We start from the raw sequence: 57,370 nt of genomic DNA on the forward strand, positions 1-57,370 counted from the left end.
AGAGGCCGGCGAACTCGACCGAATTCTGCCCTTTCTCGATCCCGGTGCAGCGGCGCGCTACGCCGAGGCAAAGCGCGGCAGCCCCGGCACGGAAATCAATAGGGTCTTCGCGGAGCTGGGCTTGGCGGCTCCGTCACAATTGAGCGAGTTTCGCAGCTTCACCGCCAACGCTGGGACCACCGTCGATCTCGCTGGCTTCGATCGCGCGGTGCTGGAACGCGCTGTAGCGGTCATCGAAGGCGTCGGCGGAGCAAGCCGCGGGGCATCGACGCGCCCAGGCGACGTCGCGCTCGCGATCTCGGGCTCGGATCTCACGATCCGGATCGGTACCGTCGAGGATCACGTCGATCTGGCGGCTGCGATCGCCGCTCTCCCCGAATCCGTCTTTGCCACCGATCCCGATCGGTTGGCGCCACCGGTGCTCGACCTGACCAGCGAAGCCGGGCGTCGGATCCGGCTGGCGCTGCGCCAATTGTCGCTGTCCGGCGCCACCAACGCGATCCTTTCGGGGACCCTGGCGCTCTACTACCGGGCCGCCGACTGGCCGGCGGAAGCGGTCGAAGCGCCTGCTGGCGCCGCGGCGCAAACGTCACTCGGCGGCGGTGGCGACCGAATCGAGCCCGAGCCACGCGGTGTAGTCGGCGAGGGCGCGCGCTGACATCGCCTTCTTCTTGGCGATCGCCTTTTCCTTGCCGCGAAATCGCTTCTGGCCTTCCGGTTTCTGGATCGTGCCGGGGTCGAGCGGCGGGAACAAGCCGAAATTGACGTTCATCGGCTGGAACGAGCGCTTGCCGCCGTCTTCTTCGTGAGCCAGATGCCCGCCGGTGATGTGAGCGACGAGCGCGCCCATCGCCGTCGTCTGCGGCGGTGGGCTCAATGTCTCGCCGAGCCGCTCAGCGGCCGCGAAACGCCCGGTCATCAGGCCGACCGCAGCCGATTCGACGTAACCCTCGCAGCCGGTGATCTGGCCGGCGAAGCGCACATGCGGCAAGGCCTTGAGCCGCAGCGTCGCATCGAGCAGCACCGGCGAGTTGAGATAGGTATTGCGATGCAGGCCGCCCAGTCGGGCGAACTCGGCGTTTTCGAGGCCCGGAATCATTCGGAAGATATCGCCCTGGGCGCCGTATTTCAGCTTCGTCTGGAAACCGACGATATTATAGAGCGTGCCGAGGGCATTGTCCTGGCGCAGCTGCACGACCGCATAGGGCTTGATGTCGGGCTCGTGGGCGTTGGTCAGACCCATCGGCTTCATCGGGCCATGGCGAAGTGTCTCGGGGCCTCGCTCCGCCATCACCTCGATCGGCAGACAACCGTCGAAATAGGGCGTGCCTTCCCATTCCTTGAACTCGGTGCGGTCACCCTCGATGAGCGCCGCCACGAAGCGCTCGTAGGTTTCCTTGTCGAGCGGGCAGTTGATGTAGTCCTTGCCGGTGCCGCCGGGGCCGACCTTGTCGTAGCGCGACTGGAACCAGGCCTTGTCCAGATCGATCGAATCGAAATGGACGATCGGCGCGATCGCGTCGAAGAAGGCCAGCGCATCCGATCCCGTCGCGGCGCGAATGGACTCGGCCAGGGCGGGCGCTGTCAGCGGACCGGTGGCGACGATGCTGGGGTCCCACTCCTCGGGCGGCAAACCTTCGACCTCGCCGCGTTCGATTCGGATCAGCGGATGGTCCTCGATCGCCGCGGTGACGGCCTCCGCGAATCCTTCGCGGTCGACGGCGAGCGCGCTGCCAGCCGGCACCTGATGGGCGTCGGCCGCCCGCATGATCAGCGAGTTCGCCAGACGCATTTCTGCGTGCAGAACGCCGACGGCGTTGGTTTCGCTGTCGTCCGAGCGAAACGAGTTCGAGCATACCAGTTCTGCCAAGGAATCCGTCTGGTGCGCGTCGGTCCCGCGCACGGGCCGCATTTCGTGGAGCACCACCGGGATGCCGCGCTCGGCGATTTGCCATGCGGCCTCTGAGCCGGCGAGCCCGCCGCCGACGACATGAATAGGTTTGTTCGACATGGAGAAGATTTAGCAGCCGGTGCGCCGTCCCGAAAGGGCTGGATGGACCGCCATGTGCAGAAACGACGAAACCCGCCGGGGGGAGGACCCGACGGGTTTCAAACGTACCTGCGCTGGGAGGAGGATGCGCAGGCTACAATCCGCATCCGGCCCGGGAGGAGGTGGACCTTCAGCGAAACTTTTGCCTCTCTCATCGGCCGCCGGGGGGAGGACCCGACGGCCGACCAAGAGATGCCCGCGCTGGGAGGAGGATGCGCAGGCACTTGTCCGCCTCGGGTTCTGGGAGGAGGTGAACCCTTGGCGAAACTCTGATCTTCATGGCGCCCGCCGGGGGGAGGACCCGGCGGGCGTCTTTGAAAGATCCGCCCCATTCTGGGAGGAAGATGGGCGGACCTTTATCCGCTAGGCCCTGGGAGGAGGATGGGCCGTCGCGAAACCGAATGGGTCAGGTGGCCGTTCAGCCGACCGTGCGGCGAGCGATCGCGCTGATGTCGCCGCGGGCGATGCCGAGGTCGGTGAGTTCGCGCTGCGACAGACGGCTCAATTCGTTGACCGTCTCGCGGTAGCGGCGCCAGTTGTTGTAAGAGCGGACGATGTTCATGGTCTTCACCTGGTTGTCTGACTTTAATCGATTGAAGCGGCCCGGTTGATCCCTCAGCGTCGCCTCGTTGACCAGGAAGTTAGGCGGCCGGATCGAAGGATGCCAGCCGTCCAAACGCATGGCAGCTTTGCAATTTGTGCAACGCAACAAAAATATGGCGCAACACGAGCGAAATCAATATGTTGATGAGAGGATCGGGACATTCGGTCTCTGCGAGGCGTGCTGCGTGAGCGTTTCGTTAAGCTGCGGTTAAGTATCATGTGAGGCATCAGGCCGCGTCGGTCCTCAATCGGCGTCGGTCGGCGCTGGTCTTCTCCAAACAGGGTACACGGCCGATTCAAGCCAAATTTGCCCTTTCGTGGCCGGAATGCCGGTGATATAGAGGCGCGCGCCTCGCGTCGCCCATTGTTCGGCGCACCATGCGGGTGTGGCGGAATTGGCAGACGCACTTGGTTTAGGTCCAAGCGCCGAGAGGCATGGGGGTTCAAGTCCCTCCACCCGCACCATTCGGGCGCTTTCAAGGAATTCATAACGGGCTCGGTCGGCACAGGTCGGCCCTGGCAAGATCAAGAAGGTATCGAGAATGCAGGTAACGGAGACCAAGGCCGAGGGGCTGAAGCGCGAGATCGAGATCGTCGTGCCCGCCTCGGATCTTGAAGCGCGCCTCCAGACACGGCTCTACGAGGCCAAGGACCAGGTGCGGCTGAAGGGTTTCCGGCCGGGCAAGGTCCCCGTCGCACATCTTCGCAAGATGTACGGCAAGTCGATGATGGCCGAGATCGTCAACCAGATCCTCACGGAAACGCCTCGCACGGTCATCGCCGAGCGCAACGAGCGTTCCGCCATGCAGCCCGAGATCGGGATGACCGAGGACGAGGGCGAGGCGGAGAAGGTTCTGAGCGGCCAGTCGGACTTCAAGTTCACGCTCGCCTACGAGACGCTCCCGGCAATCGAGCTCAAGGACACCACGGGCATCAAGATCGAGCGCCCGATCGTCGAGGTTTCCGACGAGGAGATCGACGAACAGGTCAAGCGGATCGCGGAGAACGCCAGGACCTACGAGCCCAAGAAGGGCAAGGCCAAGGACGGCGATCGTGTCACCATGGACTTCGTCGGCAAGATCGACGGCGAAGCCTTCGACGGCGGTGCGGCCACCGATTCCAATCTGGTGCTGGGCTCCAACCAGTTCATTCCCGGCTTCGAGCAGCAGCTCGTCGGCGTCAAGGCAGGCGACGAGAAGACCGTCGAACTGACATTCCCCGAGGATTACGGCGCGGCCCATCTGGCGGGCAAGGCAGCCACCTTCGACGTCACCGTCAAGGAAGTGTCGGCGCCGGTCGAGACGGCGATCGACGACGAGATGGCCAAGAAGCTGGGCGTCGAATCGCTCGAGCGCCTGCGGACGGTCGTGCGCGAGCAGATCGAAAGCCAGTACGGCCTCGCTACGCGCCAGAAGGTCAAGCGGCAGCTGCTCGATGCTCTCGACGAGACCTATGATTTTGTCCTGCCGGAAAAGCTCGTCGAAGCCGAGTTTACCAATATCTGGACCCAGGTCGAAAACGAGCTGAAACAGAACGGCAAGAGCTTCGAGGACGAGGACACGACCGAGGAGGATGCCAAGGCCGAATACCGCCGTCTCGCCGAACGCCGCGTCCGTCTTGGCCTGGTCCTGTCGGAAATCGGCGAAAAGGCAGGCGTGCAGATCACCGACGAGGAACTGCAGCGCGCGATGTTCGAGCAGGTTCGCCGCTACCCGGGGCAGGAGAAGGAGGTCTACGAGTACTTCCAGAAGAGCCCGGACGCGGTGGCAAGCCTCAGGGCGCCGCTCTATGAGGAGAAGGTGGTCGATCACCTTCTTGCGGAGGTCGACGTCACCGACAAGACCGTCAGCAAGGAAGAGCTGATGGCCGAGGACGAGGATGACAAGGAAGCGGCTCTCGCCTCCTGATGCCTGCTATTTTGCGAAGCGAAATGTAGCGTGGGGTCGGCGAAAGCCGGCCCCTTTTGCGTGGCGCTGTCGGTCTTGGGCCTCAGTCTCGTCAAAGCCCAGCGCAATAGATCGGGACCGAGAGGGGAAGGCGTCAGCTCGCGCCGAACGACACAGGCTATCTCCAGTATGCAACGATTCACAACCGCCGGCATCATCGCATTGTTCATCGGCATTCTCGTTTGGGCGGGAACGAGCGCGGCCCAGATTTCCGGCCTTCCGAACATCGCGTCAGCCGCCAACGAGACCGGCGGGCAGGGCGGCGATACAGCCAATCTCGATGATCTGATCAAAATCCTGGAGAACGACGAGACTCGCGCCAAACTCGTCGAATCACTGAAAGCCGCGGCCTACAAGGCGCCAGAAGACGAGGGCACGAATGGCGCCGCCCAGCCTGGCGGAGCGCCGGTCATCGGAACGTTGCCCGGGGAGATCGCCGCATCCACCCGGGCCCTCATCGGCGGTGTCGCCGAGACCTGGGGAAATCTGCGGCAAAGCGCAAGCTCGGGGCTCGCCATACTGGCCGGTGCGGGTGCTATCGACCTCCCGAACGTCCTTGTGGCGACCTTGCCGGTCGGTCTCGTTGCCATCGTCGTGTTTCTTGTCCTGGCTGCGAGCCGTCTGCTGAAGACGCCCATTTTTCGCCGGCTCGCGGCCGAAGCCTCGCAGTCGAGCCCCGTGCGCAAATTGCTGCTTCTGCTTCTTTCCGCCCTTGTCGACGCGGTGTCGATCGTCGGTAGCTGGGCGGCCGGCTACGTGGCGGCAACCATCTTCTTCGGCGGTCGGCCGGGCCTCAATCAGGCCCTGTTCCTCAATGGTTTCCTTTTGATCGAGATGATCAAGGTGGCGCTCGGGACATTCGTTGCCCCGACCTATCCCAAGCTTCGCCTGACACCGTTTTCAGACCGCCAGGCGAGCTATTGGTACTTCTGGATTTCCCGTCTGATCTCGATTCTCGGCTACACGTTTCTCTTCGTCGCCCCGATCGTGCAGCAGTCTTCGAGCGTGGCGGCAGCCGATGCCACCCGGCTCATCGGCGTGGTGTTGTCGCTGTTCCTCGCGGTCGGCCTGATCCTGAAGAACCGCGGCATCGTCCGCGAACGCCTGAAGCGCGCCAAGCACCAAGGCGACAAAAGCTTCGGCGCGCGCTTCAACGCGTTCATCGGACAGGTCTGGTGGATACTGGCCATCGGCTTCGTGCTGGCGCTGTTCGTGGTGTGGCTGCAAAGTCCTGACACCGGTCTAACCTTCGTCATCACCGCGACCCTCAAGTCGATCGGCGCGATGGCGTTAGGCGGACTGATCGTCTCCATCCTGTCACGGATAATCGCCAAAGGCATTCCGATCCCGCAGGGCTGGCGCGAGCGGATACCGCTGCTGGAAAGGCGCGTGAATGCGTTCATCCCGAAAATGCTCACCGTGGTTCGGGTCGTCGTCGTCCTCATCGTTCTCGGGGTCATACTGGAATCGTGGCATCTGTTCAGCTTCCGCTTCGGTTTGGGCGGCCTGCTGAGCCAGCGCGTCATGGGCAGCCTCATCGGGGCCGGCGTCATCCTGGCTATCGGCGTGGCCTTCTATATCGGCGTCTCGTCCTGGATCGAATATCGGATGAATCCGAATTTCGGCTCGGTTCCGACCGCGCGGGAACGCACGTTGCTCTCGCTGTTTCGCAACGCCTTCACCATCACCATGGTGGTGATCGTGTCGATGCTGGTCCTGTCGCAAATCGGCATCGATATCGCGCCGCTGCTCGCCGGTGCCGGTGTCGTTGGTCTGGCGATCGGTTTCGGTGCCCAGAAGTTCGTGCAGGACATTATCACGGGCGCCTTCATCCAGATCCAGAATGCCATGAACGAGGGTGACATCGTCGAGTTGAATGGCGTCTCCGGCGTTGTCGAACAGCTCACCGTTCGCTCGGTCGGGCTCAGAACCGTCGACGGAACCTGGTATCTGATCCCGTTCTCGTCCGTCGATCAGGTCGCCAACTACTCCAAGGATTTCGCCTATTACGTCGCCGATATCGGGGTCGCGTATCGTGAGAATGTCGAGGATGTGAAGCAGATGATGCACGACGCCTTCGAAGAACTGAAGGAAAGTTCGGTCGGTCCCAATCTGATCAGCGATCTCGATATGTGGGGCGTGCAGGAACTGGGCGATTCGGCTGTCGTCGTGCGCGCCCGTGTGATGACCAAGCCGAGCACCCAATGGGGTGTCGGCCGCGCCTATCGCGAGATCGTGAAGCGCCTTGCCGACGAACGCGGCATTGAAATTCCGTTCCCGCATATGACGGTCTGGTTCGGAGAGGACAGGGCCGGCAAGGCGCCGCCCGTGCGCATAGCGGCCGAGGAGATGGTCGCGCCGGGAAGGCGCCAGATCGACGCGGCGCCCGGGTCGAGCGATGCGGGGCGAGCGACGCAGGAGACCAGCGGCTCGGACTACGGCTCCACCGACGCAACCGGGCGTCCGATTCCGCCCAGCGGCGGCGACATCGACAGCGCCGGCGGAGATCGCGGCTGACGCCGGCAAGGGCGGCAGCGAGGCTGAATTGGGCCATATCCGCGAAGTCAGCGAACCGAACTGCGATATTGCCATTGGCCGATGGCTTGCATAGGCCCTTTGCCAAGCCCTATCTACGGCGTCAGACACGATCATCGATTCTCAAAGGCGGGGCCGTCCGGTGCCGCTCCACCCGAACCAGCAGCGAGACGACGACTGATGAAGCACCCCTTGGAAACCGCGATGAATCTCGTCCCGATGGTGGTCGAGCAGACCAATCGCGGCGAGCGCGCCTATGACATCTTTTCGCGTCTTCTCAAGGAGCGGGTGATTTTCATCACGGGGCCGATCGAGGATTCGATGGCGACGCTGATATGCGCCCAGCTGCTGTTTCTCGAGGCCGAGAACCCGAAAAAGGAGATCGCGCTCTACATCAACTCGCCGGGCGGCGTGGTGACGAGCGGCATGGCAATCTACGATACCATGCAGTTCATTCGGCCGGCGGTCTCGACATTGTGCATTGGTCAGGCTGCGTCGATGGGCTCGCTGCTGTTGTGCGCCGGTCAGAAAGATATGCGGTTCGCGACGCCGAACGCGCGCATCATGGTGCATCAGCCATCGGGCGGATTCTCCGGGCAGGCCTCCGACATCGAACGTCACGCGCAGGACATCATCAAGCTGAAACGCCGTCTGAACGAGGTCTATGTCGAGCATACCGGCCAGGACTACGAGACCATTGACCGGACGCTCGACCGTGACCATTTCATGACGGCGGAGGAGGCCAAGGAGTTCGGCCTGATCGACACGGTGTATTCGTCGCGGGCCTCACTTGAGGCCGATGTAACCAAGTAGCGCATACCATTTGCCACGTCGCGGCCACACTCAGTGGTCGATATGGCCGGGCGACGCGTTAAGGACCACTCAAGCAATCGACGTTATGTCGGATGATGTGCAAAAGTGCGCAGGACGCCTGTTCCGCGACCCTTCGGGGCAAGGTCGCTTTGCCGGCCTGCCGTGTTGGGGGTACGCTCGGCGGAGACAATGAGAAACGGATCCCTGGAGGGGACCGGATCGGAAGGAAAGACGAATGAGCAAAACGAGCGGCGGCGATTCCAAGAACACGCTCTATTGCTCTTTCTGCGGAAAGAGCCAGCACGAAGTCCGTAAGCTGATCGCCGGGCCGACGGTATTCATCTGCGACGAATGCGTCGAATTGTGCATGGACATCATCCGGGAGGAAAACAAATCCTCCATGGTGAAGTCCCGCGAGGGCGTGCCGACTCCCCAGGAGATCATCGCGGTTTTGGACGACTACGTCATCGGCCAGTCCTTCGCCAAGAAGGTGCTCTCGGTCGCGGTGCATAACCATTACAAGCGCCTGGCCCACGCGGCGAAGAACAACGACGTCGAGCTGGCCAAGTCGAACATCTTGCTGATCGGTCCGACCGGCTGCGGCAAGACGCTGCTGGCCCAGACTTTGGCGCGCATCCTTGACGTGCCGTTCACGATGGCGGACGCGACGACGCTGACCGAAGCCGGTTATGTCGGCGAGGATGTCGAGAACATCATCCTCAAGCTGTTGCAGTCCGCCGACTACAATGTCGAGCGGGCGCAGCGCGGTATCGTCTACATCGACGAAATCGATAAGATCAGCCGCAAGTCGGACAATCCCTCGATCACCCGGGACGTATCGGGAGAGGGCGTACAGCAGGCGCTGTTGAAGATCATGGAAGGCACGGTCGCCTCGGTGCCGCCACAGGGTGGGCGCAAGCATCCGCAGCAGGAGTTCCTGCAGGTCGATACAGCCAACATCCTCTTCATTTGCGGTGGCGCCTTTGCCGGCCTCGACAAGATCATCTCCGATCGTGGCCGCAAGACCTCCATCGGCTTTGCCGCGAATGTCGCCGCTCCGGACGAACGGCGCACCGGCGACGTGTTCCGCCAGGTGGAGCCCGAGGATCTGCTGAAGTTCGGTCTGATTCCGGAATTCGTCGGCCGTCTGCCGGTTCTGGCGACGCTGGAGGACCTCGACGAGGTAGCCCTTGTCCAGATTCTGGAGCAGCCGAAGAATGCTCTGGTCAAGCAGTATCAACGCCTGTTCGAGATGGAGAATGTCGAACTGTCCTTCCATGAGGATGCGCTGAAGGCGATCGCCCGCAAGGCGATCGAGCGCAAGACAGGCGCCCGCGGTCTGCGCTCAATCATGGAAGCGATGCTGCTCGATACGATGTTTGATCTGCCAACGCTCGAAGGTGTGCAGGAGGTCGTGATCTCCGAGGACGTGATCGAGGGCAACGCCCGTCCGCTCTACATCTATGCCGAGCGGAACGGTGAGAAGGAAAACGTCAGCGCCTGACGGTCTCGATTTTCGGGAATTGACGGACGGCATGATAGCCCGTCCCGGCTTCCCGCCGGGGCGGGCTTTTTGGTATCGGGCAACCGGAGTGCGACTCGGTTACAGTCCGAATCGCTTGAATTACCGGCCATCGACGCCCACATTGATGATCGATGAAGGCGTCGGCAACGAGTGCTTAGCGAAGGCTCGAGGCGGACGGCCGTAGACGGCATATGCCGTGGAAAGGAATCTCATGACCCAGACGCCAGAACGCCAAGGAGCCGGAGAGGCTTTGCTGTATCCGGTCCTGCCGTTGCGCGATATCGTCGTGTTCCCGCACATGATCGTTCCTCTGTTCGTCGGTCGGGAAAAATCGATCAAGGCGCTTGAAGAGGTGATGGGCGCCGACAAGCAGATCCTGCTTGCGACGCAGAAGAATGCGAGCGACGAAGATCCCGCGCCCGACGCGATCTACGACGTCGGCACCGTCGCCAACGTCCTGCAGTTGCTGAAGCTGCCGGACGGGACGGTCAAGGTTCTCGTCGAAGGCATCGGCCGCGCCCACATCGACACCTTCACTTCCCGCGCCGAGTGGCACGAGGCTTCGGCGTGGATCATCGAGGAGGCCCACGAGGATCCCGTCGAGATCGAGGCGCTCGCCCGATCGGTCGTGTCGGAGTTCGAGAACTACGTCAAACTGAACAAGAAAATCTCGCCCGAGGTCGTTGGAGCGGCCGGACAGATCGACGACTATTCCAAGCTCGCCGATACGGTCGCTTCGCATCTGGCAATCAAGATTTCCGAAAAGCAGGACATGTTGACCCTGGTCAGCGTGCGGGAGCGGCTTGAGAAAGCGCTCGGCTTCATGGAATCGGAAATTTCGGTGCTGCAGGTCGAAAAACGCATCCGCTCGCGCGTCAAGCGTCAAATGGAGAAGACCCAGCGCGAATATTACCTCAACGAGCAGATGAAGGCGATCCAGAAGGAGCTCGGCGACGGCGAGGAAGGCCGCGACGAGATGGCCGAACTGGAGGAGCGGATCAAGAAGACCAAGCTCTCCAAGGAGGCGCGGGAAAAAGCCAACGCCGAGATGAAGAAGCTCAAGCAGATGTCGCCGATGTCTGCCGAGTCGACGGTCGTGCGCAATTATCTCGACTGGCTGCTCGGTCTGCCGTGGGGCATCAAGTCGCGGACCAAGATCGACCTGAAGAAGGCCGAGGAAATCCTCGACGGTGATCACTACGGGCTCGAAAAGGTCAAGGAGCGGATCGTCGAGTACCTTGCGGTGCAAAGCCGGCAATCGAAATTGAAGGGTCCGATCCTCTGCCTGGTCGGTCCTCCGGGCGTCGGCAAGACGTCACTCGCAAAATCGATCGCCAAGGCGACCGGCCGCGAATACGTGCGCATGGCTCTCGGCGGCGTGCGTGACGAAGCCGAGATCCGCGGTCACCGGCGCACCTATATCGGCTCGATGCCTGGAAAGGTCATCCAGTCGATGAAGAAGGCCAAGAAAACCAATCCGCTGTTCCTGTTCGACGAGATCGACAAGATGGGTGCCGATTTCCGGGGCGATCCGTCATCGGCGCTTTTGGAAGTACTTGATCCTGAGCAGAACTCGACCTTCATGGATCACTATCTCGAGGTGGAATACGATCTGTCCTCGACGATGTTCGTGACCACGGCGAACACGATGAATATTCCAGGTCCGCTGCTGGACCGCATGGAGGTCATCCGAATCGCTGGCTATACCGAGGACGAGAAGGTCGAGATCGCCCGGCGGCACCTGTTACCGAAGGCGATCCGCGATCACGCGTTGAAGGAGGAGGAATTCTCCGTCGGCACCGACGCCCTGCAGGAGATCGCCAGGCGTTACACTCGCGAGGCCGGCGTTCGTAATTTCGAGCGCGAACTGATGACGTTGGCCCGCAAGGCGGTAACGCAGATCCTCAAGGGTGAAGCGACCGAGGTTGAAGTCACCGCGGCCAACATTGGCGATTTCCTCGGCGTGCCGCGGTATCGTTACGGCGAAGCCGAACTCGACGATCAGGTCGGCGTCGTGACTGGTCTCGCCTGGACCGAGGTCGGCGGCGAGCTGCTGACGATCGAAGGCGTGATGATGCCAGGCAAGGGCAAGATGACCGTGACCGGCAATCTCAAGGACGTGATGAAGGAGTCGATTTCCGCCGCCGCTTCCTATGTCCGCTCGCGGGCGCTGGATTATGGCATCAAACCGCCCTTGTTCGAAAAGCGCGACATCCACGTCCACGTGCCGGAAGGCGCCACACCGAAGGACGGTCCGTCGGCCGGCACCGCGATGGCGACCGCCATCGTCTCGGTGATGACGGGCATACCGGTGCGCAGGGATATCGCCATGACCGGTGAGATCACCTTGCGCGGCAGGGTATTGCCGATCGGCGGTCTAAAGGAGAAGCTGTTGGCGGCGCTGCGCGGCGGCATCAAGAAGGTCTTGATCCCGGAGGAGAACGCGAAAGACCTCGCGGAGATACCGGACAACGTCAAGAACCAACTCGAAATCGTGCCCGTGTCGCGTATGGGCGAGGTCCTGAAGCATGCGCTCGTTGCGGAGCTAACGCCGGTCGAATGGTCCGAGGCGGATGAACCGCTTACAGGCCGGGCGGAAGTGGAGGATGGTGCGATGGCTGTTGCCCACTAGGCGCACCGTTAAGATTTATTAAAAATGCCGCCATTTTTGGCGGCATTTTTTTTGCAAACCCCGAGAAATCGGGCATCTTGCCGTTGCCGAAGGCGTTGCGATCCGCGAAAGTCGCGCACCGTGCTCACGGAGTCGTTACGACTAGAGAATCAGGAGGGTATCCAATGAACAAAAACGAGCTCGTTTCTGCTGTCGCGGAGAAAGCTGAATTGTCCAAACAGCAGGCAAGCTCCGCGGTGGACGCTGTCTTCGAAGCTATTCAGGGGGCGATGGCCAAAGGCGACGATATTCGTCTGGTCGGCTTCGGGACGTTTTCCGTATCCCACCGCGCCGCATCGAAGGGGCGCAACCCGTCGACCGGCGCCGAGGTCGACATCCCGGCGCGCAACGTGCCGAAATTTGCTGCCGGCAAGGGCCTCAAGGACGCCGTCAACAACCGATAACGATACATTGACACTTCTCGAATTCGGCCGGGCGTTTGCGCCCGGCCGAATTGCGTTCGGGTTCTCGTTCGCGGCTGACAAACCGGACCCAAATGCAGGAACGCGAGATTTTGACTCAGGCGCGATGTGGGATGTGTGTGGCGATCCCGGTCGCATGCCGGCCGGGCGACGCCTCGATTGCCCATCTTGCAAGCGTGGCCGGGCAGGGGGCTCGCAACAGCGGAGCAGGTTCGACGCCCGAATCGCGCTTCGCCATGGGTCGGCGGGAACCACGGTGGGCGATGAGAGACTCGAACTCCCGACATCCTCGGTGTAAACGAGGCGCTCTACCAACTGAGCTAATCGCCCGCCGACGTTTCGTCTAAGCGTTCGAGGTCTCGCTGGCAAGCCGTTCGGCGTTGTGCGAACAGGCATATGAGCCTCGCAAGAGGCGTCGAGTCATCCCCTGGTGGTCGTCGGCCGCAACAGCGGAATGGCCGCGATTGCCAGCATGCCGAACTTCCCACGAACCGCCCGAGAAACTTTGCCCGGTTCTGCTTGACAGCATAGGGGGATGCCCGTAAACGACCGCCTCACAAGCCGCAGCGAGCGGTCGAGCGCGGGTGTAGCTCAGTCGGTTAGAGTGCCGGCCTGTCACGCCGGAGGTCGCGGGTTCGAGCCCCGTCACTCGCGCCATTTTATCCACGACAATCGACACCGATGCCGCTTCCCCGATGGGGGAGAGCGGCCTCATGCTCGCCGGACCGGCCGGGTCCGCGTCACCTCGGCGCTCAAATCCCCGATCCGGCCTCCTCCGGGAAATCGCTTTCGAGGGCTGGCTCCGGCCAGTCTACTACGGGATCGCTCGCGGTCTTGCCCGATGGCGGCGCCGGCATCGGCATCCAGGCCAGAAGTTCGTCGTCCTGATAGGTGACGGGGCATTGCGGATCGCAATCCGTGGCGACCCAGCATTTTTCCGGCGCGTTGCGTGGCGTCGTCCAGCGCACTGTGTCGACTTCCGCCGGGCCTTGTTCGCTAGCCCGGAGCGTCACGAGAATGCGGTTGCCATCGCGTTGCGCATTTCTCATGGACTGCCATTGCGGCATCTCACCGGGTGTCATCGCTCTCTCCGTGGTTGCTGCGCCGGAGCCTTGCCGACGCACCTCACATTCGGCCGGCCGCGCACTGCGACGGCCGGCCCGATCGTCAATCTAACTCGCGCCCGAGCGGGAATACCAGAGACGCGCCGGCCTGCGCTTTTCCTGCCTGAAACCGGCGGTCGCACGTCACATCGAGATTGGTCATCGACCATCGGGTCCCGAAGCCTTGCCTCGGCAGAAGGAAGGCGATAATCCTCGCCGCAATGCGAAGAGCGCCGGGTCTCTTGGCCGCATTGAACAACGCCCGGGACACATGATGCCATGCACTGCGGTGGCATCGCGTGGCGGCGGTCGTGGTCAAGCCCGTCGCGATTGTCAGGCTGTCCGTCAGGGATTGGAATATCGAGATGCCGGAGTTGCTTGCATCCTACCTGCCGATCGTCATTTTCGTCGGCGTTGCCCTCGTCATCGGTCTGGCGCTTCTGGTGTCGCCGTTTTTGCTCGCCTTCAAGGCGCCGGACGACGAAAAGCTCTCAGCCTATGAGTGCGGCTTCGACGCCTTCGATGATTCGCGAATGAAATTCGACGTGCGCTTCTATCTCGTGTCGATCCTTTTCATCATTTTCGACCTGGAAGTCGCATTCCTGTTTCCGTGGGCCGCGAGCTTCGGAACCCTCGGGTGGTTCGGCTTCTGGTCAATGATGGTCTTCCTCGGCGTTCTGACGGTCGGCTTCATTTACGAGTGGAAGAAGGGGGCCTTGGAATGGGATTGAGTGAGGGTTTCCGGCCGCTCGTGGCGCATGCGCCGTCGACCGGGGTCGCGAGTGCGGGCGCCGTCGCCCCCACGCAAGACCCGTTCGTCACCGACATCAACAATGAGTTGGCCGATAAGGGCTTCCTGGTCACCTCGACTGACGATCTGATCCAGTGGGCCCGGACGGGCTCGCTGATGTGGATGACCTTCGGTCTCGCCTGCTGCGCCGTCGAGATGATGCAGATGTCGATGCCGCGCTACGATGCCGAACGATTCGGATTCGCGCCGCGCGCCTCGCCGCGCCAGTCCGATGTCATGATCGTCGCCGGCACGCTGACCAACAAGATGGCCCCGGCGCTGCGCAAGGTCTACGACCAGATGCCGGAGCCGCGCTACGTCATCTCCATGGGCTCCTGCGCCAATGGCGGAGGCTACTACCACTACTCCTATTCCGTGGTCCGCGGCTGCGACCGGATCGTGCCGGTCGATATTTACGTGCCGGGCTGTCCGCCGACCGCAGAGGCGCTGCTTTACGGGGTGCTTCTGCTGCAAAAGAAAATCCGCCGCACCGGCACCATCGAGCGCTGAGGTTGACGATTGTAATGCGCGAATTCGCAACCAAGGATTTGGCCGACTACGTGGCCGAAACGCTGGGCGGCAGCCTCATCGAGCATCAGATGGCGTATGGCGAATTGACGCTGGTCGTCGCGCCCAAGGACATCGTCAGCGTGCTGACCTTTCTGCGCGATGATCCGCAGACCCAGTTCGTCAATCTGACGGACATCTGCGGAGTGGACTATCCGGAGCGGGAGAAGCGTTTCGACGTGGTCTACCACCTGCTGTCTCCGCGCCAGAATCAGCGCATCCGGGTAAAGGTGCGGGTGGGGGATAACGATCCCGTCCCGTCGATCTGCGACGTTTTCGCCGGGTCCGACTGGTTCGAGCGCGAAGCCTATGATTTCTACGGCATTCTGTTCACCGGTCATCCCGACCTTCGCCGCATCCTCACCGATTATGGCTTCGAGGGGCATCCCCTGCGCAAGGACTTCCCGCTGACGGGCTTCGTCGAGGTGCGTTACGACGAGGAGAAGAAGCAGGTGGTCTACGAGCCGGTCGAACTCAGGCAGGAATTTCGCAATTTCGATTTTCTCTCGCCTTGGGAAGGAACGGACTACGTGCTGCCGGGCGACGAGAAGGCAAAACCGAACTGAGGTCCGGACATGAGTGAGGCACTACCCGGCGGATGTCTGTGCGGTGCTGCGCGGTTCACCGCAAAACCGCAGAAAATGGAAATGGATGTCTGTCATTGCCGCATGTGCCAGAAGTGGAGCGGCGGGGTCTTCATGGCCGTCCCATGTACGGACGTGAATCTTGAGGACGAGACGCAATTCGGTCGATATGTTTCGTCGGATTGGGCCGAGCGGCTGTTCTGCAAGAGTTGCGGATCGAGCCTTCTCTGGCGACTGCGCGACGGCGGTCATGCGGCCGTCTCCATGCAGGGATTCGATGACCCATCGCGCTTCGCGTTCACCGAGGAAATCTTTATCGACGAAAAGCCCGAGACTTACCGGTTCGCCGATGCGACGCGTAAGATGACCGGGGCGGAAGTCGTGGCAGCCTTCGCTGCCGGGCAGGATAGCTAGACATGGCCGAGATCGACGTCCGCAACTTCAATATCAATTTTGGACCCCAGCATCCGGCCGCCCACGGCGTTCTCCGGCTCGTGCTGGAGCTCGACGGCGAAGTCGTTGAACGCGTGGATCCGCATATCGGGCTTTTGCATCGCGGCACCGAGAAGCTGATCGAACACAAGACCTATCTCCAGGCGATCCCCTATTTCGACCGGCTCGACTACGTCGCGCCGATGAACCAGGAGCACGCATTCTGTCTCGCCATCGAGCGGTTGGCGGAAGTCAGCGTGCCCCGGCGCGGGCAGCTGATTCGCGTGCTCTATTGCGAAATCGGCCGCATCCTCTCCCATCTTCTCAACGTGACGACCCAGGCCATGGACGTCGGCGCGCTGACGCCGCCGCTCTGGGGTTTCGAGGAGCGCGAGAAGCTGATGGTATTCTATGAGCGCGCCTCCGGTTCGCGCATGCACGCCGCCTATTTTCGGCCAGGCGGCGTGCATGAGGATTTGCCGCTGCAACTCGTCGACGACATCGGCGCCTGGTGCGATCCGTTCCTGAAGGTCTGCGACGACATCGAAGGCCTTTTGACCGACAACCGCATCTTCAAGCAGCGCAATGTCGATATTGGCGTGATCGGCCTCGACGATGCCTGGGCACTCGGGTTTTCCGGCGTGATGGTGCGCGGCTCGGGCGCGGCCTGGGATTTACGCAAGTCGCAGCCTTACGAGTGCTACGACGAAATGGATTTCGATATCCCCGTCGGCAAGAACGGCGACTGCTACGATCGCTATCTCATCCGCATGGTCGAGATGCGCGAATCGGTGAAGATCATGAAGCAGTGCGTCGAATTGCTGGCGGGCGCCGAGCGCATCGGGCCGGTGTCGTCGGCCGAAGGCAAGGTCGTGCCGCCGTCGCGCGGCCAGATGAAGCGCTCGATGGAAGCGCTCATTCATCATTTCAAGCTCTATACAGAAGGCTTCCATGTGCCGGCGGGCGAGGTCTATGCCGCGGTCGAGGCGCCGAAGGGCGAGTTCGGCGTCTATCTGGTCGCGGACGGCACCAACAAGCCCTATCGTTGCAAACTGAAGGCGCCGGGCTTCGCCCATCTCCAGGCGATGGACGTGATGTGCAAGGGGCACATGCTCGCCGATGTCTCTGCGATTTTGGGCTCGCTCGACATCGTCTTCGGCGAGGTCGACCGCTGACCAACGTAAGCCGGCCTGTCGATTCGAACTGCGTGTGCTAGTCTGACGCCATGAAAGCCGACGCCGCCCAGTATCCGACGATGACCGCCGACGAGTTCCTCGTCCGGGCGGAGAGTTGCGGCGAAGGCGGGCGCTACGAGTTGCTGGAGATCATCCGGTGCGGCTACAGGCCGAGCGTGTCAGTCATTCAGAGACGAAATTATCGGTCGTGATTGCGCTTTGCGTGATGGCCTTCGGGGAGCGGGTCTCGACTGCACGGCCTTCATCGATGGGGTCAGCGTCAGGATCGACGATCATTCCGTTTGCGGGGACCAGACGCCACCGTTCACTGCGGACTCTATGACCGTGACCGGTTGTATGTCGACAATCTCGTGATTGTGGCTGAAGTGGTCTCGCTGTCGAGCGTGCGGAGTGATGTCGACCGCCGTCTGATCGACTATTTTTCCGTTCCGACAATCCTGCATTATCTGATCGTCTACGGAGACGAAAAGCGCGTGGTCCGCCCATCGGGGGGACGGGCGAAATCACTACGGTGATCCTTGGCACCGATCCCACGATCGATTTTTCTCCGCCGGGATTTTCGGTTTCAGTCGAGGCACTTTTGGACATCTGAATCGTCGCCGCTCGGACAATCGAGCGAGGGCGGAATCTTGCAGCTTAAAGCCACTGGCCTTTTGCCGTTCGTGTGATAGAACGCACCGCAATATCGCATGTTGAACCGGTTCCAAAGTCGAGGTCCGATGTCTGTCAGACGTCTCGCGGAAGATGCCGTCCAGCCCGATGGCTTCGCCTTCACCGACGAAAACGCGGCTTGGGCACAGGCGACGATTCGTAAATATCCCGAGGGTCGTCAGCAGTCGGCGGTGATTCCACTTCTGATGCGGGCGCAGGACCAGGAGGGTTGGGTCACCAAGTCGGCGATCGTTCACGTCGCTGACATGCTGGCGATGCCGCTCATTCGGGTGCTCGAGGTCGCGACATTCTATACCCAGTTCCAGCTGAAGCCGGTCGGCACCCGGGCGCATGTGCAGGTTTGCGGCACGACGCCGTGCATGCTGCGCGGCGCGGAGGATCTGAAGGCGGTCTGCCGGTCGAAGATCCATCCCGAGCCCTTCCACCGCAACGAGGCGGGGACGCTGTCCTGGGAAGAGGTCGAGTGCCTCGGGGCCTGTGTCAATGCGCCGATGGTCATGGTGTTCGAGGACACCTATGAGGATCTGACGCCGGAGCGGCTCGAGGAGATCATCGATCTATTCGAGGCGGGGCGCGGCGGGGAAGTCGAGCCGGGACCACAGAACGGGCGCCACCTGTCGGCTCCGATCGGCGGTTTGACCAGCCTCACCGGCGACTACGACGATCTGATCAAGAATTTGCCGTCTGAAAAATCCCAGGCGCCGGAAGGGCGCGCGCCTTTCAAGGGCACGGGCGCAGAGCCGGCCACCACGACCCCGCCGTCGAAAGCCGGGAGGCCGGATACCGAGGCTCCGGAAACTGACCCGACCATCGCAGCGCCGGGCAAGGCGAACGATGACAACGTGCCGCAGTCGGCCGAGCAGAATATCAGCGATGAACTGACAGCCAATGGCCATCGACCGGGCGCGGGCCGCACCGGCGGAACCGTCGAGGGCGCGGCCGGAGAAGCCGGACGGGATGCCGCCGAAGCCGGTCAGGTTTCGGCTGAGACGCCGGCCGCTACGGCGCCGACCGGCGGAACGCTCCGCCGGAAGGAAGCCGCTGCCCGCGCGGCGACGGTCCCGGATGTCGCGCTGGCTCCGAGTGATGCGTCCAGAGGGTCTGGTGCCGCAGGCGCGATGGTCGATCTCTCCGGGAAAGACGATGGCGCGAAGCTGGAGGGCCAGCGCCGTGCGACCTCCGATACCAGCGCTGGGCCCATGGATGCTGCCGCTGGAGGAGACCTCGCGCCGGCGGGTGAGGTCGGCGAAAAACCCGCGGGCCTTCTGAGTACGCCGAAGGGTGCGGCGGATGACCTGAAACAGATCAAGGGCATCGGTCCGGTCATCGAGGCCAAGCTCAACGAACTCGGCGTCTTTCACTTCCGGCAGATTGCCAAGTGGAGCGATGCCGAGCTTCTCTGGGTCGACAATTATCTGAATTTCCGTGGCCGTGCCGTTCGTGACGGCTGGACGGCCCAGGCAAGGGTCTTGCAGGATGGGGCGGCCGGGTCCCAAGGCGCGGAATGATGCGGGCGAGGAGACACTAGATGCTTCACGACAAGGACCGCATTTTCACCAACATCTATGGCCTCAGGGACAAAAGCCTAAAGGCCGCGATGAAGCGCGGGCATTTCGACGGTACGGCCGGCATCATCGGCAAGGGCCGCGACTGGATCATCAACGAGATGAAGGAATCGGGCCTTCGCGGACGTGGTGGTGCCGGCTTCCCGACCGGACTCAAATGGTCGTTCATGCCGAAGGAGCCCGGTGCGCGCCCGCATTACCTCGTCATCAACGCCGACGAATCAGAACCCGGTACCTGCAAGGACCGGGAGATCATGCGGAACGACCCGTTCACGCTGATCGAGGGCTGCGTCATCGCCGGTTTCGCGATGGGCGCGCACACCTGCTACATCTACATTCGCGGCGAATATATCCGCGAGCGGCAGGCGCTGCAGCGGGCCATCGACGAGTGCTATGAGGCCGGGCTGCTCGGCAAGGACAACAAGTGCGGCTGGGATTACGACATCATCGTCCATCACGGCGCCGGTGCCTATATCTGTGGTGAAGAGACCGCGCTGCTGGAAAGCCTGGAGGGCAAGAAGGGCCAGCCGCGCCTGAAGCCGCCGTTCCCGGCCAATGTTGGGCTCTATGGCTGCCCGACCACGGTGAACAACGTCGAATCGATCGCGGTCGCGCCGACGATCTTGCGTCGTGGCGGCGGCTGGTTCGCCGGTATTGGCCGCCAGAACAATACCGGCACCAAGCTGTTCTGCGTCTCCGGCCACGTCGAGCGTCCGTGCACGGTGGAGGAGGCGATGGGCATCTCCTTCCGAGAACTGATCGAAAAGCATTGCGGCGGCATCCAGGGCGGCTGGGACAATCTTCTCGCGGTCATCCCCGGCGGCTCCTCCGTACCGCTGGTTCCGGCCGAGGATATCATCGACGCGCCGATGGACTTCGACGGGTTGCGCGACATCAAGACCTCGCTCGGCACCGCCGCCGTCATCGTCATGGATCGCTCCACCGACATCGTGAAGGCGATCGCCCGAATCTCATATTTCTACAAACACGAGAGCTGCGGCCAATGCACACCCTGCCGCGAGGGCACCGGCTGGATGTGGCGGGTGATGGAGCGCATGGCCATCGGCAATGCCCAGAAGCGCGAGATCGACATGCTTCTCGACGTGACCAAGCAGGTCGAGGGCCATACGATCTGCGCGCTTGGCGATGCGGCCGCCTGGCCAATCCAGGGGCTGGTGCGCCATTTCCGCGCCGAAATCGAGCGGCGGATCGACGAGTTCTCGCGCAATGCCGACGCAGATCGCCGGCCTGTGCTCGAAGCGGCGGAATAAGCAGGATAGGTCCATGACCAAACTCAAAGTCGACGGCAAAGAGATCGAGGTCCCGGACCACTACACGCTGCTGCAGGCGGCGGAGGAGGCCGGCGCCGAGATTCCGCGCTTTTGCTTCCACGAGCGGCTGTCGATCGCCGGCAATTGCCGCATGTGCCTGGTCGAGGTGAAGGGCGGACCGCCGAAGCCCGCCGCCTCCTGCGCCATGGGCGTACGCGATATGCGGCCGGGGCCGAACGGCGAATTGCCGGAAGTCTTCACCAACACGCCGATGGTCAAGAAGGCCCGCGAAGGCGTGATGGAGTTCCTGCTGATCAATCATCCGCTGGACTGCCCGATCTGCGATCAGGGCGGCGAATGCGACCTGCAGGACCAGGCGATGGCGTTCGGCGTCGATTCGTCGCGCTACCAGGAGAACAAGCGCGCGGTCGAGGACAAATATATCGGCCCGCTGGTCAAGACGATCATGACGCGCTGCATCCACTGCACGCGCTGCGTCCGCTTCACCACCGAGGTCGCCGGTATTTCCGAGCTTGGCCTCGTCGGCCGTGGCGAGGACGCCGAGATCACCACCTTCCTCGAACAGGCGATGACGTCGGAGCTGCAGGGCAATGTTATTGATTTGTGCCCGGTCGGCGCGCTGACCTCGCGACCTTACGCCTTCCAGGCCCGGCCGTGGGAGCTAACCAAGACCGAGACGATCGACGTGATGGACGCCGTCGGCTCGGCGATCCGCGTCGATACGCGCGGCCGCGAGGTTATGCGAATTCTGCCGCGCATCAATGAGGAGATCAACGAGGAGTGGATCTCCGACAAGACCCGCTTCGTCTGGGACGGCCTGCGGACCCAGCGCCTCGACAAGCCCTATGTGCGCGAGAACGGTCGCCTGCGTCCGGCGAGTTGGCAGGAAGCCTTCGCCACAATCAAGGCCAAGGTCGATGGCGTCGAGGGCGCGCGACTGGGCACGATCGCCGGCGATCTTGCCGCGGTCGAGGAGATGTGGGCGCTGAAGCGTCTGATGGGCGAACTCGGCTCGGCGAATCTCGACTGCCGCCAGGACGGGGCGAAGCTTAATCCGGCCGAAGGCCGCGCCTCCTACCTGTTCAACACGACGATCGCCGGCATCGAGAATGCCGATGCACTGTTGATCGTCGGCGCCAATCCGCGCTTCGAGGCGTCGGTGCTCAACGCGCGCATCCGCAAGCGTTGGCGCATGGGCGGCTTCCCGATCGGGGTGATCGGCGAGAATGTCGATCTGCGCTACGAAACCACCTATCTCGGCGCCGGAACCGAAACGCTGTCCGATCTGGGCGCTGCCAATCGCGGCTTCCTCGATACGCTGAAAAACGCCGAACGGCCGATGATCATCGTCGGTCAGGGCGCGCTCGCCAGGGAGAACGGCGCCGACGTGCTCGCGTCGGTCGCCGCGTTGGCACGTGAAATCGGTGCCATCACCGAGGGCTGGAACGGCTTCAACGTACTGCATTCGGCGGCATCGCGGGTCGGCGGTCTCGATATCGGCTTTGTGCCAGGCGAGGGCGGCAAGACGACGACCGAGATGGCCGGCGGCGAGGTCGACGTGCTGTTCAATCTCGGCGCCGACGAGATCGACATCGCTGCAGGACCCTTCGTCGTCTACATCGGCACCCATGGCGATCGGGGAGCGCATCGCGCCGACGTAATTCTGCCGGGCGCGGCCTACACCGAAAAGTCGGGTACCTGGGTCAATGTCGAGGGCAGGGCGCAAACCGGCAGTCGGGCATCCTTCCCGCCCGGCGACGCGCGCGAGGACTGGGCGATCATCCGGGCGCTGTCAGCCGTCCTCGACAAGACGCTGCCCTTCGATTCGCTTGCGGCACTGCGGCGTGAACTGTATCAGTCGCACGCCTTCATGCGGTCGGATCGGATCGAATCGGCTGACGCGGCGGTCATCACCGGACTGGCCGATCGGGCGAAACCGCTGGCGGCGGGGACGTTCGGGTCTAATATCGGGGATTTCTATCTGACCAACCCGATCGCCCGCGCATCGAAGGTGATGGCCGAGTGCTCGCAGCTCGCAAGGGCCGAACACCTCGAAGCGGCAGAGTAAAGGACGGCTGACAGTGGCTGAATTCGTCTCCCTCTATGTCTGGCCGGGCCTGATCATTCTGGCGCAGAGTCTTCTGTTTCTTGTCGTCCTGCTCGTGCTCGTCGCTTATATCCTGTTGGCAGACCGCAAGATCTGGGCGGCGGTGCAGATGCGTCGTGGTCCCAATGTCGTCGGGCCCTGGGGGCTGTTCCAGTCCTTCGCCGATTTGCTGAAATTCGTCTTGAAGGAGCCGGTGATCCCGGCCAGCGCGGACAAGGTCGTGTTCCTGCTGGCGCCCCTGGTCGCCGTAACGCTGGCGCTCGCTACCTTCGCCGTCGTGCCGGTCGCCGAGGGCTGGGTGATCGCCGACATCAACATCGGTATTTTGTACGTCTTCGCGATCTCGTCGCTCGAAGTCTATGGCGTCATCATGGGCGGTTGGGCGTCGAACTCGAAATACGCCTTTCTCGGCGCGCTTCGCTCCGCCGCGCAGATGGTTTCCTACGAGGTCTCGATCGGCTTCGTCATCGTCACCGTGCTTCTGGCCGTTGGCTCGCTCAATCTCACCGACATCGTGCTGGCCCAGCAGGCCGGTCTCGGAACCATGGTCGGCCTGCCGAGTACCTTCCTCGACTGGCACTGGCTCGGCCTGTTCCCGATGTTCGTCATCTTCTTCATATCGGCCCTCGCAGAGACCAATCGGCCGCCCTTCGATCTCCCAGAAGCTGAGTCCGAGTTGGTCGCGGGTTTCATGGTCGAATACGGCTCGACGCCATACATGATGTTCATGCTCGGCGAGTACGCGGCGATCACGCTGATGTGCAGCCTGACGACCATCCTGTTCTTGGGGGGCTGGCTTCCGCCTTTCAACTTCGTGCCGTTCACCTGGATTCCGGGGGTCGTCTGGTTCCTAGCCAAGGTTGCGCTGGTGTTCTTCATGTTCGCGATGGTCAAGGCTTTCGTGCCGCGCTATCGCTACGACCAGTTGATGCGGCTCGGCTGGAAGGTGTTCCTGCCGATCTCGCTTGCCATGGTGGCGATCGTCGCCTTCGTCATGCAGTTCATGGGCTGGGGCGCGGCGGCCGCATGAGCGATCCGGCGATCATTGGAGCCCTGGTCGGTCTTGCCGTCGGCCTCGCGGACTTCTTTGTCCTTGGCTATCTGGCCGAGGCCGTGGCCCGCCGGCGGCCTTCGGAACGTCTCGGCGCCGGGGCGGCTCTGAACATCGCCCGCATTTCGCAGCTCGTTCTCTTTCCGGTCCTCGGCTGGTTCGTCGGGCCGGTCGTCGCCTCGAACTTGGGAGGCTAGGTCTCTTGAACGCCATCGCCCAGACCGTCAAATCCCTGTTCCTCATAGAGTTCATCAAGGCGTTCGGCCTGTCGATGCGCTATTTCTTCGCGCCGAAATCGACGGTGAACTACCCATTCGAGAAGGGGCCACAGAGTCCGCGTTTTCGTGGCGAACACGCCCTGCGGCGCTATCCCAACGGACAGGAGCGCTGCATCGCCTGCAAGTTGTGCGAGGCGATCTGCCCTGCCCAGGCGATCACTATCGAGGCCGGCCCGCGGCGCAATGACGGCACCCGTCGGACGGTGCGTTACGACATCGACATGGTGAAGTGCATCTATTGCGGCTTCTGCCAGGAAGCCTGCCCGGTCGACGCGATCGTCGAGGGGCCGAATTTCGAATTTGCCACCGAGACTCGCGAGGAACTCTACTACGACAAGGAACGATTGCTCGCGAACGGCGATCGCTGGGAGCGGGAGATCGCCCGCAACATTGCGCTCGATGCACCTTACCGCTAAGCGGGCAGGGATTTTTTCGGCCGGAGGATCGCCAGACCGGGCGCGAATCTCCGCCTGATCTGACAAGATCGACGGGGCAGGGGCGAGGACCGTCAGGCCCGTCCGATACGATCACAAGGAGCCCGAGGATGCTGGGCCTTCAGGCACTGTTTTTCTACATCTTTGCGCTGATCGCGATCGGCGCGGCGCTAATGGTCGTGTTCTCCAAGAACCCGGTCCATTCAGTCCTGTTTCTGATTACGACCTTTGTGAGCGCCGCCGGGTTGTTCTTGCTCACCGGTGCCGAATTCCTGGCGTTGATTCTCATCGTCGTCTATGTCGGTGCCGTCGCCGTGCTCTTCCTGTTCGTCGTGATGATGCTGGACGTCGACTTCGCCAAGTTGAAGCGTGGCGCGCTGCAATACGCGCCCTTCGGCGCGATCGTCGGCATCGTGCTGCTCGCCGAACTGATCATCGCGGTGACCGGCAACTATTATGACCCGCAGCTGTCCGTCGCGACGGCCATGCCGACGCCGCCGCTGGCCGAAATGTCGAACATCGAGGCGCTCGGGGCGGTGCTCTACACCCGCTACATTCTGTTTTTCCAGCTTGCAGGGCTGATCCTGTTCGTCGCGATGATCGGTGCGATCGTTTTGACCCTTCGCCACAAGGAAGGCATCCGGCGCCAGTCGATCCCGGCGCAGGTCGCTCGGAACCCGGCGACGGCGATCGAAATCCGCAAGGTCGAAAGCGGCAAGGGCATCTGAGAACGAGGAAATGAGCGCAATGGAAGTCGGTCTCGGACACTACCTTACGGTCGCGGCGATCCTGTTCGTCACGGGCGTTTTCGGCATTTTCATGAACCGCAAGAACATCATCACGATCCTGATGTCGGTCGAGTTGATCCTTCTGGCCGTCAACCTGAATTTCGTGGCGTTCTCGGCGTTTCTGAACGATCTGGTCGGGCAGGTCTTCGCGCTTTTCGTGCTGACCGTCGCCGCTGCTGAAGCGGCGATCGGCCTCGCCATCCTCGTCGTCTTCTTCCGCAATCGCGGCTCCATCGCCGTCGATGACGTCAACACGATGAAAGGCTGATCGGGCGTGTATCAGACCATCGTTCTCCTGCCGCTCGCCGGCTTCCTGATCGCCGGCCTTTTCGGCAACGCGATCGGCGCCAAGGCGTCCGAGTATATCACCTCCGGCTTCCTGATCATCGCGGCGATCCTGTCTTGGATCGGCTTCATCTCCTTCGGCTTCGGCGAAGGCGAGACGTTGCGGTTGACGCTGTTCCAATGGATGCAGTCCGGCGGCCTAGAGGTCGCCTGGTCGTTGCGGATCGACCGCCTGACCCTGGTCATGCTGGTCGTCGTCAACACGGTCTCCTCGCTCGTGCATGTCTATTCGATCGGCTACATGCACCACGATCCGAATCGGCCGCGCTTCTTCGCCTATCTGTCGCTGTTCACCTTCGCCATGCTGATGCTGGTGACGTCGAACAATCTCGTGCAGATGTTCTTCGGCTGGGAGGGCGTCGGCCTGGCCTCGTATCTCCTGATCGGCTTCTGGTACAAAAAGCCGTCGGCCAACGCGGCCGCGATGAAGGCCTTCATCGTCAACCGGGTCGGCGATTTCGGCTTCGTGCTCGGCATCTTTGGCATCTTCGTGCTATTCGGTTCGCTCAATCTCGACACGATTTTCGCCGGCGCCGCGGACATCGCCGGCCAGATGGGCGCCGAGGCGGGCGAGGCTGCGCCGGCGCTCGGCGACACCGTCCTCAACTTCGCCGGCTACTCACTGTCGATGGGCGCCGCGCTCACCGTGATCTGCCTGCTCTTGTTCATGGGCGCCATGGGCAAATCGGCCCAGATCGGGCTCCACACCTGGTTGCCCGACGCGATGGAAGGCCCGACGCCGGTCTCCGCGCTGATCCATGCCGCCACGATGGTCACGGCCGGCGTGTTTCTGGTCGCCCGCATGTCGCCGCTGTTCGAACTGAGCCACACGGCGCTGACCTTCGTGACCTTCATCGGCGCGACGACGGCGATCTTCGCCGCCACGGTCGGGCTGGTCCAGAACGACATCAAGCGGGTCATCGCCTATTCGACCTGTTCCCAGCTCGGTTACATGTTCGTTGCCCTCGGCGTCGGCGCCTACAGCGTGGCGATCTTCCACCTGTTCACCCACGCCTTTTTCAAGGCGCTGTTGTTCCTCGGCGCCGGCTCCGTAATCCACGCTGTCTCCGACGAGCAGGATATGCGGCGCATGGGTGGGCTCAAGAAGCATATTCCCGTCACGTATTGGTTGATGGTGATCGGCACGCTGGCGCTGACCGGCTTTCCGTTCACGGCGGGCTATTTCTCCAAGGATGCCGTCATTGAGGCAGCTTTCGTCGGTGAGAATGCCTTCGCCACGTATGGCTGGGGTCTGACGGTCCTGGCGGCACTGTTGACCAGCTTCTATTCGTGGCGCCTGATTTTCATGACGTTCCACGGCAAGCCGCGCGCGTCCGCCGATGTCATGCATCACATCCACGAATCGCCGATGGTGATGCTGGTGCCGCTGTTCGTGCTGGCGGCCGGCGCGCTGTTCGCCGGTATCCTGTTTGAGGGGGCCTTCATCGGCGAGGGTTACGGGGAGTTCTGGCTCGCATCACTGTTCAGCGGCGCCGGGAACGAAGTTCTGCACGACATCCACGACGTGCCCTTCGCCATCGCTTTCCTGCCGGCCGTCATGATGGCGATTGGCTTCGCGATCGCTTGGCTGTTCTACATCCGCTCACCCGAGCTGCCGCATCGGTTGGCCGAACGGCATCGCGGCCTCTACACGTTCCTCTTGAACAAGTGGTATTTCGACGAGCTCTACGGCTTTCTTTTCGTACGCCCGGCGAAGGCGCTCGGACGCTTCCTGTGGAAGACCGGCGACGGCAAGGTGATTGACGGGCTCGGACCTGACGGTGTCTCGGCGCGTGTCCTGGATGTCACCAATCGCGTGGTCCGCCTGCAGACCGGCTACCTTTATCACTATGCCTTCGCGATGCTGATCGGCATCGCGGCGCTGGTCACTTGGACGATGCTCGGGGGGGCGAACTGATGAGCGACTGGCCGATCCTTTCGACCGTCACCTTCCTGCCGCTGGTTGGCGCGCTGCTGATCCTGTTTATCAAGGACGAGAGCGAACTGGCGCGACGCAATATCCGCACCGTCGCATTGCTGACCACGGTCTTCACTTTCGTGGTCTCGTTATGGATCTGGATCGAATTCGACACGTCGAATCCGGATTTCCAGATGGTCGAGCGGATGGACTGGCTCGGCAGCGGGATCACCTATCACATGGGTGTCGACGGCATCTCGATGCTGTTCGTGATCCTGACGACCTTCCTCATGCCGATCTGCATCCTCGCGAGCTACGAGTCCGTGCAGACCCGCGTGAAGGAATACATGATCGCCTTCCTGGTGCTGGAGACGCTGGTGGTCGGCGTTTTCTGCGCGCTCGATCTTGTGCTTTTCTACGTCTTCTTCGAGGGCGGCCTCATCCCGATGTTCCTGATCATCGGCGTGTGGGGCGGCAAGCGACGGATCTACGCGAGCTACAAGTTCTTCCTCTACACGTTCCTCGGCTCGGTGCTGATGCTGATCGCCATCATGGCGATGTATTGGGACGCCGGCACCAGCTCGATACCGGAGCTCTTGCAGCACAACTTCCCGGCTTCGATGCAGCCCTGGCTTTGGTTCGCCTTCTTCGCCAGCTTCGCGGTGAAGATGCCGATGTGGCCGGTCCACACCTGGTTGCCCGACGCCCATGTCGAGGCGCCGACAGCGGGATCGGTGATCCTGGCCGGCATCCTCTTGAAGCTTGGCGGCTACGGCTTCCTGCGCTTTTCGCTACCGATGTTCCCGCTGGCCTCGGCCGATTTCGCGCCGTTCATCTTCACTCTTTCGGTTGTCGCGATCATCTACACCTCGCTGGTGGCGCTCATGCAGGAGGACATCAAGAAGCTGATCGCCTATTCCTCCGTCGCGCATATGGGCTTCGTGACGATGGGTATTTTCGCGGCCAACCAGCAGGGCGTCGAGGGAGCGATTTTCCAGATGCTCTCGCACGGGCTGGTTTCCGGCGCGCTGTTCCTTTGCGTCGGGGTCGTTTATGACCGCATGCACACCCGTGAGATCAGCGCTTATGGCGGCCTGGTCAACCGGATGCCGCATTATGCAACCGCGATGCTGATCTTCACCATGGCCAATGTCGGGCTGCCGGGGACGAGCGGCTTCGTCGGCGAGTTCCTGACCCTGGTCGGGGTGTTCCAGGTAAACAGCTGGGTGGCGATCTTCGCGACGACCGGTGTCATCCTGTCGGCGGCCTATGCCCTGTGGCTCTATCGGCGGGTCATCTTCGGCGCGCTGGAGAAGGAGAGCCTGCGTGCGATCCTCGACCTGTCGCGGCGTGAGAAGATCCTGCTCTATCCGCTTGTTGCCCTGGTGATTTTCTTCGGCGTCTATCCGATGCCGGTCTTCAACGTGACGGCGGCATCGGTCGAGTCGATGCTCAATACCTACACCGCAGCCCTGGAGGCGGCCCAATCGGTCGCCCTGGCGCAGTAACAGCGGGGATCGGACGCATATGTATTCGCAAATGGTCGCCTCGAGTCTGCCGATCGTCGGTCCTGAACTGATCATGGCGGGAGGCGCGATGCTCCTTCTGATGATCGGTGTCTTCGCCGGTGAGCGCAGCGCCCAGACGGTGACCGGCCTGTCGGTCGCGCTGATCATCATCGCCGGGCTCTGGCTCGTCTTCGTTACGCCTTATGGCGAGGCCTTTGGCGGCTCTTTCGTGCTCGATCCCTTTGCCGGATTCATGAAGGTTCTGGTGCTTGTCGGCTCGGCGGCCGCGGTGATCATGTCGGTCGGCTTCGCCGAGAGCGAGCGGTTCAACCGGTTCGAGTTTCCGGTGCTGATCGTGCTGTCGACGACCGGCATGATGGTCATGGTGTCGGCCGGCGACCTGATCACGCTCTATCTCGGGCTCGAACTGCAGTCGCTGGCGATCTACGTTCTCGCCGCGATCAACCGAGATTCGGCCCGTTCGACCGAAGCCGGCCTGAAATATTTCGTCCTTGGCGCGTTGTCCTCGGGCATGCTGCTTTACGGCGCTTCGATGGTCTACGGCTTTACCGGTCAGATCGAATTCGGCGCGATCGCATCGGCGATCACCGGCGAGGGACGCTCCCTCGGCCTCGTCGTTGGCCTGGTGTTTGTACTCGCTGGCCTTGCCTTCAAGATTTCGGCGGTGCCGTTCCACATGTGGACGCCCGACGTCTACGAGGGCGCGCCGACCCCGATTACCGCCTTCCTTGCCGGTGCGCCTAAGGTCGCGGCCATGGCGCTTATTACCCGCTTCACAGTGCAGGGCTTCGAGCCGCTGCAGGTGGATTGGCAGCAGATCATCGTCTTCATCTCGATCGCCTCGATGGCGTTCGGTGCCTTCGCGGCGATCGGTCAGCGCAATTTCAAGCGTCTGATGGCCTATTCCTCGATCGGCCATATGGGATTTGCGCTGGTGGGCCTCGCCGCGGCCAATGTCGAAGGCGTCCGCGGCGTCCTGATCTACATGACCGTCTATCTGGCGATGACGCTGGGCACTTTCGCCGTGATCCTCGCCATGCGGCGCAAGGATGGCGTGGTCGAGGAAATCGAGGATCTGGCCGGTTTGTCGAAGACCAATCCGGTGATGGCGCTGTTCCTGACGATCTTGATGCTGTCGCTTGCCGGATTGCCGCCGCTCGCCGGTTTCTTCGCCAAATATTTCGTATTCATGGCGGCGGTCGAGGCGGAACTTTACGCCTTGGCGGTCATCGGCGTACTGGCAAGCGTCGTCGGGCTTTACTATTATCTAAGGATCGTGAAGTTGATGTGGTTCGATGAACCATCGGCGGAGTTCGTGCCGATGGCGATGGAGTTGCGGCTGGTTCTGTGGGCTGCGGCGCTGTTCATCTTCCCCGTCTACCTTTTCATCGGGGGGCCGCTCTTCACCGCTGCCGAGGCCGCTGCGCGGACGTTTTTCTGACGGTGCCGACGGGCGCGAAAGCACCACGACGACGCCTCGCTCTCGGCGAAGTCGCCTCGACGAATTCAGTGGCGTTGGAGGCCGCGCGCGCCGGCGATCCGGGGCCCTTGTGGGTCACGGCTGAACGTCAGTTGGCGGGACGCGGCCGCAGAGGCCGGGCGTGGGTCTCGGAGCCGGGAAACCTCTATGCAAGTTGGCTGGTCATCGACCCGGCGCCACTGGTGCATCTGTCGAATCTGCCGCTGGTCGCCTCGCTTGGGGTGCGGAACGCTCTCACCAGGCTCACGGGCGCTGACAAAGGGCTGGTCGCGGTCAAATGGCCGAATGACGTTCTCGTCAGGGGCCGTAAGGCAGTCGGCATTCTCCTGGAAAGCGAGCGTTTGTCGGATGGAAGGATGGCCGTCGTCATCGGCTGCGGGGTCAACGTCGCCCATGTGCCCGATGGCACGCCGTACGAGGTGACCAGCCTGACGCGGGAGGGCGTGTACTGCGACCTCGATGCCATCTTCGCTTCCGTGGCTGAAGAGGTGGAACGCGCCCTGGCGATCTTCCGGCGCGGCGAGGGATTTGCCGCGATCAGGCGCGAATGGCTTGCCCATGCCTTGGGGCTCGGCCAGGCCTGCCGGGTCAATCTTGCCGACGGGACGCTGACGGGACGCTTCGAGGCGCTCGACGAGCGTGGTCGGCTGATATTGCGCGGTGATGACGGCAAGACCACCGCGGTTTCGGCCGGCGATCTGTTTTTTCTGGAGAGCGACGAGCGCATGGCGCCACCGGTCTTCGCCGTTTAGGGCGGCAATCGAACGACGACGAATGTAACTGAAGCAAACCCGAATGAGCTGCGTGGGTCGATCATGACCGGGCGGGGCAAAGACGCGAAAGAAGAGTGAAGTTTGAACAAGCTAATGTTTGTGCCGCTCGGCGGCATCGGTGAGATCGGCATGAATCTCGCCATGTACGGCTATGGGCCGGATGATGATCGACAGTGGATCGTGGTCGACTGCGGCGTCTCCTTTGCCGGTCCCGACTTTCCGGGGGTCGATCTCGTTCTTCCCGATATCCGGTTTCTGGAAAAGCAGAAGAATGCGCTGAAGGGGATCGTCATCACCCATGCGCATGAGGACCACTATGGTGCTCTGCTCGATCTTTGGCCGAAGCTGAAGGTTCCGGTCTACGCAACCGCTTTCACCGCTGCGTTGCTGGCAGCCAAGCGGGAAGGGGAGCCGGGTGCGCCGAAGATTCCGGTGGAATTGTTCGCGGCAGGTGATCGCTTCAACGTCGGTCCTTTCGAGATCGAGGGGATCAACGTCACGCACTCGATCCCCGAACCGGTGGCGTTGGCGATCCGTTCGCCGGCCGGCACGGTCGTGCACACCGGCGACTGGAAAATCGATCCGACACCGGCGCTCGGCGCGCCGACCGACGAGAAGCGGTTGCGGGAAATCGGCGATGAAGGCGTCCTTGCCATGGTCGCCGATTCCACCAACGCGCTTCGCGAGGGCGACAGCCCCAGCGAAACGGCGGTCTCGGCTTCGCTTGCCGAAATCATCCGCGGCGCCAAGGGTCGCGTTGCCGTCACCACCTTCTCCTCCAATGTCGGGCGCATCCGCTCGATCGCGGCGGCGGCTCGCGATGCCGGGCGGCAAGTGCTGCTGATGGGGCGCTCGATGCGGCGAATGATCGATGTCGCGACCGAGCTGGGCTATATGGACGGCATTCCGCCGTTCCTTGGCGAGCAGGATTTCGGCTACATCCCGCCTGAGAAGGCGGTGATCATTCTGACCGGTAGCCAGGGCGAGGCCCGCGCCGCGCTGGCGCGCATCGCGCGGGACGAGCATCCGAGCGTCGCGCTGTCGCGAGGCGACCTTGTGATTTTCTCCTCGCGCGCTATTCCCGGCAACGAGAAGCTCATCATCGACATCAAGAACGCGCTGATCGAACGGGGCGTCAAGGTGCTCGAGGATGGTGAGCAACTCGTCCACGTCTCCGGCCATCCGCGTCGCAGCGAGATGCGCCAGATGTATGAGTGGGTGCGACCGACGATCGCCATTCCGGCCCATGGCGAGGCTGCGCATCTGACCGCCCACGCGGCTCTCGCGCGGGAACTGGGGATCAAGCAGGTGGTCGAGGCGCGCAACGGACGCGCCGTCCAACTGGCGCCCGGCGCCGCCCAGGTCATCCATGAGGTTCCGGTCGGACGCCTTTACAAGGACGGGCGCCTGATCGGGACGGCTGAGGCGATGGGTATCAACGAGCGCCGTCGGCTGTCCTTCGTCGGACATGTGGCGGTGCTGGTGGAATTGGACGCCAAGCTGGAATTGCGCGAGGATCCCGACCTCGTGGCGCTCGGCCTGCCGCAGGATGACGCAGCCGGTGAGGAGATCGAGGACGTCCTGATCGATGCCGCCGCCGGCGCTGTCGAGAGCACGCCACGCAACCGCCGCAAGGATCTCGACAAACTGGGCGAGTCTGTCCGTCGTGCGGTGCGCGGGGCCGCTTTCGAGGCGTGGGGCAAGAAGCCGATCGTCACGGTGTTCGTCACGCGATCCTGAAACGTTTCGAGGGAAACGCCATGCTCGGTCGACTGAATCATGTGGCTCTGGCCGTCCCCGACCTTGCGGGGGCGGTACGGCGCTATCGCGAGACGCTGGGGGCGACGGTCTCGGAGTCGCAGGCGCTGCCCGAGCATGGTGTGACGGTCGTCTTCGTGGAACTCGGCAACACCAAGGTCGAGCTCCTCGAGCCGCTGGGCGAAGCGTCGCCCATCGCCGCGTTTCTCGCCAAGAATCCGAAGGGCGGCATGCACCATATCTGCTATGAGGTGTCCGACCTGAAGGCGGCACGGGATCGGATGATCGCCGGCGGAGCGAGGGTGCTCGGCGATGGCGAGCCGAAGATCGGGGCGCATGGGCGCCCCGTATTGTTCATCCATCCCGGTGACATGTTCGGCACGCTGACCGAACTCGAGGAGGTCTGACATTGGGCTGGATATCGGGGATCGCGATCTATTTCATCATCTGGTGGGTGTCGCTGTTCGTCATTCTGCCGCTGGGCGTGCGCTCGCAGGTCGAAGACGATGACGTGGTTCTCGGGACGGCGCATAGCGCGCCGTCCAACGCCCGGATGGGGCGCAAGATATTGCAGACGACGGTGCTCGCGACGGCGATCTTCGCGGTCTTCTACTTGGTGACGCAGGTCTATGGCTTCGGGCCGGATGACCTTCCGCATATTATCCCCGGCACCTGATACCGGCCTGCGGAGGAGTGCGGCACAAAAAAAATGCAAGGCTTTCACCTTGCATTCTAGGTCGCGTGCCTGGATTTCCCGCCGGTGACTTTGACCGGGGCTGCGACGACTGCCGCGCCGGAAACCACGTCCTCCCAAGACTAGACCGCAAATATGGCGCCTTGCCGGCGCCTTTTTTATGCAAGCAAAGGTTAGCCAGCGCCGCGACGATTGTCACGTGAATTTTGCGGCTGTGTCATTTTTTGATCGCGCCGTCGCCACGACAATGCCGTGGTCAGCCTGATTTGTCGCCGATGCGTCGATGGCGCGTTGCCGTCTTTCCAATCAGGGACCAAGCGTTTAAGAGGCGACCGTGCGGCCATGGCGCCGCGGCAAACCGACTTCACCGGATTCCTCATGCGCCTGTCGCGATATTTTCTGCCCATTCTCAAGGAAACCCCGAAGGAAGCGGAGATCGTCTCCCATCGGCTGATGCTGCGTGCCGGCATGATCCGCCAACAGGCGGCGGGGATCTATTCCTTTCTGCCGCTCGGCAAGCGCGTGCTCGACCGCGTCTGCCGGATCATCCGCGAGGAGCAGGACCGCTCCGGGGCGATAGAGCTGTTGATGCCGACGATTCAGCCGGCCGATCTGTGGCGCGAGAGCGGTCGCTATGATGACTACGGCAAGGAGATGTTGCGGATCGAGGATCGCCACGAGCGCGATCTTTTGTTCGGGCCGACCAATGAGGAGATGGTGACCGACATTTTTCGGTCTTACGTCCGCTCCTACAAGGATCTGCCGCTCAATCTCTACCATATCCAGTGGAAGTTCCGGGACGAGGTCCGGCCCCGCTTCGGCGTCATGCGTTCCCGGGAATTCCTGATGAAGGACGCCTATTCCTTCGACATCGACTTCGACCGCGCCAAGACCGCCTACGACCGGATGTTCGTCTCCTATCTGCGGACCTTCCAGCGCTGCGGGCTGAAGGCGATTCCGATGCGGGCGGATACGGGACCGATCGGCGGCGATCTGAGCCATGAATTCATCATCCTCGCCTCGACTGGCGAGAGCGAAGTGTTCTGTCACCGCGACTATCTCGATCTCGACGTGCCGGGCGAAGATGTCGATTTCGACGACGCGGACGGTCTTGCCGAGATCGTCAAGTCCTGGACCACGCCATACGCAGCGACGGATGAGATGCACGATACCGCCGCCTGGGACGCGTTGCCGGAGGACGAGAAGATCGCCGCGCGCGGCATTGAGGTCGGGCACATCTTCCATTTCGGCACCAAATATTCCGAGCCGTTGAAAGCGGTCGTTACCGGCCCCGACGGCAAGGACGTGCCGGTCCATATGGGCTCATACGGCATCGGGCCGAGCCGTCTATTGGCGGCGATCATCGAGGCTTCGCACGACGAGAACGGCATCATCTGGCCGAAATCTGTCGCGCCCTTCGATGTCGGTCTCATCAACATGAAGCCGGGCGATGCTGCCTGCGACGCGGCTTGCGACGACCTCTACCGCCAGCTTCAGGCCGCCGGTCTCGACGTCCTTTATGACGATCAGGACACGCGCGCCGGAGCCAAGTTCGCCTCCATGGACCTGATCGGCCTGCCGCTGCAGGTTATCGTCGGTCCGCGCGGCGCCAAGGCGGGCGAGGCGGAAGTCAAGGTGAGGGCGACCGGCGAGCGCGATACGCTGTCGCTCACTGCCGTTGTCGAGCGGGTACTGGCGTGAGCGATACCCCTTTCGCAGGTACGGCGCCTGAGGGCCGCACCTCGACCCGGCCGTTCTCGCGCTTCGAGTGGATGTTGGCGGGTCGCTATCTGAGGTCGCGGCGCCGCGATGCCGGGGTGTCGGTGATCGCCGGTTTCTCCTTTGTCGGGATCATGCTCGGCGTGGCCGCGCTGATCATCGTGATGTCGGTGATGAACGGATTTCGCGGCGAGCTTCTGACCCGCATTCTCGGCGTCAACGGTCATGTCATCATGCTTCCGATCGACCAGCCGCTCCGCGATTACGACGAAGTCACCAAGCGCATCGCGGCTGTGCCCGGCGTCGATTTCGCGATGCCCTTGGTGCAGGGGCAGGTGCTGGCCTCGGGCGCCGGGACATCGAACACCGGCGCGCTGGTCAAGGGCGTCCGCGGCGCCGACCTCGACGAACTCGCTCCCGTTTCGGAGAACATCCGGCAGGGCACGCTGGCCGAATTCGACACCGGCGGTGGTGTGGCGATCGGTATCCGGCTGGCCGAGGCGCTGGGACTGCGGCTGAACGACAACATCACCTTGATCTCGCCTGAGGGCGACGTGACGCCTCTCGGCACGACCCCCCGCGTCAAGGCGTATCCGGTTACTGCGATCTTCGAGATCGGGTTGTCGGAGTACGACGCAGCCTATGTCTATATGCCCTTGTCGGAGGCGCAGCTGTTCTTCAATCAGGATGACCAGGTGCAGTCGATCGAGATGTTCGTCGATGATCCGGACGCCGTCCGCGCGCTGCAGCCGAAGGTGGAGGCGGCGGCCGGGCGTCCGAACTACACCGTCACCTGGCAGGACCAGAACGCCTCGTTCTTCTCGGCGCTGGAGGTCGAGCGGAACGTCATGTTCATCATCCTGACGCTGATCATCCTGGTGGCCGCCCTCAACATCATCTCCGGCCTGTTCATGCTGGTGAAGGACAAGGGACGGGATATCGCGATCCTCAGGACCATGGGGGCGACCAGGGGGGCCGTGATGCGGGTGTTCCTGATCACGGGCGCCTCGATCGGCCTCGCCGGGACATTCGCCGGACTGGTCTTGGGCGTCCTGTTCGGCCTCAATATCGAAAACATCCGGCAGTTCTTCTCGTGGCTGTCCGGGACGGTGTTGTTCAATCCCGAGTTCTATTTCCTTAGCCGGCTTCCCGCCGAGATCGATCCGACCGAGGTGGTGCTGGTCGTGGCGATGGCGGTCGGCCTGTCGTTTCTGGCGACGATCCTGCCGTCCTGGCAGGCATCGCGGCTCGATCCGGTCGAGGCGTTGCGGTACGAATGATGGCTGAGACCTTTGCGCTGCGGCTCGATCAGGTCGGGCGGCATTACAAGCAGGGCGATGACCGCCTGACCATTCTCGACGCGGCTGACGTCGGCATCAGCGCCGGTGAGATGGTGGCGCTGGTGGCTCCGTCGGGAGCGGGGAAGTCGACGCTGCTTCACATCGCCGGCTTGCTGGAACGTCCGAATGCCGGCGAGGTCTATATCGATGGCGAGGCTTGCGGCAGTCTCGGCGACGACAGGCGGACCGAGATGCGCCGTCGCTCGATCGGTTTCGTCTACCAGTTCCACCATCTGTTGCCGGAGTTCTCCGCGCTCGAGAACGTCATGCTGCCCCAGATGATTCTCGGCCGGAGCCGTGCCGAAGCCGCTGAGCGGTCGCGGGAACTTCTCGACTACATGCGCATCGGCCCACGGGCTAACCACCGTCCGGCCGAGCTGTCAGGCGGTGAGCAACAGCGCGTCGCGATCGCCCGGGCGGTCGCCAATGCGCCGCATGTGCTGCTCGCCGACGAACCGACCGGCAATCTCGATCCGACGACGGCGGGCTACGTGTTCGATGCGCTGACGGCGCTGGTGCGCCAGTCCGGCGTGGCGGCCCTGATCGCGACCCATAATCACGAACTTGCCGCGCGCATGGACCGGGCCGTCACCATCGAGGCCGGGAAAGTCGTTCCGCTCCAGATAGACTGAACCGCGGCCGATCGTGCCCGGCATCGAGCGCCGGGCGGTCGAGATGAACCGGCCCGATCGAGGTTTCGAATAAGAAGCGGACGCCAGCGTAATCAGAGCACGTTTTCGCGCGGCTCGGCTGCCCAGAAATCCTTGAGAAACTCAAGTGAGCGATGCGCCTCGCCGGCTTGGCAGCGCACATAGAAATGTTCGCTCCCCAGATCGGCGAACGCCGGATACCCGGCCAGGCTTTCCGATGTGGCGTTCTGGAAGGCCATAGACCAGTCGGCGAAATCGCGTCCGGGTTTCTCGCCCTGTTCGATGACGATTTTGGAGTGATGGCGCGGATCGGCGAAGATCGTCGCGCGCAGGTTTTCGACCACGTCGCGGTCGCCCTCGAGAAGCTGCATGAAGCTGCCGCGCCGACCGTCCCTGCCGTCGGCGAACAACAACATTCCCGAAATGCCGTGAAGCGGATTGTAGCTTCGGCTCTTCGACAGGATCGCCTCAAGGTCCGCTGTGCCGAGCCCCTTCCGCGCCTGGCTGACATAGACCAGATAATTCACCAACGCCCCAGCTCCCCGCTGATTTCCCGCCTCTGAGCCTCTGCCATCGCGGCGGAGTGGACGCGAAGTCTGTTACCCGGGCACGATATAGACCACAACAAAATCCCGTCAAATTTCATATTATGAAAAACAATTTGACGATGCGGATTTTATTTGACGGTCATGCGAGATCGCCCATAGGCTGTGACCAAGTTGAAGAGAGGGGCCGACGGCCTTTCAATGATGAGCGAAGCCGAGCCAATGTCGTCCTCTTCCTCTGAGCCCGCGGACAAATATGAAGAACCTGCCGGCGCCGGCAAAAAGAAGTCGGCGGAGGGGCGGGTCATTCAATCGGTGGACCGTGCCCTCAAGCTGATCGAAGTGATCGCCGGCAAGGACCGTCCGATTCTGCTGAATGAACTCGCCAGGGCGGCCGAGTTGAATTTGTCGACCTGCCATCATCTGGTGGCGACTCTGGTGGCGCGCGGCTACGTCATTCATGCCGGGCGGAGCCGCGGCTACATGCTCAGTTCGAAATTGGCGGATCTGGCGGCGCTCGCCAGTCGTGAGTTCGACCTGTGCGAGTTCGTCCACGACGAGTTGCAGGAGCTGAATGTCAGCTTGCGCGAAAGCGTCCAACTGGCGGTGCTGCGCGATTCCATTTTGATGACCCGGCTCAAGTTCGGGTCGCTGATGCCGACCCATGTGGAGCCCGACGAAGTGAAGAAGATGCGCGCGGCGCATGCGACGGCGACGGGCAAGGCAATCCTCGCCTGGCTGCCCGAGACCGAACTGGCGCGTGTGGTCTCCAACAGCGGTCTGACGCCGTTCACGGCGAGCACGATCACCTCGCTGTCCGCGCTCATCGAGGAATTGCGCATCGTGCGCCGTTCGGGCTTTGCCGTCGACGATGAAGAGCTGGAGCCGAACGTCATCTGTTATGGCGCGGCGTTGCGCGACGGCAGCGGCGCCGTGCTCGGCTCTATCAGCGTCTCGATCCCGAAGAGCAGGGCAACCACCGAATACCGCGCGCACATGATCCGCGCGGTGATCGAGTGCGCTGGCAAGTTATCCAACAGGCTGCGTGTCGGCCAATTTTAAGAGCAGTCGTTTCAGTCAGTTGCGACGTCGTGGGAGGAGAAGAGATGGCTATGGAACGAGGTGTGAAGACCCATCCGGATTATCCGGTACCCGAGACCATGAAAGCCTGGGTTCTGGGCGATCCGGGTCAACTGACCTTTGTCGACAAGGCCGTCCCTTCGCCCAAGAAGGCGGAGGTCCTGGTCCGCATCGACGCGGTCGCCATCTGCGCCACCGACCTGGAGATCATCCACCACGGCCCGCCGGCACAGATTGAGGGCGGCGCGCCCTTCAACAAGAATTTCACGCCGGGCCATGAGTATATGGGAACCGTGGTCGCGCTCGGGCAGGGCGTTGACGAATACGCCATCGGTGAGCGCGTGACGGTCGAGATTCACGCCGGCTGTGGCCAGTGCAAGCGTTGCCGCCAGGGCATGTATACGTCCTGCCACAACTACGGAAAGAACTACGGCGACGTCGATAAGGGCCACCGAGCCAACGGTTTCACGACCGATGGCGGCTTCTGCGAGTATCAGGTGAACAACATCAACACCCTGGTGCATGTCGACGACTCTATGAGCGATGAAGAGGCGACGCTCGTCGTCACCGCCGGAACCGCGATGTATGGCCTGACCGAGCTTGGCGGTCTCGTGGCGGGCGAAAGTGTCGTCGTCAGCGGACCGGGCCCGATCGGCCTGTTGGGTGCGGCCGTGGCCAAGGCGCTCGGCGCGCAGCCGGTGATTTTGACGGGAACACGCGACAACCGGCTCGAGATCGGCAAGCGACTCGGCGCCGACCACGTCATCAATGTGCGCAACGAAGATCCGGTCGAGGCCGTTCGCCGGCTCACCGACGGCAAGGGTGTCGACTATGTGGTGGAATGCTCGGGCGCGCCGAACGCTGTCAACGAGGCGGCGCAGATGCTGAACCGCGGCGGCAAGATCTGCCTGGCGGCCTTCCCGAGCGCGCCGGTGCCCGTCGACGTGGCCTATCTGGTGCGCAACAACATCTACGTCTACGGCATCCGGGGCGAGGGCAAGGCGGCGACACACCGCGCGGAGGCCTTCATGCGCCAGAAGCGCTTCGACGCGACCCAGATCCACACCCACACCTTCCCAATGGAAAACCTGCCGGAGGCGCTGCGCTACGCCAAGGATCGCGTGGAAGACGCGATCAAGGTGGTGGTCCGCAACAAGCAGGCCCAAGTCCAGTCGATCGCGGCGGAATGATCAGGATCGAAGGCCGAGACAATGTTGTCCTTTGAGGAATACGTCACGCCGCGCGACCTGCGGGAAGCGCTGCAGGCAGCCGGCAAGCTGCCCGCGGACGGCAAGATCATTGCGGGCGCGACGGATGTCCTGCCCTATGCCCGCGAGGGCCGGGGCGGTGACGTGCATTATTCGACTGTCGTCGATCTGAGTCGGGTCCGCGAGTTCCAGGGTTACGAACACGTCGGCAACCGGGTTCGGCTCAACGCCAATGTCGCCTTTCAGGCTTTTCTGACCGACTCCGTCCTGCGCGAGCATCTGCCCTGTATGCCCTATTGCGCGATCTGGTTCGCCGACGACCAGGTGCGCGAGCAGGCAACCTTGGCGGGCAATATCGCCAATGCGTCTCCAGCGGCGGATGGCGTGCCACCGTTGCTCGCGCTGAATGCGGATGTGGAGCTAGCGTCTCTGGAAAGTGGCGAAATCCGCCGGCGCACAACCCCGATCGGCGAATTCATTCTTGGTCCCGGCCGCACCGCGATGCGAGCCGGAGAACTGATCAGCGCCGTGATCTGCGAATCAATGCGCGGCTACGGCGGCTCGTTTCAAAAAGTGGGCCAGCGACGCTCTCTCGTCATCTCCAGGGTCTCGGCCGTCGCGTTGGTCAAGACCAATGCCGTGGGCAACGTCTTCGAAGACGTCCGGCTGGCCCTCGGCGGGGTCGGTCCCGTGCCCGTTCGGCTGCACGATATCGAGACCATGCTGATCGGCCAGCCCATCACCCGCGAGCTGGTGGCCGAAGCCAGCGTGATGCCGGCTGAGCGCGTCGCTTCGCGCTCGCGGGTCGCCTATCGCCGGCGGGTCGTGACCGGCTTCGTCGAGGCCGCGCTGGAAGACGCGCTCGTTGCGTGCGGCGCGCCGGTTCCAAGTGCTGAGCAGAGGGAAGCAGCCCATGTCTGACCGCGTCCTGACCATGACCGTCAACGGCCGCAAATTCGCCCGGCCGCTCAATGGCAGTTACCGCCTGCTCGATTATCTGCGCGAGGAGATCAACCTTACTGGAAGCAAGGAAGGTTGCGGGGCCGGCGAGTGCGGCACGTGTTCGGTCTTCGTCGATGGTAAGCTGGTGAAATCCTGTCTCATGCCGGCGGTCAAGGCCGACGGAGCGGACATCCAGACCATCGAGGGGCTCGCCCCGCGCGGTGAGCTGACCACCTTGCAGCAGGCCTTTCACAAGACCGGTGCGAGCCAGTGTGGCTACTGCATCCCGGGCATGGTGATGGCGGCGACGTCGGCGTTGCGCGAAAATCCGTTCGCCGACCTTGAAGAGATCAAGGAACGGCTCGGCGGCAACATCTGCCGTTGCACCGGCTACACGAAGATCTTCGAGGCGGTCGAACTGGCCCGCGACGTCATGAACGGCCGTCTTCCCGCCACCGCGCTCGACGCGGACGGCGCGGGCGCCTCCTATATCGGCAACAATGTCCGTCGGCTCGATGCGCCGAGCAAGGTGTCCGGCGCGCTGAAATACGCCGGCGACATGACGATGCAGGACATGCTGCACATGCAGGTGCTGCGCAGTCCGCATCCCCACGCGAAGATACTGTCGATCGACACGTCCGCCGCCGAGGCGCTGGAAGGCGTGGAATGCGTGATCACCCATCAGGATGTGCCCGGCCAGGATGGGTTCGGCGTCTTCGTCCACGACCAGCCGGTGATGGCGCACGAAAAGGTGCGTTATGTCGGCGAGGCGGTCGCCGCTGTCTCGGCGGAAACCCAGGAAATCGCGCGCAGGGCGCTCGGCCTGATCAAGGTCGCCTACGAGGAACTGCCGGGCGTCTTCGATGCCGAGGAGGCGATGCGTCCCGGCGCGGTCGTCGTGCACGACTATGCCCAGGACAATGTCGTCAAGCACATCCCCATCCGCAAAGGCGATGTGGAGCAGGGCTTGGCCGATGCCGATCTCATCGTCGAGAACAGCTATTCGACCCAACAGGTCGAGCACGCCTATCTCGAGCCGGAGGCGGGGCTTGCCTATGTCGATCACGACGGCGTGGTCACCGTCGTCTCGCCGAGCCAGAACATCACCCACCATCGCCACATGCTCTCGACCATCATCGACAAGCCGATCAACAAGGTCCGCTTCATCATGAGCCCGGTCGGCGGCGGCTTCGGCGGCAAGGAGGACATGATCTACCAGGGCATGCTGGCGCTCTCCGCCATGAAGAGCGGACGCCCTGTCCGCCTTGTCTTCACCCGCGAGGAATCGATCATCGCGACGGCCAAGCGCCACCCCTCGAAAGTCACCTACAAGATGGGGCTGAAGAACGACGGCAGGATCACGGCCGTCTCGTTCAAGATGATCAGCGACGGCGGCGCCTATGGCATGTCCACCGAGGGCGTCATGCGCAAGGCCGCGATTCTGTCGCTCGGGCCATACGATATCGCCAACACGCGGATCGACACGTTCGGCGTCTATACCAACAACACGCCGTCCGGCGCGTTCCGGACCTTCGGCGCCATGCAGGCGCAGTTCGCCACCGAGTCCCATCTCGACATCTGCGCCGAAAGACTCGGCCTCGATCCGTTCGAGATCCGGCGACGGAACATGATGACGGTCGGATCACGCACCCATACCGGGCAGCGGCTCGATACGGTTTCCATCGGCGAGGTGCTGAAAACCGCGGAGGCGTTCTGCCGCTGGGAAACGGGCGCACCGACGAGCCGCGGCGGCACGCGGTCCGATCTCGGCGGTCCCGACACGCGCCAGCCCTGCACCCTCGGCGCGCGTTTTCGCCCGGCGGTGGCGGACGGCAAGCAGGAGGTTGCCTGATGAAGCGTTGGGCGAGGGGCCGCGGTATGGCCGCATCCTGGTACGGCATTGCCCGCACCGCAACGATCGACCGGGCCGGCGCCTGGGTGGAAATGGATGATGGCGGCACTGCGAAAGTGGTCACCGGCGTCACCGAGATCGGCGAAGGCATCTTGACAGTGCTCGCGCAGGTCGCAGCCGAAGAGCTCGGCATCCGGCCTGACGACGTGACGATCGGCGATAACGACACGGCGCGCTCGCCCGAGGCGGCGCATGCCGGCGCGACGCGCCAGACCTACATGATCGGCAACTGCGTCGCGATCGCATGCCGCGACGCCCGCGCCAAGCTCGATGGCGAACTGGCCGATCATTGGCAGGTCGATGCCGCGACGCTCAAGGCGTTTGACGGCGAAATCTGGGCCGAGGGCACCAACAACCGGATGACCGTCGATGAGGCGGTGGCGCTCTGCAAGAAGCGTGGGGTCGTGCCGGTCGGCTCCGGCTCGTTCACGGCGCACGGCACCGGTCTCGATCCCGTCGACGGTTCCGGCGCTCCCTGGCAGGCCTATGTCTTCGGTTGTCAGGTGGCGGAGGTCGAAGTCGACACCTTGACGGGCGAGGTTCAGGTGCTGGGCATGTGGGCCGTTCATGACGTCGGCCGAGCGATCAATCCTCGCGGTGTGGAGGGGCAGATCGAAGGCGGCATCGTGCAAGGGTTGGGCCAGGCGCTGATGGAGGACTACCAGCTCGACCAGGGTCAAACGACCACCCACGGCTTTTCCAAATATATCCTGCCGACATCGCTCGACATTCCGCAGATCAACACGATGCTCGTGGAAGACCGCGACCCGCGCAGCCCGCTCGGCGCCAAGGGTATCGGCGAACCAGCGCTGGTGCCGACGGCGCCGGCAATCATGAACGCCATTTACGACGCGATCGGCGTACGCGTTACCGCACTGCCGGCGACACCGGAATCCATCTTGCAGGGTTTGGAAGAGAAAAAATCCGCCAAACTGGAGATGGCGAGCTGACGGCCCCGACGTGCTCTAGGGCGGGCCGGACAGGATCCGTCTGGCTTGCCGAGTGCGCGTCTGGAGACGTTGAATTTCATCCTGGCGGGAAGCCGCCGAGCCGCATCACTGGGAGGAGAACAACATGCAATCGTTCAAATTTGGCGGGGGTTTCGTGGCCGCCGCGCTGGCCGTCGTCACCCTTGCCGGAAGCTTTCCCGCGAAGGCCGAGTATCCGGAAAAGCCGGTCGAAATGACCGTGCTGTTCGGCGGTACCGCCAACACCACAGCACAGCTGCTGGCGGAGTTGATGTCCCGGGAGCTCGGCTCTCCGGTCGTGCCCGTCGCCCGCACCGGCGGGGGGGGCGCAATCGGCTATGCTCACGTCCAGTCGACGCGACCCGACGGCTACAACATCGTTTGGAACTCTAACTCCATCAACACAACGTATCACCTCGGCAATTTGCCGTTCAACTATGAGGAATTCGCTCCCATCGCCCAAGTATCGGTGGAGATTCCTGTGCTCGCGGTGAACACATCGTCGGGATGGAAAAGCCTCGACGAAATGGCTAAGGCCGTCAAGGAAGGTGACAAGACGATCAATGTCGGCATCTCCGGCAAGGGCTCGTTCACGCATCTGACCTCGGCCGCCCTGTTTGACGCCATGGGCATCGCCGATAAGGTCAACTACGTTTCCTATGGCGACGGCAAGGCGCCGGTGGAATTGCTGGCCGGCCGCATCGACGCCGCCATCCAATGGCCTGGCCAGTTTCTTTCCTATGTCCAGTCCGGCGACCTGACGGTCTTGGGTTCGACCGGGGCGGAGCCGGTCAGCGTTCTCCCTGATGTGAAGACGGCCAAGAGCCAAGGCTATGACATCGACATCTCGATGTGGCGCGGCCTGGCGGCGCCGAAGGGAACGCCGGACGATGCGCTCGCAAAGCTCGAGGCGGCGGCGAAGGCAGCGGCGGAGTCGGAAGAGTTCATCGCGGCATCCAAGAATATCGGGTTCGAACCGGCCTTCAAGTCGCGTGCGGAGTTCGGAGAAATCATCGCCCGCGATGATAAATTCTACGCCGAGCTCCTCGGCGAACTGGGTATGACGAAATAAACCGGCAGACTTCGTTTCGAGGGGGGGCAGATGTCGGAAAGAATGCGTGATGTCGTAACCGGCACGCTGCTCCTTGTTCTGGCGTCGGTCTGGATGCTGATTGTCTGGCGTACGATACCGCCGGGCACGGGAGGCGGGGACGTCGGTCCCCGCGCTTTCCCACTCCTCCTGGGAGCGTTGCTGGCGGTCTTCTCGCTGTGGCTGACCATTGCGGCGCTACGCAAGCGGCGTGACGACGCCGTGACGCCAGGGGCCGAGGGAGGGATCAATGAAGCCGAGGCGGTAGGCGCCAACAGAGCTGCCGGTCTCGTCGCGGCGATCCTGACTGTCGCGCATCTTCTTGCCTACGGATTTTTGATGCAGCGCATCGGCTTCGTTCTCGCCACGCTCGTGACGGTCGCCTCGATCATGCTGATTTGCACGAACGACCGGTCGCCACTGCGTATCGGAGCCATGAGCGTCGGCATCACCTTCGCCTGCTGGCTGATCTTCGGAAAGATCCTCGGCGTCTATCTCGCGACCGGTTCCTGGATCAATTTGGGTTAATGGCCTGACATGGACAGCTTTCTGACAGCGGCGACAATCGCGCTTCAGCCCGAAAGCCTTGGTGCGGTAGCCCTCGGCTCGTTCATCGGGTTAGTCTTCGGATCCATCCCCGGGCTGACTTTTACCGTGGCGTTGGCACTGGCGCTGCCGCTGACCTTCGGCATGGAGTCGGTGCCCGCGATCGGCCTGCTTCTGGGAACCTATATCGGCGGCATGACCGGTGGCTCGGTTTCGGCGATACTGCTCGGCATTCCCGGCACGCCCTCCGCCGCCGCAACAGTCATCGACGGTTATCCCATGGCCAAGACGGGGCGTGCCTCGATCGCCCTCGGCATGGCCGTGATCGTTTCCACCTTTGGCGGCATCTTCAGCCTGATCGTGATGGTCGTGTCGGTGAATCTGGTCTCGCGCATGGCCATGTCGTTCGGCCCGGCGGAAATCTTCGCTCTGGTCGTATTCGGACTGTCGACGATTTGCGGCATGGCTGGCAAGTCGATGTTGCGCGGGCTGATCGCCGGGCTGCTCGGGCTGATGGCCATGACGATCGGGCTGGACGTCCTAGATGGGGTTCCGCGCATGACGTTCGGCACGACGAGCATGCTGCAGGGCGTCAACCTTCTCGTTGCCATGATCGGCCTGTTCGCCGTCCCTTTCATTATCCAGGTTTTCGAGGAACACCGCAGGGGCATCGCGCCTGCCGCGCAGATGAGCGATATCCGTGCCGAACTGCCCTCCTTGCGGCTGATCGCGAGCAATTTCTGGCTGATGATCCGCTGTTCAACTATTGGGACCGTCATCGGCGCGATCCCGGGCACCGGGGGGCCGATCGCCTCGTTTCTCGCTTACGATCATGCCAAGCGCTTTTCCAAGGATCCGTCCCGGTTCGGTAAGGGAGCGATCGAGGGTGTCGTCGCGCCGGAAACCGCGAACAACGCCGTGACCGGCGGAACCATGATCCCGCTCCTGTCTCTCGGTATCCCCGGCGATCCGGCGACCGCGATCGTGCTGGCCGGGATGCAGATTCACGGCATCGTGCCAGGGCCCGCGCTGTTTCTCACCCATCAGACGGAAGTTTACGGGATCTACGTCTCGATCGTCGTCGCCTATGTCGCGATCCTGTTCATGCAACTGCTCGGCATCCGGCTGTTCGTCCATGTGCTGCGCGTGCCGCCCCGATTGATGGCGGTTCTCATCATCGTTCTGTGCGGCATCGGGGCGTTTACCGTGCGCAACAGCATCTTCGACATCTACACGATGGCGATCGTGGGATTGCTCGCCTACGCGGTGATCAAGGTCGAAATTCCCGTCACCCCGATCATTCTTGGATTGGTGCTCGGGCCGACGCTGGAAGGCGAATTCCGCACGGCCATGAATCTCTCCGGCGGTGATCTCGCCATCTTCTATACCTCGCCAACCGCCTTGTTCTTTTTCGGTCTCGCTGCGTTCATCATCGCGCTGCAGGCGTCGGGAGAATTTTTTGCCAAAAGACGGAATAAAATGAACGTCGGAGCCAGCAATGCTTGAGAGTAATTTTGGATCCGGGACCCAGGAAAGCGAAATTCGGGAAAGGGCGGAGTTTGTCGCCCGCTACGACGACGTCGATGCGGCCCTTGCCGCGGGCGGTATCGAGATGCCGATCGAGACCAGCTTGTCCGAGGCGCTGGTCATCGGGCTGCTGAAGCAGGGTGTGACGCACTACTTCGCGATTTTCGGGCACGGGTCGACCGATCTGGGAAATGTCCTGAGAATTTACAGTGAGGCCGGCGTCGTCACGGTGATCAATTGCCGCAACGAGGTCGAGATGGCGCATGCGGCCACCGCGCATGCCTGGCAGTACGGCAAGACGCCGGCCGTCGTCACCTCGATCGGGCCGGGCGGTCTTCAGGCTATGGCCGGCTCGCTAGCCGCCGCGTCCAACGGCGTCGGCGTCTACCACATCTATGGTGACGAGACGACGCGCGGCGAAGGCTACAACATGCAGCAGGTGCCGAAACCCGAGCAGGGGCTCTTCGGCAAGATCACAGCGCTAATGGGGCAGTCCCATACATTGCACACGCCCGAATCGTTGCGGGAGTGCATGCGTCGCGGCACCAACTGCGTGCATCACCCCTACATGCCGGGCCCGTTCTTCATCTTGCTGCCCATCAACACGCAGCCGCAATCGATGAAGCTGAATGTCGAAACGCTTCCCGGTCGCATGGCGCTTCCGGCTGTGGCGCCGGCTGGTCTGGAAGTCTATGAGGCGGCGGCGGCGCTGCTTGGCCGCCACCGGAAGATCGTGATCAAGGCGGGCGGCGGGGCCCGAAGGCATGCTTCCGCGGTTCGCGAGCTGGCCGAGGCGATCGGCGCGGCGGTCGTCCTTTCGCCGGGCTCGACCGGCGTGTTGCCCGACGATCATCCGCAGAACATGCATGTCGGCGGATCGAAGGGCTCGATCAGCGGCAATTTTGCCATGGAAAAGGCCGATCTGGTGGTCTTCATCGGCTCACGCGGTGTCTGCCAGGCCGATTGCTCCGGCGTCGGCTATCCCAATGCCAAGGCGGTCATCAACATCAACGGCGCGATCGCCGATGTCACCCACTACGCCAACACCCTGCCTCTGCCGGGCGATATCACTTGCGTCGCCGGGCGGCTACTTGATGTGCTGCGCGAAAAGGAGGCGCTGAAAGACGATCGCGGCGAATGGTTGCGCCGTTGCGCCGACAAGAAGGCCGCCTGGAACGCGTTCAAACGCGAGCGGACCGGTGCCGCGCCACTCGATGACACGGTCTGGAAGCAGGCCGTTCTGACGCAGCCGGCGGCGATTCATACCGTCGCCGAATTCGCCAAGCGGATCGGAGCCGCCAAGTTCTTCGACGCCGGCGATGTCCAGGCCAACGGCTTTCAGATCGTCGAAGACGATACGGTCGGCGATACGTTCACCGAAACCGGCGCGTCCTATATGGGCTTTGCCGCCTCGGCGTTGCTGGGGTCCGCCGGGGTGAAGGGGGCACGCTACGGCATAGCCTTCACCGGCGACGGCTCCTTCATGATGAACCCGCAGGTCCTGATCGATGCGGTCGAGCACGGCGTGAAGGGCATGATCGCGCTGTTCGACAATCGCCGGATGGGGGCCATCACCAGCCTGCAATACGCCCAGTACGGGCAAGAATTTCGCACCAACGACAGTGTCGCGGTGGACTATGTCGCGATGGCCGGCGCCTTTGCCGGCGTAAAGGCCGTGTTCGGCGGTACGACGCGGGATACTCTGCGGGCGGCGCTTGACGAAGCCCATGCGCATGACGGCCTGTCGCTGGTGCATATCCCCGTCTACGCCGGTCGTGACCCGATCGCGGAAATGGGAGCCTATGGCTCCTGGAATGTCGGAAACTGGGTCGATGACGTCCAGGCCCGCTATCTCGAACAGAAAATCTGAATGGAATCGGCCATGTATCGTGATCTGGAACTCTACATCGACGGCGCGTGGCGCGGCGCGTCGAACGGCGCGACGCGGGCGGTCACCGATCCGGCCACGGAGGACACGCTCGGCTTCATCGCCGAGGCGACCGAAGCCGATATCGACGCCGCGTTGACGGCGGCGCGAGCCGGCTTTGCCGTGTGGCGCCGGGTCGGAACCTGGGAGCGCGCCAAGCTGATCCGCAAGGCCAGCGACCTCATTCGCGAACGCGCCGAGGAGATCGCGACACTGATGTCGGTGGAAACCGGCAAGCCCCTGGCTGAAGCCAAGGGCGAAGTGAACGCGGCGGCCGATCAGTTCGAGTGGTATTCGGAAGAGACCAAGCGTATCTACGGGCAGATCATCGAGAGCCGCACGGCCGATAGCCGGATGGCGGTGATTCATCAGCCTGTCGGTGTCGTAGCGGCGTTCTCCGCTTGGAATTTTCCGGCCCTTTTGCCCGCCCGCAAGATCGCGGCCGCGCTCGCCGCGGGCTGCAGCATCATCATCAAGCCGGCCGGCGAGGCACCCGCCTCCTGCGCGGCGTTGGTGCGAGCCTGCCACGACGCCGGCGTCCCGAGCGGGGTGGTCAATTTCCTCACCGGTCAATCCGACCTGATCGCCCGGCGCCTGATCGCCTCGCCGATCGTGCGCAAGGTCTCGCTGACCGGTTCCGTTCCGGTCGGCAAGCAGATCCTGCACTTGGCCGCCGATGGTGTGAAGAAGGTATCGATGGAACTGGGCGGCCACGCCCCGGTCGTCGTCTTCGACGACGTCGATGCCGAAAAGGCCGCGGAGGTCTGCGCTAATACCAAGTTCCGCAATTGCGGCCAGGTCTGCATTTCGCCGACGCGTTTCTATGTCCACGAGTCGAAATACGAGGCGTTTGCCCGCCGTTTCGCGGAAGTCGCGAAATCTCTGAAGGTCGGACGCGGCATGGAGGAGGGGGTCCAGATGGGCCCACTCGCCAATCGGCGCGGACTGGAGACGATCCAGGAGCTCGTCGAGGATGCCCGGCGGCGCGGCGCCGAGGTTTTGGCCGGCGGCAGCGTTCCGGCCGAGGCCAATCGCGGCTTCTTCTTCGAGCCCACCGTTCTCGGCCACGTTCCCGACGATGCCCGCATCATGCGCGAGGAACCGTTCGGGCCGGTCGCGCCACTGACCACCTTCACGAGCTATGACGAGGTGATGGAGCGGGCCAATGCGCTGCCTTTCGGCCTCGCCGGCTACGTCTTCTCCAACGATCTGCGAACCGCGACGCGGGCCTATGAAAATCTCGAGGTCGGCATGGTTGGCGTCAACGAGATGCTGCTCGCGACCGCGGAAGCACCGTTCGGCGGCGTCAAGGAAAGCGGCATGGGGCGCGAGGGCGGCTCCTTCGGGATACGTGATTATCTCGAGACGAAATACGTCAAGATCAAGCTGGAAGAGCGAGTGCGCTGAACATGAGCGAAGACGAGGCAAGAGGGTTCGCGCGCGGCCTGACCAACTACGGCGACAAGGATTTCTCGCTCTATCTGCGAAACTCTTTCGCCAGTTCGATGGGTTATTCCCGTGAGGTCCTGAAGAAGCCGATCGTCGGGATCGCGAACAGTTTCTCCGGCTTCAACAACTGTCACCGGCATTTTCCGGAAATGCTGGAGGCGGTGAAGCGCGGCGTCTTGCTCGGCGGCGCGCTGCCGATCGAGTTTCCGACGATCTCGCTCGGCGAGGTTTTTCTCAATCCGACGAGCCTCAAGTTTCGCAACCTGATGTCGATGGACACCGAGGAGATGATCCGGGCCCAGCCGATGGATGCCGTCGTCTTGATGGGCGGCTGCGACAAGACCGTGCCGGCGCAGTTGATGGGGGCGGCATCGGCGGACCTGCCGGCGATCCAGATCGTCGCCGGTCCGATGATGACCTCGCGCTACGGCGAGGAACGGCTTGGCGCATGCACCGACTGCCGCCGGTTCTGGGGAAAATACCGCGCCGGTGAGATCTCCGGCGATGCGATCGGCGACATCGAGGGCCGTCTGGCGACCACCGCCGGCACCTGCGCCGTCATGGGCACGGCATCGACGATGGCCTGCATCGCCGAGACCCTCGGCATGTCGCTGCCCGGGACGGCCGCAATCCCGGCGGTCCATGCCGATCGGCTGCGGGCCGCCGAGGCGACAGGTCTCGCGGCCGCGCGCATGATCGACAATCCTATCCGTCCCAGCGAGGTGATCACCGAGAAATCGGTCGAGAACGCCTTGCGAATCCTGCTTGCCCTTGGCGGATCGACCAACGCCATCATCCACCTGACAGCAATCGCGGGACGTTTCGGCATTCCGGTTTCGCTGCGGCGGCTCAATCAACTGTCCGACGAGACGCCGGTGCTGGTCAATCTCAAGCCGGTCGGCGCCAACTACATGGAGGACTTCTTCTTTGCCGGCGGCGTTGGCGCGGTGCTGCGCGAGCTCAAACCGCTGTTGAACCTCGATTGCAGGACGGTGACCGGCGACACGCTCGGCGACCGGCTTCGCGAGGATATCGGTCCCGTCGATCGTAAGGTCATCGCAAGCGCCGAGCAGCCGCTGGAACCCGAAGGCGGTCTCGTCGCGCTATTCGGCAATCTCGCGCCGGGCGGCGCGATCCTCAAGCGCTCGGCGGCCGACAAGGCGTTGTTCGAAAAGGAAGGGCGCGCGGTGGTGTTCGATTCGCTCGCCGATCTGGCGAAGCGCATCGACGATCTGGACCTCGATGTCGAGGAGGGCGATATTCTGGTTCTGCAGAATGCCGGGCCGCGCAGCGATTCCGGCATGCCGGAAGCCGGCTATCTGCCGATCCCCAAGAAGCTCTCGGCCAAGGGCGTCAAGGACATGATCCGCATTTCCGACGCGCGCATGTCGGGCACCGCCTTCGGCACGATCGTGCTTCACGTCACGCCGGAGGCGGCGATCGGCGGACCGCTGGCGCTGGTTCGCACCGGCGACCGCATCAAGCTGTCGGTGAAGGACAAGACGATCGAATGGCTGGTCGACGACGAGGAGCTGGAACGGCGGCGCAGCAGCTTCCGATCGCCCTCGAAGCCGGCGTCCGAGCGGCGCGGCTACGACAAGATCTACGCCCAGGAAGTGCTTCAGGCGGACGAGGGGTGCGATTTCGCGATCTTACAGCCGGTCAGGACATGAGTTATCCCGAGTGGAGCTGATCCCCGTCGCGGGAGGTCGCCGCCGAGGGCAGCTCGAGGTTGAACGGCACAGGTGGCCGAGCTGCTGAGGCAGGACAGTTCGAAAGGTAGTCTGGCCGAGGCATGGTTAGGACGGTGGGAGTGCCGCGAAGTCGCCACAGCGGTGTCCCTAATCGATCGGAAGATAGAAGATATCTGCTGCTTCCGTTCTGCCGGGCACCTGAACGTTCTGGCTCCATCGCCAACTCAATCCGAGACGTCCCGGCGGCAGCCCCCGCAGGATCTCCCGAGAAATGACGATCTTCGCCCCAAGCGTCTTCGACATTTCCTGCAGGCGATGCGCGAGGTTCACCGCATCCCCGAGAACCGTGTACTCGCTATGCCGGCCACCTGGGACAACGCCGCCAATGACATGACCGAAGTGGATTCCGACGCCGAATTGCAGCGGGAGCTTGCCGTCACTGATCCTGAGGTCGCTCCATGTCTCAAGCCGGTTGATCAGGTCGCATGCGCAATCAAACGCGCGCGCCGCGTCCGTGGCATCGGGGCTGGGAAAGCCGAACACCGTCATAACTCCGTCGCCCATGAACTTGTCAACGCGTCCGTCCCATTCGGAGACCGTTTCCACCACCCGTTGACGGTACTCCGACAGCAGCGACGCGACTTCCTCCAGCGGCATTTTCTCGGTCAGCCCGGTGAAGCCGCGGATGTCAATGAAGACGACCGCCGCCTCGTTGCGGTGCAGGCCGACATGCGAGCCACCCGACGCAAGCAGTTCCGCGGTGGTTGGCGAGAAGAAGCGGGCGAGATTGGCGCGTTCGCTCGAGGTCGCGACGGCGAAGCGCACGAGCCGCCGGATGTCGACCACCAACATCACCTGGATCGCCGCGACGGCCGCGAAGGCGAGAATGCGGACGCTTGCCGCCTGCAATTCCTCGGACGACATCCCAATCTTGAACGGGTCATCGAACAGGGACAGCGTCGCGACAACCACTGACCCCAGCGTCACGAGCCCGGCGAAGACAGCCACCGGGCCGGCCCGCATCCGCATGCTGGCATGGGAGAGGAGGACGAACGCGATCGCCAGGCTGGGCGTGGCGAGCGCTTCCACGAAGGACGATCCGGGAATAAACATGTGCTCGGCTGCAAGATAGACGACCAAGGCGGCGTCGATGCAGATGTACGGCCAGTTCAACCACGACCGGAACAACCCGGACATCACGAGAGCGACGGCCAGAACCGACGTCGCGGCATAGGCAATCAACAGAGTGATATGCGTCTGATGGTTGATGACATCCGGCTCGAACGCCACCGAGATGGCGAAGACGAGAAGGGCGACGAAGCGCCAGATGACTGTCCTCAACTCGTTTCGCCGCTCGACCTCCGATATCATTCCGTCGATGTCGCTGCGGCCCGAGTCGATTGCTACCATTGGGGTGAATGCCTCGGCATTTTGATTGCTTGACGTCGACATTGACGGCGCGCATGACGGCAGGAGCACGCGCTCTCGCGCCTGCCTCGCGTCTCGGGTTGCAATGGAGGGAGCGCTGTCCCGCGCCGGAGATCGCAATCGATCCAATCAGCGGACGCTATCCCCGAACATGTCTCATCGGCGGAACGCGATGGCGGTATTTATCCGTATGAACACAGATGCTACATGCATACATATTTTATTATATAGACATGTCTATAATATATATTGAATTATGTTATTATAATGACAGTCATGTCTGTCTATTTTTATAATAAATAATTGACTTCTTCATTGCATTAACTGAACAGCGAATCCAATTGCTGACGTCGCTCTCGGCCGGTCCGCCACCAGCACTGTAGCGGACCGGCTCGGGGCGACCTCCAGGTCGCCCCGAGCCATGCGTGACGGCCCTATTTCATCTCGACCACAGTGAGCTTGCCTTTGACGCGGTCGGCGACGAACTCGATGTTCTTGCCTTCCTTCGCCTTGGTCAGCATCGCTTCGTCGGCGACCTTGAAGACCATGGTCATGGCCGGCATGTCGAGGTTCTTCAACGCGCCGTGCTTAATCGTCAGCTTCTGCTGCTTGGCGTCCACCTTGGTGATCTGCCCCTTGGTGTACTCGACCGCGAGGGCCGGGCCGGCCAGTGCGAGCGAGACAACCGACAGGGTCGCGAACTTGCTGAATTTTCTCATGATACATCTCCTGATTGTGGGGCTGCGGGAGTGGATGGTCTTGTCGCGTTCAACGCGACGCGACGGTCAATGGGCCATGCATGCCCATCTCGTAGTGTCCGGGGATCAGACACGCGAATTGGAAATCGCCGGCCTTGGAAAAGGTCCAGACGATGTCGCCGGCTTCCTCCGCGGGCAGACGGATAGCGTTGGGATCGGCATGTTCCATCTCCGGGAACTTCTCCATGAGCAGCTTGTGCTCCTGGACCGCTTCCGGAGTATCCATGACGAACTCGTGCTCGAGCACGCCATCGTTGGCGATGACGAAGCGGATGGTTTCGCCCTTCTTGACCTCGATCTTGGAAGGTTCGAACAGCATGTCGCCGTCCTCGGTCTCCAGCATCGTGATCTCGATAGTCCGATCGGCGGCCGCCGCCTTGCCGGCTTTGCCGATCGCCATTTCGTCCTCATGACCGCCGCCATGCTTACCGCCGGCCGACGCCGATGTGGCGACGAGCGCGGTTGCGAATGCCGTCGCGATTAACAGTCGTTTCTGCATAAATGATCCTCGTTTCGTTTTGTGTTTGCGTCCCTTGCTTTCCGGGCCTTGCTACATGCCGGAATGCGTTCCCCCGCCGGGCATCATCTGCCGCTTGGGTTTCGATGGCAGCGCGCTGCCCTGCGCACTGGACGCGGGAGCCGCTGTCGCGTCGGGCAGCGATCCGGTCCATTCGTAGGCGACAGTGCCTGGGGGATTCTCGTAGTCGCCCGGGTCTTCGTAATCGCCGGCTTCAAGCCCTTCGCGGACCTTCACGACCGTGAACATGCCGCCCATTTCGAGTGAGCCGAACTGTCCCCAGCCGGCCATCATCGGAATGGTGTTGTCCGGGATCGGCATCGACATCTCCGCCATGTCCGCCATGCCCTTCGTCCCCATCGGCATGTATTCCGGCTGGACCGCGCGGATTTTGCGGGCAACGTTGGTCTTGTTGGCTCCGATGAAGGTCGGGACATCGTGCCCCATCGCGTTCATGGTGTGATGTGACTTGTGGCAATGCAGGGCCCAGTCGCCTGGATGGACCGCATCAAATTCGTAGGCCCGCATCGCCCCCACCGGGATATCGATGGAGACCTCCGGCCAGCGTGCCTCCGGACGCACCCAGCCGCCATCCGTGCAGGTGACCTCGAAATCATAGCCGTGCATGTGAATCGGGTGGTTGGTCATGGTCAGATTGCCGACCCGCACGCGCACCCGGTCGTCCTTGGCCACAACCAGCGGAGCGACGTCCGGAAAAATCCGGCTGTTGATGGTCCACATGTTGAAGTCGGTCATTTCCATGACCTTCGGCAAGTAGGAGCCGGGATCGATGTCATAGGACGACAGCAGGAACACGAAGTCGCGGTCGACCGGCATGAAGGTCGGGTCCTTCGGATGGATGACGAAGAACCCCATCATTCCCATCGCCATCTGCACCATCTCGTCGCCATGCGGGTGGTACATGAAGGTGCCGCTCTTCACCGCGTCGAACTCGTAGACGAAGGTCTTGCCCGATGGGATCGGCGGCTGCGTCAAACCGGCCACGCCATCCATGCCGTTGGGCAGTATCAGCCCGTGCCAGTGGACGGTCGTATGCTCGGGAAGCTTGTTGGAGACGAAGATGCGGACCCGGTCGCCCTCGACGCATTCGATCGTCGGGCCGGGCGACTGGCCATTGTAGCCCCACAAATAGGCGGTCATGCCATCCGCCATCTCCCGCTCGACCGGTTCGGCGACAAGATGGAACTCCTTGATCCCGTTGTTCATGCGAAAGGGTAGCGACCAGCCGTTCAGAGTCACCACGGGATTGTAGTCCGGCCCCGCCGTCGGCATCAGCGGCGGCTGCGTCGCGGCCTCTTCCATGATCGGAGCTTCCGGCAACCCCATGGCCGAGGTCTTCGACCATACGGTGGCTCCGGCGAGCGCCGCACCGGCGCCGATGAATTGTCTTCTGGAAAACATCTGTCTGGTTCCTTCCGTTCAATCGCCGTCGCCGTCGCCGGCCGCCATCTCGACACCACCACCCGATTCGATCTCGCCGCCGCCATAGACGGCGGAGGCCAGCCCAGCATCGGCGAGATAGAAGGCGCGCTTGGCGTTGACGGAGAGGATGATCGAGGAGAGCTTCGCCCGCGTGTCGGCCAAAAGGTCGAACGTGTTCGAAATCATGCCATTGTAGGTGAGAATCGCTTCCTTCTCGATCGTCGTGCGCAACGGTAAGACGTTCGATCGGTAGTGCCTGGCGATATCGTATCGGGAACGATAGGCCTTGTAAGCAGAGCGCGCTTCCGAGCGAATGTCGACAGCCTTTGCCGCCATGACATTCGCCGCCCGCAGATAGGCGAACTCGGCCTTGCGAAGACGCGCCTGACCGCTGTCGAAGATCGGAATCTCCAGGCCGACCTCGATTACCCCCGAGAGTTCGTTGGTGCTTTTTTCGCTGCCGTCCTCGCCCTCTTCGACTTCCTCTTCAAGCTCGAGCCCGGCAGCCAGTTCCAGATCGGAGACGTAGCGCGTGGCCGTCGTCAGACCGTAGGATCGCGCCAGTGCATCAAGTTCGAGCTTGGCGACCTGAAGATCGACCCGGTTGCGCAACGCCTCCGCCTCGATGGCGTTGCGGGTCTGGATATTGCGCGGAAGGCTCGGTAGCGCGTTCGGCACCTCAAAGGACAGGTTCGCTCCCCAGACC

At 62.6% G+C, this 57,370-nt stretch carries 52 protein-coding genes and 3 tRNA genes (2 of these 55 only partly in view); 45 read left to right on the plus strand and 10 right to left on the minus strand.

Annotation, left to right across the window (positions count from 1 at the left end):
- On the plus strand, positions 1 to 658 hold the 3' end of the coding sequence (locus ING15_RS08110) for a DUF4153 domain-containing protein (RefSeq protein WP_206454285.1). It extends 1,262 nt beyond the left edge of the window; 658 of the gene's 1,920 nt are visible here — the last part of the coding sequence; the start codon falls outside the window, past its left edge; it ends in the stop codon at positions 656 to 658.
- Here the strand turns inward: ING15_RS08110 and trmFO are convergent.
- On the minus strand, positions 590 to 2,011 hold the full coding sequence (gene trmFO, locus ING15_RS08115) for a methylenetetrahydrofolate--tRNA-(uracil(54)-C(5))-methyltransferase (FADH(2)-oxidizing) TrmFO (RefSeq protein WP_206454286.1): 1,422 nt from the start codon (positions 2,009 to 2,011) through the stop codon (positions 590 to 592). The two genes, ING15_RS08110 and trmFO, sit on opposite strands and share 69 nt — an antisense overlap.
- 457 nt (positions 2,012 to 2,468) lie before the next feature.
- Complete coding sequence (locus ING15_RS08120) at positions 2,469 to 2,612, minus strand: DUF1127 domain-containing protein (RefSeq protein ID WP_206454385.1); 144 nt, start codon at positions 2,610 to 2,612, stop codon at positions 2,469 to 2,471.
- Between the two features lie 421 nt (positions 2,613 to 3,033).
- Here ING15_RS08120 and ING15_RS08125 point away from each other — a divergent pair.
- The 7 genes from ING15_RS08125 to hupB all read left to right on the plus strand — a co-directional run bounded on the left by ING15_RS08125 (position 3,034) and on the right by hupB (position 12,547).
- Positions 3,034 to 3,118, plus strand: a tRNA-Leu gene (locus ING15_RS08125).
- A 77-nt stretch (positions 3,119 to 3,195) separates the two neighbouring features.
- A complete protein-coding gene (tig, locus tag ING15_RS08130; RefSeq protein WP_206454287.1) occupies positions 3,196 to 4,560 on the plus strand; it encodes a trigger factor in 1,365 nt (454 codons plus the stop codon).
- Between the two features lie 168 nt (positions 4,561 to 4,728).
- A complete protein-coding gene (locus ING15_RS08135) occupies positions 4,729 to 7,116 on the plus strand; it encodes a mechanosensitive ion channel domain-containing protein (protein ID WP_206454288.1) in 2,388 nt (795 codons plus the stop codon).
- 198 nt (positions 7,117 to 7,314) lie between these two features.
- On the plus strand, positions 7,315 to 7,947 hold the full coding sequence (locus ING15_RS08140) for an ATP-dependent Clp protease proteolytic subunit (RefSeq protein WP_206454289.1): 633 nt from the start codon (positions 7,315 to 7,317) through the stop codon (positions 7,945 to 7,947).
- 235 nt (positions 7,948 to 8,182) lie between these two features.
- Complete coding sequence (gene clpX / locus ING15_RS08145; RefSeq protein WP_206454290.1) at positions 8,183 to 9,451, plus strand: ATP-dependent Clp protease ATP-binding subunit ClpX; 1,269 nt, start codon at positions 8,183 to 8,185, stop codon at positions 9,449 to 9,451.
- Positions 9,452 to 9,683: 232 nt separating this feature from the next.
- Positions 9,684 to 12,104: an endopeptidase La gene (gene lon / locus ING15_RS08150; protein WP_206454291.1), complete on the plus strand. Its 2,421-nt coding sequence runs from the start codon at positions 9,684 to 9,686 to the stop codon at positions 12,102 to 12,104.
- Between the two features lie 164 nt (positions 12,105 to 12,268).
- A complete protein-coding gene (hupB, locus tag ING15_RS08155) occupies positions 12,269 to 12,547 on the plus strand; it encodes an HU family DNA-binding protein (protein WP_206454292.1) in 279 nt (92 codons plus the stop codon).
- A gap of 275 nt (positions 12,548 to 12,822) precedes the next feature.
- Here the strand turns inward: hupB and ING15_RS08160 are convergent.
- Positions 12,823 to 12,895, minus strand: a tRNA-Val gene (locus tag ING15_RS08160).
- 250 nt (positions 12,896 to 13,145) lie between these two features.
- Between ING15_RS08160 and ING15_RS08165 the strand changes: the two genes are divergently transcribed.
- A tRNA-Asp gene (locus ING15_RS08165) sits at positions 13,146 to 13,222 on the plus strand.
- Positions 13,223 to 13,317: 95 nt separating this feature from the next.
- Here the strand turns inward: ING15_RS08165 and ING15_RS08170 are convergent.
- Positions 13,318 to 13,647 (minus strand): hypothetical protein, encoded by a 330-nt coding sequence (locus ING15_RS08170; protein ID WP_206454293.1) that lies wholly within the window; start codon positions 13,645 to 13,647, stop codon positions 13,318 to 13,320.
- Positions 13,648 to 14,033: 386 nt separating this feature from the next.
- Between ING15_RS08170 and ING15_RS08175 the strand changes: the two genes are divergently transcribed.
- The 25 genes from ING15_RS08175 to ING15_RS08295 all read left to right on the plus strand — a co-directional run bounded on the left by ING15_RS08175 (position 14,034) and on the right by ING15_RS08295 (position 37,612).
- Complete coding sequence (locus ING15_RS08175; RefSeq protein ID WP_206454294.1) at positions 14,034 to 14,399, plus strand: NADH-quinone oxidoreductase subunit A; 366 nt, start codon at positions 14,034 to 14,036, stop codon at positions 14,397 to 14,399.
- A complete protein-coding gene (locus ING15_RS08180; protein ID WP_206454295.1) occupies positions 14,390 to 14,968 on the plus strand; it encodes a NuoB/complex I 20 kDa subunit family protein in 579 nt (192 codons plus the stop codon). Before ING15_RS08175 ends, ING15_RS08180 begins: the two co-directional genes overlap by 10 nt.
- A 14-nt stretch (positions 14,969 to 14,982) precedes the next feature.
- On the plus strand, positions 14,983 to 15,591 hold the full coding sequence (locus ING15_RS08185; RefSeq protein WP_206454296.1) for an NADH-quinone oxidoreductase subunit C: 609 nt from the start codon (positions 14,983 to 14,985) through the stop codon (positions 15,589 to 15,591).
- Positions 15,592 to 15,600: 9 nt separating this feature from the next.
- Entirely contained in the window at positions 15,601 to 16,023 is a 423-nt protein-coding gene (locus ING15_RS08190; RefSeq protein ID WP_206454297.1) for a GFA family protein, read from the plus strand.
- Between the two features lie 2 nt (positions 16,024 to 16,025).
- Complete coding sequence (locus ING15_RS08195; protein ID WP_206454298.1) at positions 16,026 to 17,216, plus strand: NADH-quinone oxidoreductase subunit D; 1,191 nt, start codon at positions 16,026 to 16,028, stop codon at positions 17,214 to 17,216.
- A gap of 50 nt (positions 17,217 to 17,266) precedes the next feature.
- Positions 17,267 to 17,428 (plus strand): hypothetical protein, encoded by a 162-nt coding sequence (locus tag ING15_RS08200; RefSeq protein ID WP_206454299.1) that lies wholly within the window; start codon positions 17,267 to 17,269, stop codon positions 17,426 to 17,428.
- A gap of 90 nt (positions 17,429 to 17,518) precedes the next feature.
- Positions 17,519 to 17,752: a PDDEXK family nuclease gene (locus tag ING15_RS08205; RefSeq protein WP_206454300.1), complete on the plus strand. Its 234-nt coding sequence runs from the start codon at positions 17,519 to 17,521 to the stop codon at positions 17,750 to 17,752.
- Positions 17,753 to 17,956: 204 nt separating this feature from the next.
- On the plus strand, positions 17,957 to 19,417 hold the full coding sequence (gene nuoE / locus ING15_RS08210) for an NADH-quinone oxidoreductase subunit NuoE (protein WP_206454301.1): 1,461 nt from the start codon (positions 17,957 to 17,959) through the stop codon (positions 19,415 to 19,417).
- Positions 19,418 to 19,437: 20 nt separating this feature from the next.
- Positions 19,438 to 20,745, plus strand: coding sequence for an NADH-quinone oxidoreductase subunit NuoF (nuoF, locus tag ING15_RS08215; RefSeq protein WP_206454302.1), 1,308 nt, complete (start codon positions 19,438 to 19,440; stop codon positions 20,743 to 20,745).
- A 13-nt stretch (positions 20,746 to 20,758) separates the two neighbouring features.
- Entirely contained in the window at positions 20,759 to 22,834 is a 2,076-nt protein-coding gene (gene nuoG, locus ING15_RS08220) for an NADH-quinone oxidoreductase subunit NuoG (protein ID WP_206454303.1), read from the plus strand.
- A 13-nt stretch (positions 22,835 to 22,847) separates the two neighbouring features.
- Positions 22,848 to 23,903: an NADH-quinone oxidoreductase subunit NuoH gene (nuoH, locus tag ING15_RS08225; protein WP_206454304.1), complete on the plus strand. Its 1,056-nt coding sequence runs from the start codon at positions 22,848 to 22,850 to the stop codon at positions 23,901 to 23,903.
- Complete coding sequence (locus ING15_RS08230) at positions 23,900 to 24,121, plus strand: hypothetical protein (RefSeq protein ID WP_206454305.1); 222 nt, start codon at positions 23,900 to 23,902, stop codon at positions 24,119 to 24,121. Before nuoH ends, ING15_RS08230 begins: the two co-directional genes overlap by 4 nt.
- Positions 24,122 to 24,126: 5 nt before the next feature.
- The gene (gene nuoI, locus ING15_RS08235; RefSeq protein ID WP_206454306.1) at positions 24,127 to 24,618 is read left to right on the plus strand and encodes an NADH-quinone oxidoreductase subunit NuoI; all 492 of its coding nucleotides are present in this window, start codon (positions 24,127 to 24,129) and stop codon (positions 24,616 to 24,618) included.
- 128 nt (positions 24,619 to 24,746) lie between these two features.
- Positions 24,747 to 25,364, plus strand: coding sequence for an NADH-quinone oxidoreductase subunit J (locus tag ING15_RS08240; RefSeq protein ID WP_206454307.1), 618 nt, complete (start codon positions 24,747 to 24,749; stop codon positions 25,362 to 25,364).
- A gap of 19 nt (positions 25,365 to 25,383) precedes the next feature.
- Complete coding sequence (gene nuoK, locus ING15_RS08245; RefSeq protein ID WP_206454386.1) at positions 25,384 to 25,692, plus strand: NADH-quinone oxidoreductase subunit NuoK; 309 nt, start codon at positions 25,384 to 25,386, stop codon at positions 25,690 to 25,692.
- 6 nt (positions 25,693 to 25,698) lie between these two features.
- Positions 25,699 to 27,687 (plus strand): NADH-quinone oxidoreductase subunit L, encoded by a 1,989-nt coding sequence (gene nuoL / locus ING15_RS08250; RefSeq protein WP_206454308.1) that lies wholly within the window; start codon positions 25,699 to 25,701, stop codon positions 27,685 to 27,687.
- Complete coding sequence (locus ING15_RS08255) at positions 27,687 to 29,195, plus strand: NADH-quinone oxidoreductase subunit M (RefSeq protein ID WP_206454309.1); 1,509 nt, start codon at positions 27,687 to 27,689, stop codon at positions 29,193 to 29,195. The genes nuoL and ING15_RS08255 overlap by 1 nt, the downstream gene beginning before the upstream one ends.
- Before the next feature lie 19 nt (positions 29,196 to 29,214).
- Positions 29,215 to 30,657 carry an NADH-quinone oxidoreductase subunit NuoN gene (nuoN, locus tag ING15_RS08260; protein WP_206454310.1) on the plus strand — a complete coding sequence of 481 codons (1,443 nt, stop codon included), beginning with the start codon at positions 29,215 to 29,217 and terminating at the stop codon, positions 30,655 to 30,657.
- A gap of 2 nt (positions 30,658 to 30,659) precedes the next feature.
- A complete protein-coding gene (locus tag ING15_RS08265) occupies positions 30,660 to 31,448 on the plus strand; it encodes a biotin--[acetyl-CoA-carboxylase] ligase (RefSeq protein WP_206454311.1) in 789 nt (262 codons plus the stop codon).
- 114 nt (positions 31,449 to 31,562) lie between these two features.
- Entirely contained in the window at positions 31,563 to 33,209 is a 1,647-nt protein-coding gene (locus tag ING15_RS08270) for a ribonuclease J (protein WP_206454387.1), read from the plus strand.
- A gap of 20 nt (positions 33,210 to 33,229) precedes the next feature.
- Complete coding sequence (gene mce, locus ING15_RS08275) at positions 33,230 to 33,634, plus strand: methylmalonyl-CoA epimerase (protein WP_206454312.1); 405 nt, start codon at positions 33,230 to 33,232, stop codon at positions 33,632 to 33,634.
- 2 nt (positions 33,635 to 33,636) lie between these two features.
- The gene (locus ING15_RS08280; protein WP_206454313.1) at positions 33,637 to 33,903 is read left to right on the plus strand and encodes a DUF1467 family protein; all 267 of its coding nucleotides are present in this window, start codon (positions 33,637 to 33,639) and stop codon (positions 33,901 to 33,903) included.
- 396 nt (positions 33,904 to 34,299) lie between these two features.
- The gene (gene proS / locus ING15_RS08285) at positions 34,300 to 35,622 is read left to right on the plus strand and encodes a proline--tRNA ligase (protein ID WP_206454388.1); all 1,323 of its coding nucleotides are present in this window, start codon (positions 34,300 to 34,302) and stop codon (positions 35,620 to 35,622) included.
- Positions 35,623 to 35,693: 71 nt separating this feature from the next.
- The gene (locus ING15_RS08290; RefSeq protein ID WP_206454389.1) at positions 35,694 to 36,920 is read left to right on the plus strand and encodes a lipoprotein-releasing ABC transporter permease subunit; all 1,227 of its coding nucleotides are present in this window, start codon (positions 35,694 to 35,696) and stop codon (positions 36,918 to 36,920) included.
- A complete protein-coding gene (locus tag ING15_RS08295; protein ID WP_206454314.1) occupies positions 36,920 to 37,612 on the plus strand; it encodes an ABC transporter ATP-binding protein in 693 nt (230 codons plus the stop codon). The genes ING15_RS08290 and ING15_RS08295 overlap by 1 nt, the downstream gene beginning before the upstream one ends.
- A 92-nt stretch (positions 37,613 to 37,704) precedes the next feature.
- Here the strand turns inward: ING15_RS08295 and ING15_RS08300 are convergent, their stop codons facing one another.
- A complete protein-coding gene (locus ING15_RS08300; protein ID WP_332873799.1) occupies positions 37,705 to 38,157 on the minus strand; it encodes a BLUF domain-containing protein in 453 nt (150 codons plus the stop codon).
- Positions 38,158 to 38,379: 222 nt separating this feature from the next.
- On the opposite strand from ING15_RS08300, the gene ING15_RS08305 reads away from it, so the two are divergent.
- The 11 genes from ING15_RS08305 to ING15_RS08355 all read left to right on the plus strand — a co-directional run bounded on the left by ING15_RS08305 (position 38,380) and on the right by ING15_RS08355 (position 52,497).
- The gene (locus ING15_RS08305; protein ID WP_206454316.1) at positions 38,380 to 39,237 is read left to right on the plus strand and encodes an IclR family transcriptional regulator; all 858 of its coding nucleotides are present in this window, start codon (positions 38,380 to 38,382) and stop codon (positions 39,235 to 39,237) included.
- Positions 39,238 to 39,281: 44 nt separating this feature from the next.
- Positions 39,282 to 40,445: a zinc-dependent alcohol dehydrogenase gene (locus tag ING15_RS08310; RefSeq protein WP_206454317.1), complete on the plus strand. Its 1,164-nt coding sequence runs from the start codon at positions 39,282 to 39,284 to the stop codon at positions 40,443 to 40,445.
- A gap of 21 nt (positions 40,446 to 40,466) precedes the next feature.
- Positions 40,467 to 41,384, plus strand: coding sequence for an FAD binding domain-containing protein (locus ING15_RS08315; protein ID WP_206454318.1), 918 nt, complete (start codon positions 40,467 to 40,469; stop codon positions 41,382 to 41,384).
- Positions 41,377 to 43,257, plus strand: a complete 1,881-nt coding sequence (locus ING15_RS19715; RefSeq protein WP_206454319.1) for a molybdopterin-dependent oxidoreductase — start codon at positions 41,377 to 41,379, stop codon at positions 43,255 to 43,257. Before ING15_RS08315 ends, ING15_RS19715 begins: the two co-directional genes overlap by 8 nt.
- Positions 43,257 to 44,267: a xanthine dehydrogenase family protein molybdopterin-binding subunit gene (locus ING15_RS19720; RefSeq protein WP_206454320.1), complete on the plus strand. Its 1,011-nt coding sequence runs from the start codon at positions 43,257 to 43,259 to the stop codon at positions 44,265 to 44,267. The genes ING15_RS19715 and ING15_RS19720 overlap by 1 nt, the downstream gene beginning before the upstream one ends.
- A 124-nt stretch (positions 44,268 to 44,391) precedes the next feature.
- Positions 44,392 to 45,357 (plus strand): Bug family tripartite tricarboxylate transporter substrate binding protein, encoded by a 966-nt coding sequence (locus ING15_RS08330; protein WP_206454321.1) that lies wholly within the window; start codon positions 44,392 to 44,394, stop codon positions 45,355 to 45,357.
- Between the two features lie 42 nt (positions 45,358 to 45,399).
- Entirely contained in the window at positions 45,400 to 45,903 is a 504-nt protein-coding gene (locus ING15_RS08335) for a tripartite tricarboxylate transporter TctB family protein (RefSeq protein WP_206454322.1), read from the plus strand.
- Between the two features lie 9 nt (positions 45,904 to 45,912).
- On the plus strand, positions 45,913 to 47,427 hold the full coding sequence (locus ING15_RS08340; RefSeq protein WP_206454323.1) for a tripartite tricarboxylate transporter permease: 1,515 nt from the start codon (positions 45,913 to 45,915) through the stop codon (positions 47,425 to 47,427).
- Positions 47,420 to 49,318 (plus strand): thiamine pyrophosphate-binding protein, encoded by a 1,899-nt coding sequence (locus ING15_RS08345; protein WP_206454324.1) that lies wholly within the window; start codon positions 47,420 to 47,422, stop codon positions 49,316 to 49,318. Before ING15_RS08340 ends, ING15_RS08345 begins: the two co-directional genes overlap by 8 nt.
- Positions 49,319 to 50,782: an NAD-dependent succinate-semialdehyde dehydrogenase gene (locus ING15_RS08350; RefSeq protein WP_408628685.1), complete on the plus strand. Its 1,464-nt coding sequence runs from the start codon at positions 49,319 to 49,321 to the stop codon at positions 50,780 to 50,782.
- 2 nt (positions 50,783 to 50,784) lie between these two features.
- Positions 50,785 to 52,497: a dihydroxy-acid dehydratase gene (locus ING15_RS08355; RefSeq protein ID WP_206454325.1), complete on the plus strand. Its 1,713-nt coding sequence runs from the start codon at positions 50,785 to 50,787 to the stop codon at positions 52,495 to 52,497.
- A gap of 168 nt (positions 52,498 to 52,665) precedes the next feature.
- On the opposite strand, the gene ING15_RS08360 is transcribed toward ING15_RS08355, so the two are convergent.
- The 5 genes from ING15_RS08360 to ING15_RS08380 form a co-directional block, all read right to left on the minus strand.
- Complete coding sequence (locus tag ING15_RS08360) at positions 52,666 to 53,928, minus strand: adenylate/guanylate cyclase domain-containing protein (RefSeq protein WP_206454326.1); 1,263 nt, start codon at positions 53,926 to 53,928, stop codon at positions 52,666 to 52,668.
- Between the two features lie 452 nt (positions 53,929 to 54,380).
- Positions 54,381 to 54,665, minus strand: a complete 285-nt coding sequence (locus ING15_RS08365) for a copper-binding protein (RefSeq protein ID WP_206454327.1) — start codon at positions 54,663 to 54,665, stop codon at positions 54,381 to 54,383.
- Positions 54,666 to 54,714: 49 nt separating this feature from the next.
- Positions 54,715 to 55,203: a cupredoxin domain-containing protein gene (locus ING15_RS08370; protein WP_206454328.1), complete on the minus strand. Its 489-nt coding sequence runs from the start codon at positions 55,201 to 55,203 to the stop codon at positions 54,715 to 54,717.
- Positions 55,204 to 55,254: 51 nt separating this feature from the next.
- Entirely contained in the window at positions 55,255 to 56,643 is a 1,389-nt protein-coding gene (locus tag ING15_RS08375) for a multicopper oxidase family protein (protein ID WP_206454329.1), read from the minus strand.
- An 18-nt stretch (positions 56,644 to 56,661) separates the two neighbouring features.
- Positions 56,662 to 57,370, minus strand: partial view of a TolC family protein gene (locus ING15_RS08380; protein WP_206454330.1) — the 3' end only. It continues 743 nt past the right edge of the window; 709 of the gene's 1,452 nt are visible here — the last part of the coding sequence; its start codon lies beyond the right edge, outside the window — the gene reads right to left on this strand; the stop codon is at positions 56,662 to 56,664.

Source organism: Aurantimonas marina, assembly GCF_017183135.1.
Taxonomy (GTDB): Bacteria; Pseudomonadota; Alphaproteobacteria; order Rhizobiales; family Rhizobiaceae; genus Aurantimonas; species Aurantimonas marina.

What these genes read in the sequence shown, in the direction of transcription:
- trmFO (WP_206454286.1), bottom strand. Translation starts at nt 2,011, where the DNA reads ATGTCGAACAAACCTATTCATGTCGTCGGCGGCGGGCTCGCCGGCTCA.
- ING15_RS08120 (WP_206454385.1), bottom strand. Translation starts at nt 2,612, where the DNA reads ATGAACATCGTCCGCTCTTACAACAACTGGCGCCGCTACCGCGAGACG.
- tig (WP_206454287.1), top strand. Translation starts at nt 3,196, where the DNA reads ATGCAGGTAACGGAGACCAAGGCCGAGGGGCTGAAGCGCGAGATCGAG.
- ING15_RS08135 (WP_206454288.1), top strand. Translation starts at nt 4,729, where the DNA reads ATGCAACGATTCACAACCGCCGGCATCATCGCATTGTTCATCGGCATT.
- ING15_RS08140 (WP_206454289.1), top strand. Translation starts at nt 7,315, where the DNA reads ATGAAGCACCCCTTGGAAACCGCGATGAATCTCGTCCCGATGGTGGTC.
- clpX (WP_206454290.1), top strand. Translation starts at nt 8,183, where the DNA reads ATGAGCAAAACGAGCGGCGGCGATTCCAAGAACACGCTCTATTGCTCT.
- lon (WP_206454291.1), top strand. Translation starts at nt 9,684, where the DNA reads ATGACCCAGACGCCAGAACGCCAAGGAGCCGGAGAGGCTTTGCTGTAT.
- hupB (WP_206454292.1), top strand. Translation starts at nt 12,269, where the DNA reads ATGAACAAAAACGAGCTCGTTTCTGCTGTCGCGGAGAAAGCTGAATTG.
- ING15_RS08170 (WP_206454293.1), bottom strand. Translation starts at nt 13,647, where the DNA reads ATGACACCCGGTGAGATGCCGCAATGGCAGTCCATGAGAAATGCGCAA.
- ING15_RS08175 (WP_206454294.1), top strand. Translation starts at nt 14,034, where the DNA reads ATGCCGGAGTTGCTTGCATCCTACCTGCCGATCGTCATTTTCGTCGGC.
- ING15_RS08180 (WP_206454295.1), top strand. Translation starts at nt 14,390, where the DNA reads ATGGGATTGAGTGAGGGTTTCCGGCCGCTCGTGGCGCATGCGCCGTCG.
- ING15_RS08185 (WP_206454296.1), top strand. Translation starts at nt 14,983, where the DNA reads ATGCGCGAATTCGCAACCAAGGATTTGGCCGACTACGTGGCCGAAACG.
- ING15_RS08190 (WP_206454297.1), top strand. Translation starts at nt 15,601, where the DNA reads ATGAGTGAGGCACTACCCGGCGGATGTCTGTGCGGTGCTGCGCGGTTC.
- ING15_RS08195 (WP_206454298.1), top strand. Translation starts at nt 16,026, where the DNA reads ATGGCCGAGATCGACGTCCGCAACTTCAATATCAATTTTGGACCCCAG.
- ING15_RS08200 (WP_206454299.1), top strand. Translation starts at nt 17,267, where the DNA reads ATGAAAGCCGACGCCGCCCAGTATCCGACGATGACCGCCGACGAGTTC.
- nuoE (WP_206454301.1), top strand. Translation starts at nt 17,957, where the DNA reads ATGTCTGTCAGACGTCTCGCGGAAGATGCCGTCCAGCCCGATGGCTTC.
- nuoF (WP_206454302.1), top strand. Translation starts at nt 19,438, where the DNA reads ATGCTTCACGACAAGGACCGCATTTTCACCAACATCTATGGCCTCAGG.
- nuoG (WP_206454303.1), top strand. Translation starts at nt 20,759, where the DNA reads ATGACCAAACTCAAAGTCGACGGCAAAGAGATCGAGGTCCCGGACCAC.
- ING15_RS08230 (WP_206454305.1), top strand. Translation starts at nt 23,900, where the DNA reads ATGAGCGATCCGGCGATCATTGGAGCCCTGGTCGGTCTTGCCGTCGGC.
- ING15_RS08240 (WP_206454307.1), top strand. Translation starts at nt 24,747, where the DNA reads ATGCTGGGCCTTCAGGCACTGTTTTTCTACATCTTTGCGCTGATCGCG.
- nuoK (WP_206454386.1), top strand. Translation starts at nt 25,384, where the DNA reads ATGGAAGTCGGTCTCGGACACTACCTTACGGTCGCGGCGATCCTGTTC.
- ING15_RS08255 (WP_206454309.1), top strand. Translation starts at nt 27,687, where the DNA reads ATGAGCGACTGGCCGATCCTTTCGACCGTCACCTTCCTGCCGCTGGTT.
- nuoN (WP_206454310.1), top strand. Translation starts at nt 29,215, where the DNA reads ATGTATTCGCAAATGGTCGCCTCGAGTCTGCCGATCGTCGGTCCTGAA.
- ING15_RS08270 (WP_206454387.1), top strand. Translation starts at nt 31,563, where the DNA reads ATGTTTGTGCCGCTCGGCGGCATCGGTGAGATCGGCATGAATCTCGCC.
- mce (WP_206454312.1), top strand. Translation starts at nt 33,230, where the DNA reads ATGCTCGGTCGACTGAATCATGTGGCTCTGGCCGTCCCCGACCTTGCG.
- proS (WP_206454388.1), top strand. Translation starts at nt 34,300, where the DNA reads ATGCGCCTGTCGCGATATTTTCTGCCCATTCTCAAGGAAACCCCGAAG.
- ING15_RS08290 (WP_206454389.1), top strand. Translation starts at nt 35,694, where the DNA reads ATGTTGGCGGGTCGCTATCTGAGGTCGCGGCGCCGCGATGCCGGGGTG.
- ING15_RS08295 (WP_206454314.1), top strand. Translation starts at nt 36,920, where the DNA reads ATGGCTGAGACCTTTGCGCTGCGGCTCGATCAGGTCGGGCGGCATTAC.
- ING15_RS08305 (WP_206454316.1), top strand. Translation starts at nt 38,380, where the DNA reads ATGAGCGAAGCCGAGCCAATGTCGTCCTCTTCCTCTGAGCCCGCGGAC.
- ING15_RS08310 (WP_206454317.1), top strand. Translation starts at nt 39,282, where the DNA reads ATGGCTATGGAACGAGGTGTGAAGACCCATCCGGATTATCCGGTACCC.
- ING15_RS08315 (WP_206454318.1), top strand. Translation starts at nt 40,467, where the DNA reads ATGTTGTCCTTTGAGGAATACGTCACGCCGCGCGACCTGCGGGAAGCG.
- ING15_RS19715 (WP_206454319.1), top strand. Translation starts at nt 41,377, where the DNA reads ATGTCTGACCGCGTCCTGACCATGACCGTCAACGGCCGCAAATTCGCC.
- ING15_RS19720 (WP_206454320.1), top strand. Translation starts at nt 43,257, where the DNA reads ATGAAGCGTTGGGCGAGGGGCCGCGGTATGGCCGCATCCTGGTACGGC.
- ING15_RS08330 (WP_206454321.1), top strand. Translation starts at nt 44,392, where the DNA reads ATGCAATCGTTCAAATTTGGCGGGGGTTTCGTGGCCGCCGCGCTGGCC.
- ING15_RS08335 (WP_206454322.1), top strand. Translation starts at nt 45,400, where the DNA reads ATGCGTGATGTCGTAACCGGCACGCTGCTCCTTGTTCTGGCGTCGGTC.
- ING15_RS08340 (WP_206454323.1), top strand. Translation starts at nt 45,913, where the DNA reads ATGGACAGCTTTCTGACAGCGGCGACAATCGCGCTTCAGCCCGAAAGC.
- ING15_RS08345 (WP_206454324.1), top strand. Translation starts at nt 47,420, where the DNA reads ATGCTTGAGAGTAATTTTGGATCCGGGACCCAGGAAAGCGAAATTCGG.
- ING15_RS08350 (WP_408628685.1), top strand. Translation starts at nt 49,319, where the DNA reads ATGGAATCGGCCATGTATCGTGATCTGGAACTCTACATCGACGGCGCG.
- ING15_RS08355 (WP_206454325.1), top strand. Translation starts at nt 50,785, where the DNA reads ATGAGCGAAGACGAGGCAAGAGGGTTCGCGCGCGGCCTGACCAACTAC.
- ING15_RS08360 (WP_206454326.1), bottom strand. Translation starts at nt 53,928, where the DNA reads ATGGTAGCAATCGACTCGGGCCGCAGCGACATCGACGGAATGATATCG.
- ING15_RS08365 (WP_206454327.1), bottom strand. Translation starts at nt 54,665, where the DNA reads ATGAGAAAATTCAGCAAGTTCGCGACCCTGTCGGTTGTCTCGCTCGCA.
- ING15_RS08370 (WP_206454328.1), bottom strand. Translation starts at nt 55,203, where the DNA reads ATGCAGAAACGACTGTTAATCGCGACGGCATTCGCAACCGCGCTCGTC.
- ING15_RS08375 (WP_206454329.1), bottom strand. Translation starts at nt 56,643, where the DNA reads ATGTTTTCCAGAAGACAATTCATCGGCGCCGGTGCGGCGCTCGCCGGA.